This is a genomic window from Vibrio phycocola (genome assembly GCF_054404255.1).
Genome location: NZ_JBTAMQ010000003.1, coordinates 1 through 41,960 on the forward strand (window position 1 = coordinate 1; position 41,960 = coordinate 41,960).

Annotated in this window: 39 protein-coding genes and 4 tRNA genes; 20 read left to right on the plus strand and 23 right to left on the minus strand. The window is 42.2% G+C overall.

Annotated features, from left to right (window positions below; all coding sequences use genetic code 11):
• The first annotated feature begins 161 nt into the window (after positions 1-161).
• The 4 genes from ACXJY6_RS06020 to ACXJY6_RS06035 all read left to right on the plus strand — a co-directional run bounded on the left by ACXJY6_RS06020 (position 162) and on the right by ACXJY6_RS06035 (position 1,581).
• A tRNA-Gln gene (locus ACXJY6_RS06020) sits at positions 162-236 on the plus strand.
• Positions 237-303: 67 nt separating this feature from the next.
• Positions 304-388 (plus strand) — tRNA-Leu (locus ACXJY6_RS06025).
• A gap of 42 nt (positions 389-430) precedes the next feature.
• A tRNA-Met gene (locus tag ACXJY6_RS06030) sits at positions 431-507 on the plus strand.
• A 273-nt stretch (positions 508-780) separates the two neighbouring features.
• Positions 781-1,581 (plus strand): AraC family transcriptional regulator, encoded by an 801-nt coding sequence (locus ACXJY6_RS06035; protein ID WP_458767711.1) that lies wholly within the window; start codon positions 781-783, stop codon positions 1,579-1,581.
• Between the two features lie 62 nt (positions 1,582-1,643).
• On the opposite strand, the gene ACXJY6_RS06040 is transcribed toward ACXJY6_RS06035, so the two are convergent.
• Positions 1,644-2,333 (minus strand): 1-pyrroline-5-carboxylate dehydrogenase, encoded by a 690-nt coding sequence (locus ACXJY6_RS06040; protein ID WP_458767712.1) that lies wholly within the window; start codon positions 2,331-2,333, stop codon positions 1,644-1,646.
• The gene (putA, locus tag ACXJY6_RS06045) at positions 2,330-5,458 is read right to left on the minus strand and encodes a bifunctional proline dehydrogenase/L-glutamate gamma-semialdehyde dehydrogenase PutA (RefSeq protein ID WP_458767713.1); all 3,129 of its coding nucleotides are present in this window, start codon (positions 5,456-5,458) and stop codon (positions 2,330-2,332) included. Before putA ends, ACXJY6_RS06040 begins: the two co-directional genes overlap by 4 nt.
• 599 nt (positions 5,459-6,057) lie before the next feature.
• On the opposite strand from putA, the gene ACXJY6_RS06050 reads away from it, so the two are divergent.
• From ACXJY6_RS06050 to ACXJY6_RS06075, 6 genes are all read left to right on the plus strand, one after another.
• Entirely contained in the window at positions 6,058-7,062 is a 1,005-nt protein-coding gene (locus tag ACXJY6_RS06050; RefSeq protein ID WP_456050796.1) for an ABC transporter substrate-binding protein, read from the plus strand.
• Positions 7,063-7,081: 19 nt separating this feature from the next.
• A complete protein-coding gene (locus ACXJY6_RS06055; protein ID WP_458767714.1) occupies positions 7,082-7,918 on the plus strand; it encodes an alkaline phosphatase family protein in 837 nt (278 codons plus the stop codon).
• The gene (locus ACXJY6_RS06060) at positions 7,915-8,838 is read left to right on the plus strand and encodes an ABC transporter permease (RefSeq protein ID WP_456050786.1); all 924 of its coding nucleotides are present in this window, start codon (positions 7,915-7,917) and stop codon (positions 8,836-8,838) included. The genes ACXJY6_RS06055 and ACXJY6_RS06060 overlap by 4 nt, the downstream gene beginning before the upstream one ends.
• Positions 8,825-9,610 (plus strand): ABC transporter permease, encoded by a 786-nt coding sequence (locus ACXJY6_RS06065; RefSeq protein ID WP_456050785.1) that lies wholly within the window; start codon positions 8,825-8,827, stop codon positions 9,608-9,610. The genes ACXJY6_RS06060 and ACXJY6_RS06065 overlap by 14 nt, the downstream gene beginning before the upstream one ends.
• Before the next feature lie 9 nt (positions 9,611-9,619).
• Positions 9,620-10,636 (plus strand): ABC transporter ATP-binding protein, encoded by a 1,017-nt coding sequence (locus ACXJY6_RS06070; RefSeq protein ID WP_456050784.1) that lies wholly within the window; start codon positions 9,620-9,622, stop codon positions 10,634-10,636.
• Positions 10,637-10,811: 175 nt separating this feature from the next.
• Complete coding sequence (locus ACXJY6_RS06075; protein ID WP_458767715.1) at positions 10,812-11,579, plus strand: DeoR/GlpR family DNA-binding transcription regulator; 768 nt, start codon at positions 10,812-10,814, stop codon at positions 11,577-11,579.
• Positions 11,580-11,632: 53 nt separating this feature from the next.
• Here ACXJY6_RS06075 and ACXJY6_RS06080 read toward each other — a convergent pair whose 3' ends face one another.
• Positions 11,633-12,766, minus strand: coding sequence for a flagellin (locus ACXJY6_RS06080; protein WP_458767716.1), 1,134 nt, complete (start codon positions 12,764-12,766; stop codon positions 11,633-11,635).
• Between the two features lie 398 nt (positions 12,767-13,164).
• On the opposite strand from ACXJY6_RS06080, the gene ACXJY6_RS06085 reads away from it, so the two are divergent.
• Positions 13,165-13,917: an ion transporter gene (locus ACXJY6_RS06085; protein WP_458767717.1), complete on the plus strand. Its 753-nt coding sequence runs from the start codon at positions 13,165-13,167 to the stop codon at positions 13,915-13,917.
• Positions 13,918-13,938: 21 nt separating this feature from the next.
• On the opposite strand, the gene ACXJY6_RS06090 is transcribed toward ACXJY6_RS06085, so the two are convergent.
• The 15 genes from ACXJY6_RS06090 to ACXJY6_RS06160 form a co-directional block, all read right to left on the minus strand.
• Positions 13,939-14,862, minus strand: a complete 924-nt coding sequence (locus ACXJY6_RS06090) for an AEC family transporter (protein WP_456050780.1) — start codon at positions 14,860-14,862, stop codon at positions 13,939-13,941.
• 370 nt (positions 14,863-15,232) lie between these two features.
• The gene (locus tag ACXJY6_RS06095) at positions 15,233-16,372 is read right to left on the minus strand and encodes a flagellin (RefSeq protein WP_456050779.1); all 1,140 of its coding nucleotides are present in this window, start codon (positions 16,370-16,372) and stop codon (positions 15,233-15,235) included.
• Between the two features lie 399 nt (positions 16,373-16,771).
• Entirely contained in the window at positions 16,772-17,965 is a 1,194-nt protein-coding gene (gene flgL / locus ACXJY6_RS06100) for a flagellar hook-associated protein FlgL (RefSeq protein WP_456050778.1), read from the minus strand.
• A 12-nt stretch (positions 17,966-17,977) separates the two neighbouring features.
• Complete coding sequence (flgK, locus tag ACXJY6_RS06105; protein WP_458767718.1) at positions 17,978-19,852, minus strand: flagellar hook-associated protein FlgK; 1,875 nt, start codon at positions 19,850-19,852, stop codon at positions 17,978-17,980.
• Between the two features lie 218 nt (positions 19,853-20,070).
• Positions 20,071-21,003, minus strand: a complete 933-nt coding sequence (gene flgJ, locus ACXJY6_RS06110; RefSeq protein ID WP_458767719.1) for a flagellar assembly peptidoglycan hydrolase FlgJ — start codon at positions 21,001-21,003, stop codon at positions 20,071-20,073.
• A gap of 8 nt (positions 21,004-21,011) precedes the next feature.
• On the minus strand, positions 21,012-22,103 hold the full coding sequence (locus ACXJY6_RS06115; protein WP_456050775.1) for a flagellar basal body P-ring protein FlgI: 1,092 nt from the start codon (positions 22,101-22,103) through the stop codon (positions 21,012-21,014).
• Positions 22,104-22,162: 59 nt separating this feature from the next.
• On the minus strand, positions 22,163-22,960 hold the full coding sequence (gene flgH / locus ACXJY6_RS06120; RefSeq protein ID WP_456050774.1) for a flagellar basal body L-ring protein FlgH: 798 nt from the start codon (positions 22,958-22,960) through the stop codon (positions 22,163-22,165).
• Between the two features lie 21 nt (positions 22,961-22,981).
• Entirely contained in the window at positions 22,982-23,770 is a 789-nt protein-coding gene (gene flgG, locus ACXJY6_RS06125; protein WP_456050773.1) for a flagellar basal-body rod protein FlgG, read from the minus strand.
• A gap of 19 nt (positions 23,771-23,789) precedes the next feature.
• Positions 23,790-24,539 carry a flagellar basal body rod protein FlgF gene (locus tag ACXJY6_RS06130; protein WP_456050772.1) on the minus strand — a complete coding sequence of 250 codons (750 nt, stop codon included), beginning with the start codon at positions 24,537-24,539 and terminating at the stop codon, positions 23,790-23,792.
• A 170-nt stretch (positions 24,540-24,709) separates the two neighbouring features.
• Positions 24,710-26,014, minus strand: a complete 1,305-nt coding sequence (gene flgE, locus ACXJY6_RS06135) for a flagellar hook protein FlgE (protein WP_458767720.1) — start codon at positions 26,012-26,014, stop codon at positions 24,710-24,712.
• A gap of 28 nt (positions 26,015-26,042) precedes the next feature.
• Entirely contained in the window at positions 26,043-26,753 is a 711-nt protein-coding gene (locus ACXJY6_RS06140) for a flagellar hook assembly protein FlgD (protein ID WP_458767721.1), read from the minus strand.
• A gap of 17 nt (positions 26,754-26,770) precedes the next feature.
• On the minus strand, positions 26,771-27,187 hold the full coding sequence (gene flgC, locus ACXJY6_RS06145) for a flagellar basal body rod protein FlgC (RefSeq protein ID WP_456050769.1): 417 nt from the start codon (positions 27,185-27,187) through the stop codon (positions 26,771-26,773).
• A gap of 5 nt (positions 27,188-27,192) precedes the next feature.
• A complete protein-coding gene (gene flgB / locus ACXJY6_RS06150; protein WP_458767722.1) occupies positions 27,193-27,588 on the minus strand; it encodes a flagellar basal body rod protein FlgB in 396 nt (131 codons plus the stop codon).
• 318 nt (positions 27,589-27,906) lie between these two features.
• Positions 27,907-28,734 (minus strand): CheR family methyltransferase, encoded by an 828-nt coding sequence (locus tag ACXJY6_RS06155; protein ID WP_456050767.1) that lies wholly within the window; start codon positions 28,732-28,734, stop codon positions 27,907-27,909.
• A 13-nt stretch (positions 28,735-28,747) separates the two neighbouring features.
• On the minus strand, positions 28,748-29,677 hold the full coding sequence (locus ACXJY6_RS06160; RefSeq protein WP_456050766.1) for a chemotaxis protein CheV: 930 nt from the start codon (positions 29,675-29,677) through the stop codon (positions 28,748-28,750).
• A gap of 83 nt (positions 29,678-29,760) precedes the next feature.
• Here ACXJY6_RS06160 and flgA point away from each other — a divergent pair, with 83 nt between their 5' ends.
• From flgA to ACXJY6_RS06175, 3 genes are all read left to right on the plus strand, one after another.
• Positions 29,761-30,501 carry a flagellar basal body P-ring formation chaperone FlgA gene (gene flgA, locus ACXJY6_RS06165; protein ID WP_456050765.1) on the plus strand — a complete coding sequence of 247 codons (741 nt, stop codon included), beginning with the start codon at positions 29,761-29,763 and terminating at the stop codon, positions 30,499-30,501.
• Positions 30,502-30,638: 137 nt separating this feature from the next.
• The gene (gene flgM / locus ACXJY6_RS06170; protein ID WP_456050764.1) at positions 30,639-30,953 is read left to right on the plus strand and encodes a flagellar biosynthesis anti-sigma factor FlgM; all 315 of its coding nucleotides are present in this window, start codon (positions 30,639-30,641) and stop codon (positions 30,951-30,953) included.
• 33 nt (positions 30,954-30,986) lie between these two features.
• Positions 30,987-31,412: a flagella synthesis protein FlgN gene (locus ACXJY6_RS06175; RefSeq protein WP_456050763.1), complete on the plus strand. Its 426-nt coding sequence runs from the start codon at positions 30,987-30,989 to the stop codon at positions 31,410-31,412.
• 184 nt (positions 31,413-31,596) lie between these two features.
• Here ACXJY6_RS06175 and ACXJY6_RS06180 read toward each other — a convergent pair whose 3' ends face one another.
• Positions 31,597-32,031: an LPP20 family lipoprotein gene (locus ACXJY6_RS06180; RefSeq protein WP_456050762.1), complete on the minus strand. Its 435-nt coding sequence runs from the start codon at positions 32,029-32,031 to the stop codon at positions 31,597-31,599.
• Positions 32,032-32,042: 11 nt separating this feature from the next.
• On the minus strand, positions 32,043-32,678 hold the full coding sequence (locus ACXJY6_RS06185) for a FlgO family outer membrane protein (protein WP_456050761.1): 636 nt from the start codon (positions 32,676-32,678) through the stop codon (positions 32,043-32,045).
• A 159-nt stretch (positions 32,679-32,837) separates the two neighbouring features.
• Between ACXJY6_RS06185 and ACXJY6_RS06190 the strand changes: the two genes are divergently transcribed.
• Both ACXJY6_RS06190 and ACXJY6_RS06195 read left to right on the plus strand, forming a co-directional pair.
• Positions 32,838-33,971: a flagellar assembly protein FlgT gene (locus ACXJY6_RS06190; protein ID WP_458767723.1), complete on the plus strand. Its 1,134-nt coding sequence runs from the start codon at positions 32,838-32,840 to the stop codon at positions 33,969-33,971.
• Positions 33,972-34,024: 53 nt separating this feature from the next.
• Positions 34,025-34,101: transfer RNA gene (locus tag ACXJY6_RS06195), tRNA-Arg, on the plus strand.
• Positions 34,102-34,141: 40 nt separating this feature from the next.
• On the opposite strand, the gene ACXJY6_RS06200 is transcribed toward ACXJY6_RS06195, so the two are convergent.
• On the minus strand, positions 34,142-35,206 hold the full coding sequence (locus ACXJY6_RS06200) for a bifunctional transcriptional activator/DNA repair enzyme AdaA (RefSeq protein ID WP_458767724.1): 1,065 nt from the start codon (positions 35,204-35,206) through the stop codon (positions 34,142-34,144).
• Positions 35,207-35,397: 191 nt separating this feature from the next.
• Here ACXJY6_RS06200 and ACXJY6_RS06205 point away from each other — a divergent pair, with 191 nt between their 5' ends.
• From ACXJY6_RS06205 to ACXJY6_RS06215, 3 genes are all read left to right on the plus strand, one after another.
• Complete coding sequence (locus ACXJY6_RS06205) at positions 35,398-36,321, plus strand: DMT family transporter (RefSeq protein WP_458767725.1); 924 nt, start codon at positions 35,398-35,400, stop codon at positions 36,319-36,321.
• A gap of 118 nt (positions 36,322-36,439) precedes the next feature.
• A complete protein-coding gene (locus ACXJY6_RS06210) occupies positions 36,440-37,210 on the plus strand; it encodes a siderophore-interacting protein (RefSeq protein WP_458767726.1) in 771 nt (256 codons plus the stop codon).
• 302 nt (positions 37,211-37,512) lie between these two features.
• Positions 37,513-38,019: a Fe3+-citrate ABC transporter substrate-binding protein gene (locus ACXJY6_RS06215; RefSeq protein ID WP_456050751.1), complete on the plus strand. Its 507-nt coding sequence runs from the start codon at positions 37,513-37,515 to the stop codon at positions 38,017-38,019.
• A 63-nt stretch (positions 38,020-38,082) separates the two neighbouring features.
• Here the strand turns inward: ACXJY6_RS06215 and ACXJY6_RS06220 are convergent, their stop codons facing one another.
• Both ACXJY6_RS06220 and gltX read right to left on the minus strand, forming a co-directional pair.
• Positions 38,083-39,063 (minus strand): OmpA family protein, encoded by a 981-nt coding sequence (locus tag ACXJY6_RS06220; RefSeq protein ID WP_458767727.1) that lies wholly within the window; start codon positions 39,061-39,063, stop codon positions 38,083-38,085.
• A gap of 216 nt (positions 39,064-39,279) precedes the next feature.
• Positions 39,280-40,707: a glutamate--tRNA ligase gene (gene gltX / locus ACXJY6_RS06225; protein WP_458767728.1), complete on the minus strand. Its 1,428-nt coding sequence runs from the start codon at positions 40,705-40,707 to the stop codon at positions 39,280-39,282.
• 261 nt (positions 40,708-40,968) lie between these two features.
• On the opposite strand from gltX, the gene ACXJY6_RS06230 reads away from it, so the two are divergent.
• On the plus strand, positions 40,969-41,838 hold the full coding sequence (locus ACXJY6_RS06230) for a TraB/GumN family protein (RefSeq protein WP_458767729.1): 870 nt from the start codon (positions 40,969-40,971) through the stop codon (positions 41,836-41,838).
• The last annotated feature ends 122 nt before the right edge of the window (positions 41,839-41,960 follow it).

The following is a 41,960-nucleotide window of genomic DNA, read 5'->3' on the forward strand; positions in this document are numbered from 1 at the left end:
GAAATTGGTAGACGCACCAGATTTAGGTTCTGGCGCCGCAAGGTGTGAGAGTTCAAGTCTCTCCTTCCGCACCATCTATTCTGTTTTTTTATAAAGAGAAATTTTTATAAAAAAAAATAGAACGCTCGAAAGAGCATTTGATAGCATTTAGCTGTCACTGTAGGTCTATCGCCAAGTGGTAAGGCAGCGGCTTTTGATGCCGCCATCCCCTGGTTCGAATCCAGGTAGACCTGCCATTATTTATCTTTTAATGAAACCTAAATTTTTCATTAAAAGCGAGCGCAAGCTCAACACAATTTGTATGCGGGAGTGGCGAAATTGGTAGACGCACCAGATTTAGGTTCTGGCGCCGCAAGGTGTGAGAGTTCAAGTCTCTCCTTCCGCACCATCTCTTTAACGAACTGCTGTTAGGTTCGTCGTGATTCAGAGTGGCTACGTAGCTCAGTTGGTTAGAGCACATCACTCATAATGATGGGGTCACAGGTTCGAATCCCGTCGTAGCCACCATTTCTTCCTAAATTGATCATTCATCTACGACAATCGCATTTCTAATTGATTTTAGCTGTAATTGTCGCGTCTCTTATTGTTATTGTCTCCAACGACTCACCAAGTTTTAATTCCTGTTTATTTTCTCATCCAGCAAAGCTATCCTAGGCTAAAGAATATTGTTCTTTTGCCAACAATATATTTCTTTTACCAACAAAGAGTATAATTGGCATTCACTTGGAAGCCTAAAATAACAAGCTCAGCGTGCCATTATGAATCTAAGGAGGGATATATATGTCATATAATCAATATTCAAAGCCATTGCTTTATCCAGCTCCCTCTCCAATTGAGAATATTACACTCTCAACAGAAACTTCTGGGCACGCTCATGACTATTTACAAGTTGTTATTGGCCTTCAAGGAAAAGCTGATTTCGATATTAGCGGTAGTGGGAATAAAATCATACCGGGCCAAGGCTGCATTATAACGCCCGACTCAAGGCACGCTTTTAGTAGTATTGATGAGCCTTCTGAAATTTTAGTTCTCAACCTAGCTTCTAATCTTGAAGGTAATGAATCTGCAATGAGTCAAATGCAAGAACTTGCTCTCTCTGATTGTTACTTCGGGTTAAGTGCGACGACAACGCAGTTAATTCGAATGTTAGCGACTGAGGTCAGGTCCTGTCCAGATGATGCTTCCCTATGTCAAGCTTGCAATTACACTGTGGTAGCGCTGTTAAAAAAACATGCTCGTGCATTTCATACCCATAGTCAGCGACTCAATATGGATATCATCGATTGCTTTATTCATAGCAACATCCAAAATAAAATTTCTGTGAGCCAGATGGCTGGGAGTGTCTTTTTAAGTGAGAGTCAATTCCACAATTTATTTAAAAAACAAACTGGCGTTACCCCGCATCAATACGTTTTAACCAAACGAGTTGAGTACGCTAAGCAGTTGATTGAAAATAAAAATGTAAAACTAAGTCAGATATCTGATATGGCTGGTTTTTCAGGTCAGAGTGCTTTCACTCATGCCTTTTCTAAATATGAAGGTATTTCACCTTCACATTATAAGACTCGCTATTGGTCATAAAAGGACGCTATTCATTGTAACAAACGAATAGCCGCCCATTTGTACATCATGCCAAAGAGCAATCAGTGCTCGTCACTCCCTAGTTCTAATAGCATCGCGTTGCCCCCAATCGCAGTGATATTGGTTGTCCGAACTCTTTCCGTCACAAATTGAAGTGCTAGCATAGGATCTTTAGCGACCGGTAACGCCACCAAATCTGTTTCAGCAACTAACGCGGTAATTGCACTTGGCCTTAAGGAAAGCGCTTTGTTTAAAGAAGGTACGGCCATAGAGTCGCCTATATAAACAAAATTGCGAATGTCGTAATTCATAAGCTCGGAATATTCTGCTCGACTAGAAGCGGCAATAATACCTACTGGCAGATGATTGGTCTGAACCAAGCGAGTTATGGCTCCCGTTAAGTCGGTATTATCAGTGCAAATAATTAGGCTGTTTCCCGCTATCACGATTGCTGCCAACATCGCGAATACCGATTGAAGCGATTCTCCCTTATCGATATCAACCAACATCACAGCAACGCCTCGCCCCTGAGTATAGAGTTCATTAGACTCCCCAGTTGGGCTGACAAGATACTCATTTTTATCAACAATGACTTTTGCATAATCATATTGATACTCAAATGCCGATAAATAAGCAGAAGGGATCGCTGGTTTACATACCGAAAGGGCTACAAGTCTGTCTTTAGGAGAAATTAAAGACCAAGAATCAAACGAGCTTAAAGCCGTATTAAAGAGAGCTAAATTCTGGCTCATTGTGCCACCTCCATGTGGTTAACTTGAGTAAATCGATATAGGTAGTTTGGTCCGCCTGCTTTTGGTCCTGTGCCCGATAGTCCTTGACCACCAAATGGCTGAACGCCGACAACGGCACCAACTTGATCTCGGTTGATATAACTGTTCCCCACTTTGGCGTGTTTCTCTATCCAACGGTAAGTGGTCTCATTGCGACTATGAATACCGAGGGTTAACCCATATCCGGTGTTATTTATTTTTTCGACAAGTTCAACGAGCTCGGTACTCTTGTAGCGAATAACATGCAGTACTGGCCCAAACGATTCCTCTTTAAGACAGGAAATATCAGGGATTTCAAATACACAAGGAGCAATAAAATCGCCATTCTCGCACTCAGCGCTCAGTGGCATTTGTTTGATCAATGTGTGCTTTGATGTCATTTCATCAATATGAGCCTGCAATTTTTGTTTCGCGGCTTTATCAATAATCGGTCCAACATCAGTTTTGTGCAGATAAGGTAATCCAACCGATAGCTCATCCATTGCACCTGAAATTGCCTCAGTAATTTGGTCTGCAATATCCTCTTGCACACATAACACTCGTAACGCCGAACATCGTTGTCCCGCTGACGCAAAAGCGGAACGTAGCGCATCACGAACCACTTGTTCTGGTAATGAAGTACTGTCGACAGCCATCGCATTTAACCCACCGGTTTCGGCAATCAATGGCGCTGGTTGACACGTTCGTGAAGAAAGAGATTGATTGATCTTTTGAGCAGTTTGAGTCGACCCCGTAAAAGCAACGCCCGCAACACAAGAGTGAGAGGTTAATGCATTACCCAACTCTGCTCCGGTGCCCGGTAACAAGTGGAATACTCCTGATGGGAAACCAGCTTCATGGATAAGCTCCGCCGCCTTAACCGCAATCAAACTCGTCTGCTCTGCCGGTTTTGCAATCACAGTATTCCCCGAGACTAATGCGGCCGCAATGGGACCTAAGAAAATAGCCAAAGGGAAATTCCACGGACTGATACAGACAAAGACTCCGCGCCCTTGGCGTGACGTCGTAATCGACTCTCCGTTAAAGTCTTTTGACACTACGGCTTCAAAAACCTTTTCTTGTCGAGCGTAATAACGGCAGAAATCAACAGCCTCACGAACTTCATCGATCGAATCATGAATGGTTTTACCCGCTTCTTGGTGACAAAGTGCTACAAACTCCGCTAGATTCTCTTCTAACAAATCGGCCAGTTTATCTAAACATGATGCTCTTTCTTCATAACTTCTCTGCTGCCAGTCACCAAACGCAGCTTGTGCGGATTCAAACGCAAGCTCGACGTGCTCTTCTTGCGCATATATCGCTGAACCCACGACCACCTTACGATCATATGGCGCTGTGACTGAAACAGATTCTGCTCCTTTATTAATCAAATCAACATACAGAGATTTACCATTGATAACAGGGGCAGCCGTCCACGACGTGTTCATAAAGGCGTGTACATGCTCTTCAAACGGCCCTCGTTCATTATCAATATCGATATTGATACCACGGGAATTCTTCCGTTCTGGGAAGATAAAAGGAGGAAGAGGAATCGCTTTATTATCAAACGAGGGTTGACTTAACAACTGTTCAACTGGGTGTTGAATTAAGAGTTCAACAGGACATCTTGCATCAACCAGACGGTGTACAAAAGAACTGTTCGCGCCATTTTCCAGTAATCGACGAACTAAATAGGGCAACAGATCTTTATGGCTCCCCACTGGCGCATAAATACGAACATTGGCGCCATATCTCGCCATCACCTGGTTATACAGCGCTTCCCCCATTCCATGAAGACGCTGAAATTCATATTCACTTCCCTTACCCATTACGGTAATTGACGTCACTGTTTGTGCGTTGTGACTAGCAAACTGAGGATATAAGTTCCGATTTACCTCTTTTTGAAGAACAAAACGCGCACAAGCAAGATAAGACACATCGGTCCCTTCCTTGCGAGTGAAAACGGGATAGTTATCATAACCAGCCTGCTGAGACCACTTGATCTCACTGTCCCAGTACGCACCTTTAACTAAGCGCACGGGTATCAAGTCTCCTTGATCATCCGCTAACCGATTTAGCCAAGCAAAAACCGGGAGTGCTCTTTTCCCATATGTTTGAACGACCAGACCAAATTGCCCCCAACCTTTAATGACCGGATGTTGGTAAAGCTTCTTAAACAGTCTTAGAGAAAGCTCGAGCCGATCCATCTCTTCTGCGTCAATCGTTAATGGTACGTTTAACTCTCTTGCACGCTTAGCTAAGATAAGCAGTGCCTCAAACAACTCATCCATCACTCTCGCTTCGTTTGCAACATCATAGCGAGGATGAAGAGCCGATAACTTCATTGAAATAGACGGTGTCGAACCATGACTGCTTGCCGCCGTTTTGCCGACAGTTTCGATGGCCGACATATAGTCATCGAAATATTTTTTGGCATCAGCCGCGGTCAGTGCGGCTTCTCCCAACATATCAAAGGAGTGATCAAAGCCCGCTTTTCGTTTGGCTGCTCCGTTTTTATTCGCCTCTTCTATCGTCCTTCCGAGAACAAATTGCTTACCTAAAATAGCCATCGCTTGGTTCATTGCTTGACGAATTACTGGCTCAGATAACTTATTTACCAATCCACTAATAGCGCTTACTGGAGAAGGTGTAGAATTACCAACTAGGCCACATACTTTACCCGTTAACATTAACCCCCAGGTCGAGGCATTAACAAACGCAGAATTCTCGCCTTTTAAGTGAGACTTCCAATCTGCCACTGTCAATTTATCACGAATGAGAGCATCGGCCGTCTCTGCATCAGGTATACGCATCAAGGCTTCCGCAAGACACATTAGGAGTATTCCTTCCTGCGTATCAAGACTGTACTCAAGCAGCAATGCATCGATCATCTGTACCGCTTTTTTATCGGCACGAATATCGTTGATTAACGCGATAGCTTCCTTTTCAATGTCAGTTTTCTCATCATCTGAAGGCGTGGCAAGCGGCAGTAGGCTGTTTAACAAACTCACTTCGTCGGTCATATAGTTCGACGATATCATGGACCACAAATCACTCTCAGACTGACTCGCTAAATCCATACTTATTTCACTATTTATATCAATCATCCTTGTATTCCTTCTGATTTTAATCAGTGAAGTTCACTCATCAAGTAACACGTTAAATTCTCGTTACCCAGCAGTGTATTTAGGATATTGGTTTTGTCGTTGCGAAAAACTCTTAAAATTTTGTCAAAAACTATTATCTGTTGCTCTACTTTTGAACTTTAGTACCACTCCAAGTATCGAGATATTCCGTGCCAACACGATAAGACATCAAAATAAAATTAAGACTGCATATTAACCTTATACCATCGTGGATATGTCTGCTTGTTCATATCTTTCAATTTAAAACACACTTTTACACAAATACTTTTCAATGCATAAAAACAAACAAATAAGCACCAACATTGATCATAGATTTCTGGGGTTGGTTTTATCAACAAGTCAGTTTATTACACACAACAACTGACATCCAATTGATAAATAAGGAATTATTTATACATAAATGAAAGTAAATAACTCATGGCACCTTTTTTGCTTTTCAGAACCAAATACACAAAAAAACACAACCTCAGATGGTTACTGGCTAATTAAATGACAATTCAAGGAATGAAACGATGAAGAAATTAGTGATGGGACTTTCATTATCTGCACTCGCTGCAACGATGAACCTTCAAGCAAATACTGACCTCGATACCTTAGTCCAAGCCGCTCAAAAAGAAGGTCAAGTTTACAGTATCGGAATGCCCGATGGGTGGGCCAACTGGAAACAGACTTGGGAAGATATGAGCTCGGTGTATAACTTAAAACATCAAGATACCGATATGAGCTCTGCTCAAGAGATTGCCAAGTTCGAAGCTGAGAAAAAAAATGCAACCGCAGATATTGGTGATGTTGGTTTTGCCTTTGGCCGAGTAGCGGTTAAAAAAGGGGTAACTCAACCTTACAAACCAAGTACGTGGAGCGACATTCCAGATTGGGCAAAAGATGAAGATGGTCATTGGATGCTTGCTTACACTGGGACTATCGCGTTTATCGTGAATAATAATCTTGTGAAGGAAGCACCAACAAGCTGGGCTGATCTTCTGACCGGTGATTATCGCGTAACTGTTGGCGATGTCGGCGTTGCTTCACAAGCTAACAACGCAGTGTTGGCGGCGGCTATTGCCCGAGGCGGCAATGAAAAAGACATTGAACCGGCTCTAACGTTATTTGGTGAGTTAGCAAAACAAGGTCGCTTGTCTCTAAACGATCCATCAATTGCAAACCTTGAAAAAGGCGAGATCGAAGTCGGTATTCTATGGGACTTCAATGCGCTTAACTATCGAGATCAAATCAATCGTGATCGCTTTACTGTGCTTATTCCTTCTGATGGTTCTGTCATTTCTGGTTACACCACTATCATCAACAAATACGCTAAAAACCCAAATGCTGCAAAGTTGACTCGAGAATATATTCTTAGTGATGCCGGACAGCTAAACCTTGCTCGTGGCTATGCTCGCCCAATTCGTAGCGATAAACTAGAGATGCCTGCCGATGTAACTGAAAAACTACTGCCTAATGAGCAGTATGTTAATGCAAAACCTGTTGGTGACTTTACTAGCTGGGAAAAAACAGCTCGCAAACTGCCACGTAAATGGCAAGAAAGCGTCGTTATTCATATCCAATAAGGACGATAAGGTTATTAACATGAGCAATAAAGTCATATTTATTGTGCTCGATGGCCTAAGTAAGCAGGTAGCCCAAGAGTGTATGGGCTACCTCAACGCACTCGTCGAGTCAAACAGAGCAAGCTTCTATGGAATCACGTCTGAACTTCCTTCGCTCTCTCGTCCTCTTTACGAGTGCTTATTAACTGGTGTTCGCCCAATTGATAGTGGCATTGTAAGCAACCAGATTTGTCGGCTCTCTAAGCATCAAAGTATCTTTAGCCTTGCCCGAGATTCTGGATTAACAACCTCTGCCGCCGCATACCACTGGGTCAGTGAGCTTTATAATCAGTCTCCTTACCAGCCGATACGCGACCGAATCACCAACAACAAGTCTCTCTCAATTCAACATGGGATGTTCTACCACGCCGATCACTACCCCGATGATCACCTGTTCCTTGATGCTGAAGCGCTACGTCTTAACTATGACCCTGATTTTTTATTGGTTCATCCAATGAATATTGACGATGCTGGGCACAAGTTTGGGCTCGATTCGGCGGAATACCGAAATTCAGCTCGCCAAGCAGATGTGATTCTTTCTCACTTTGTCCCGGAGTGGATAGAGAAAGGATACCAACTGGTTATCACTAGCGATCACGGTATGAATAATGACAAAACTCACGGTGGAACTCTTGCAGAAGAGCGTCAAGTTCCACTTTATTTAATAGGTTCCGCAATGTCTCACCAAGCTGAATCGGACCTTACCGCTACGGTATTACAAACACAGTTATGTGGTTTGATTTGTGAACTGCTCGGCCTTGCGAATCACGACAAGCCTTATCCCCCAGAACTTCTACAAAGAGGTCATATACAATGAAAAATGCTGCAGAGATTCAGGAAAGCAAAACTATTGCACCACTGAAAAAGCAGCCGATCACGAGTTGGCTTCACTTAACACGACGTTTAAAAATAGAGCATGGACGAGCCGCACTATTACTCATTCCCTTCGCCGTATTCTTTGTGTTATTTCAAATCGCTCCGATGATTTGGGTATTTATAAATAGTTTCTTAGTCGAAGAAGAGTGGTCACTAGAACACTATGAAGAGATATTCAGTTCTGCCTTTTTTCTTCAGTCGTTTAGCAATAGTTTATCTATTTCACTGTATGCAAGTGTCACTGCATTAGTGATTGCAACCATCGCAGCAGCTTCACTGCATAGGGTTGATTGCCGCTTGCGAGAGTGGATGATTGCATTTACTAACATGACCAGTAATTTCAGTGGTGTACCACTGGCTTTCGCATTTATTATTATTTTAGGGTTCAACGGAGCCATCACGTTGATCTTGCGTCAATGGGGTCTTATCGACGAGTTCAATCTCTATTCGCACACAGGTTTAATCTTTATCTACACCTACTTTCAGATACCACTCGCTATCTTACTTCTTTACCCCGCATTTGATGCCATCGACGATGATTGGCAAGACGCGGCCGCGCTTCTGGGAGCCAATATTTTTGATTACTGGCGTTTGGTTGTGCTGCCTGTATTATCGCCAGCCATTTTAGGGACATTCATTATTCTCGTTGCAAATGCGGTTGGTGCCTACGCCAGCGCTTACGCCTTAACGACCGGTAATTACAATCTAGTGACCATTCGCATTGCCAGCCTAGTTTCTGGAGACCTCTATTTGGAGCCGAACCTTGCAGCTGCGCTGTCTGTTTTACTTATCGGACTTATGGCTCTGATAACGGCAGTAAATCAATGGCTACTGAAACGGAGTTATCATGCCAAATCATAATCAAACGTCCAGTTTATACCATCGTACCGTTGTGTTGACGCTCGTCGGTATATTGTTGATTCCACTTATTGCAACGTTAGCGTATTCACTCTCTGAGCATTGGGGAGCAACTATTTTTCCACAAGGATTCACTTTCGATTGGTATCTAAAGTTGTGGCAAGATCCACGTTTTTTGGCTGCTTTTGGCCGCTCGCTGTTGATCTGCCTTAGCGCTCTAGCACTGAGTACAGTGTTGATTGTACCAATGGTTTTTGTTGTATTTTACTATTTCCCGAAATTGGATGGGTGGATGAATTTGCTACTTCTTTTGCCCTTTGCCGTACCACCAGTCGTCTCTTCTGTTGGTCTACTTCAGTTGTATGCAGATGGGCCAATTACCCTAATTGGAACCCCTTGGATTTTAATCGGCACCTATTTCACTATCGCCTTCCCATTTATGTATCGCTCACTCGCCAATAGCTTTGCTGCGATTAATCTGCGCGACCTTATGGATGCTGCTCACCTTCTTGGAGCAAGTACCACCACCGCCTTCATTGCGATAGTGCTACCGAACCTGAAAAAAGGTCTTATGGCATCGCTCTTTCTATCTTTCTCGTTTTTATTCGGAGAGTTTGTTTTTGCCAATATATTAGTTGGTACTCGTGTCGAAACGTTGCAGGTTTACCTCTACAACATGCGACAAACCAGCGGCCACTTCACGTCGGCGCTTGTTATCTCTTATTTCCTATTTACTCTGATCCTAACTTGGATCGCAACACGCTTAAGCCGCTAGGAGCTCGCTATGAACTATGTTGAAATCATCGCCTTAGAAAAAGCTTATGGTGACACCCCGATTTTTCAAGACATCAATTTCACGATTAATCAAGGTGAGTTCATCACGCTATTAGGGCCAAGTGGTTGTGGAAAATCAACGTTACTACGCTGCCTTGCTGGCCTCACTCCCGTCAATAGCGGGGAAATTTACATTAATGGCAATGCCATCACCCATGCAAAACCACAACAGCGTGATATTGGGATGGTATTCCAAAGCTACGCTCTATTCCCAAATATGACCACTTGGGACAACATCGCCTTCGGCCTAAAAATGCATAAAGTCGACAGTAGCGACATTGAGCGACGAGTCCGCCGAGTGGTAGAACTCGTTGAACTTGGTGGTAGAGAGCAGCACTACCCTCACCAACTTTCTGGAGGGCAAAAACAGCGAGTAGCACTTGCGAGAGCTTTAGTCGTACAGCCCAAAATTCTACTGCTTGACGAGCCACTATCGGCACTTGATGCTCGGATTCGACGCAGCTTACGTGAGCAGATTCGAGAAATTCAAAAGGAGATGGGACTTACCACTATCTTCGTTACCCATGACCAAGAAGAAGCTCTGACATTATCTGACCGAATCTTTCTGATGGATAAAGGGAATATTGTTCAAAGTGGCAGTGCTGAAAGTATCTACACTAAGCCCGCCAACTCTTTTGTTGCAGGGTTTATGGGAAGCTATAACCTCCTGAATGCGCAACAAGTTCACACCCTATTTGGCCAATCGATTACCGGACAACTCGCAATTCGACCAGAATCCATTTATATCAAAGAGCCAGGAGCACAATACGCGAAACATATTTCAAAACCTGTTTCGGCTAAAGTCGTCAATCACCAACTACTTGGAAATGTCATCCGTTATCGCGTTCAAACTGAAGCGGGTGAACTCACCATCGACACACTTAATCGCAGCCCAGAGAGTCTAATTTCATCTGGTAGTACTCTGGATCTTCTCTTTAATGAACAGGAAATGCAGCTCGTCGCCTAACTCGATTACATCTCACATTACGTTCTCTTAAGCATCACAGCCTTCACCGATGAAATGGTGGAGGCTATGGTTTTGCAAATGTGATATACGTGATGACGATGGCAGAGAACATACTGAATTTCTAAGCGAGAAATAGAACTGACTCACTTGATAAGTAAAAGGTTAAACGACAATCATGCTAGAAGAAACTCGTCTTCATCGCATTACAGCGCTGTTATCAACACTCAATCAAGTCAGTACTGAAGTCATTATTCAACATCTCGGAGTATCTCGTGAAACGGTACGCCGAGACGTTCTGAAATTGGAAGACCAAGGTAAGCTTAGGCGTGTCCATGGTGGAGTCATCTCATGCCAACCCGAAGCGGAAAAGCCTCTTGAGATACGTAGTCTAATTAAAAAAAGCGAAAAGAAGTCGATCGCTCGAGAGACGGTGAAACAACTAAAGGCAGGACAAGCTATTTTCATCGATGCAGGAAGTACGACTTCTTATCTAGCTGAAGAGCTGTTATCGATGTCTGGACTAACCGTTGTTACCAACAGCTTAGAAATAGCAAATTGCCTTTCTTCAGTACCAGAGCAACATGAAGTCATCTTATTAGGTGGACACATGGGGAAAACTACTCAAGCGACCAGCGGCGAAATCACCCTAAATGAGCTGAATAGATATCGAGCTGATATAGCAATACTCTCCCCTGTTGGCTTATCACACGAAGCTGGAGCCAGCAGTTTCTACCACCACGAAGCCGCGATTGCCAGTTCGATGGTCAAGCAAGCGAAGTCAACCATCATCTTAGCTGACAGCGATAAAATCGGTGTTACCAGCCGTACTGTATACGCAACACCATTTGAGATAAATATGCTTATCACCGACTCAAAGTCTGCTGGTCATCCCGAAATATCAAAACTAAATAGCTCGATTGCTAAGATTATATTTAGTAAATAACAAACATAAAAAAATCCAGCCTGAGCTGGATTTTTTGCGCTTGAGTTGGCTAATTAGCCTAGTAGACCCAAAGCAGCATTTGGTGCTTGCTTGGCTTGAGCAAGAATAGAACTCGAAGCCTGAGAAAGAATTTGAGACTTGGTAAGATTCGTCGTTTCTTTCGCAAAATCGGTATCTTTGATTCGGCTCTTAGACGCGTTAACATTTTCGTTAATGTTGTCTAAGTTGTTAATTGCATGGTCGAATCGGTTCTGGAATGCACCCAGTTCTGCACGATGACTATCAACATATTTTAGTGCCGCATCGACAACCGCAACCGCCTCTTGTGAACCACCAACTGTCGTCACATCGATATTATTAACGGTTTTATCTGTTGCAGCTTGAATACCCAATTCACTTGCCAAGCTACCGCCAAAGGTTGCTTCACCTTCCACAGTATTACTATCAGTAAACAGCTGAAGTTTGCCATCGTCATCTACAGATGCCGTAATCGCGTCAGTTTGACCGTTAATATAAGTCGCTACTTCTTCAATATCATCGCCCACTTTCGCGCTAATATTAATCGTTTTTTCACCGTCTACTTTATCTGTTAGCGTGATTGATAAATCATTGGCACCCGCTTGTACACCCCAGTCTTTGTCTTTTCCGTTAGTGGAAGCATAACTTTTGCCACCCATGTGTTCATTATCACTACGCATGTCTTTAACACTGAGCATTACCGCTTCACCGTTATCTGCACCGATCTGGAACGATTTAGTTTGGAACGTGCCATTAAGCAGCTTGTTACCACCAAATGATGTTGTTTCTGCAATTCGGTTTAATTCGTCATTTAGTGCACCGATTTCTTCTTGAATCGCTGAACGGTCATCTTTAGTGTTAGAACCATTTGATGATTGAAGTGCAAGGTCACGAACACGTTGTAGGATGCTTGTGGTTTCGTTCATTGCACCTTCAGCGGTTTGAGCCATTGAAATACCATCGTTCGCATTTCGCACGGCTACGTCTAGACCGCGGCTCTGAACATTTAATCGGTTCGAAATTTGAAGACCAGCCGCATCATCTTTTGCACTGTTGATCTTGTTACCTGAAGACAAACGTTCCATTGATGTATTCATCGATGTGTTTGCGCCATTTAAATAACGTTGTGCGGTCATTGCCGATACGTTTGTGTTTACATTAACTGCCATAGTGAATTCTCCTAATGATTTTCCGATACTATGGAACTTCCGAATCGCTTTCCGACGTATCGGAAAACCAGTAGTAGTTCTCTCAAAGTTCTTACTTTTAACGACACGCTAAGGAATTACTTTAGATAAATAACGAAAATTATGAGAATTGTTTATCAAACTAAAATTAAATATTTAAATATCAATAAGTTAAACATTAATAAATTACATCTAATTTTCTAATATCAATAGAAATAATGACAAACTCTATGCTCAAACTTCGACCAGAATAGAAAAATCATCCAATTTTTTGAATCTAACCAAACCTAAGAGAAGTGGTTTTTGGGCATTAACCCCGATGATGCTATGATTTTTTATATTCACGCCAGACTAATAGTTCATAAGAGAGACGAATCAATATGAACCAATTAAGTAATGATGAATTTGGTCCATTCCAATTTCTTATCCTTATGCTTTCAATTTATGTGTTGATATCACTATCAATACAAGCAATCTATGTGCTTCCAACGGATATAGAGCAAATTCTAAGAACAGGTGACAACTTTATCTGTGCTTTCTTTTTTGCCGATTTTCTTATTCGATTTTATAAAGCCGAAAATAAAATCGCCTATATGAAATGGGGGTGGATCGACCTGCTTTCGAGCATTCCGATTGTCGATGCGTTTCAATATGGACGGCTGGTCAGCGTCATTAGAATCCTGAAAATACTACGGGCTGTTCGGTCTGCCAAAGTCATTCTTTCATTCTTGTTTAGAAAAAAGGTGAGAGGAGCGACAGCTGTTGTGACATTCCTGTCCATTGTCCTTGCGATATTCTGTTCCATCGCAATTCTCCAGGTTGAAAAAGGAGCTGAAGGGGCGAACATTCAAAACGCTAGCAATGCCATATGGTGGGTTTTCGTCACCATTACAACCGTGGGTTATGGCGATTTCTTCCCAGTTACGTTAGAAGGTCGAATATTAGCCGCTCTTCTAATGACCTGTGGTGTTGGTCTATTTGGCACTTTTACTGGATTTATCGCAATGTGGTTCTTTGAAGAAGAAGAATCAGAAGATCCCACAAACGAAACAATGACTGCGCTAGAAACAGAAGTTCACGATCTCAAAAACGAAATCATCGAGCTCAAAGCCTTAATTAAGCAGTCGAAGTGAATAGACAGCCTATTTTAAACGTTACTTCACCATCAAAAGAATCATCATTAAAGGAATACTAACTAAAGAAAGGGCATGGCTGATCACGGCACATTTAGAGCCTAACGCAACATCACCATTAAATTTGGCTGGAAGAACTGCGACAGTCACGGCAACCGGAAGAGCTTGCACAGCCACACAGATATTAATAATCATTGGGTCGAGGTTAAATAGATTCAGTATCAACCAGCTAATTATTGGTGCAGCGATCAAACGAACCGCACTGCCATAATAAACATTTTTATCATTCATCACTGATTTGATCTGTGATTGTGCTATTCGGTCACCAATCAGCATCATTGCCAAGGGTGCGGTTATCGCGCCAAGAGTGCTGAAAGTTTTGCTTAATACTTCAGGGACCGGAATTTGAGAGACAAAAAGAAACAAGCCGATTAACACAGCCAATAAAATTGGATTGAGTAAAATTGCCTTAGCTGATGAACGGTAATCAGTCACCTTCATGAACATGGCAAGCCCATAGGTCCACATTAAAATATGGTAAGGAACAATAAAAATAGCCGCATAAAAAACCCCTACTTGCCCATAAATCGCATAGATAAACGGCAGCCCCATAAACCCTGCGTTAGGAAATAACCCCATATAGGTCAATACATTTCGTTGATCGACCTCGTAGCGGTTAAACGCAATTTTAGCTACAACAAACAAGGCAATATGGATAGCTATCGAGACCACGATAACTAGGCCGGCATTTTTAAGCATTGAGTGGTCATATTCAAGCAAGAACGAATTCAATAACAACGCTGGAAGACCAATATTCAGTATGATATCTGTCACCCCTTTATTGACATTATCATCCATAAAGCCTCGTCGTCTGGCATAAAAACCAGCCGCAATAAGCAGAAAAAGGATAATAACCTGGGTGATAATCGTACCGTATGAGATCAAGGTTGTTTCTCGCTAAATGCAGAGTAAGACGAGCCCCGATTGTATGGCTTTTAACCAGACACCTCTATAGCACCTATGCATAAGCCATTCTCAAAATTAACGTGTAAGTACCGATTGAAGTGGGTGTTTTTTAGAAGAGAAAAGAAAAAGCCCCTTTTCCTTTGAGAGAACCGGGGCTGTTTGGTTAGCCGTAGCCAATGTAGAGATCGAGAGAAATGATGTCACATTGTAGCTACCCAAAAGCGCATGATTGTCGAAAAGTGATTAAGCAAATGTGAGAGAAGCTTAAAGTTCATTCAATAATCATACTTTGCCAAAGGCGCTTCGTTACATACCTACGTCTAAGCTTAAGTAACGAAGTTCCAATGTATTACTGCAATAATGAAATAGCAGAATTTGGCAACTGTTTAGCTTGAGCAAGTATCGACGTACCTGCTTGCTGTAATATTTGTGCTTTCGTCATTTGCGTCGTTTCCTTCGCAAAATCGGTATCTTTAATACGACTTTTCGACGATTCAACATTCTCTTGAATATTCGATAAGTTATTGATGCTATGGCTGAGTCGGTTCTGTTTCGCACCAAGATCCGATCGCTGTGAATCAACATACTGTAGTGCTGAGTCAAGTGCCGCTACCGCATTTTGAGAGCCACCAACTGTGGTCACATCAATGTCCTGTACCGTCATATTCATGCCAGGTCCACCCGTTAGACCAAGCTCACTTGCAAGACCACCACTGATTGCTAATTCGCCATCCTTAACTGGATGAGCCATAAACAACTGTAATTTACCCTCTTCATCAACAGAAGCGGTCACAGCCTCATTTTGACCATTGATGTAGGTTGCCAATTCTTCAATATCGTCGCCCGCTTTCGCCATAATATCGACAGTAACTTCTTCACCATCGCTATTGGTATATGACAATTTTAAATCGCTGGCTTCAGGTGGAACTCCCCAAGTATGATCCTTCGCTTGCTCCGCGGTAAAGGTTTGTCCCCCCATGCGAAAATCATCAGCTCGGATACTCGTAAGCCCCATGATTATTGCTTCACCAGAGCTTGCACCGATCTGGAATGATGCTTCGCCAAAGGTGCCATTCAAGAGTTTTCGTCCACCAAATGATGTTGTTTCCGCAATTCGGTTCAACTCATCTTGCAACGCGGAAACTTCTTCGTTTATCGCGGTGCGTTCTGCGATTGAGTTGGTTCCGTTTGCCGATTGAAGTGCTAGGTCACGCATACGTTGTAGTACACTTGTTGACTCATTCATTGCGCCTTCTGCGGTTTGAGCAACTGAAATACCATCGTTAGCATTACGCATTGCCACATCTAAACCACGCGATTGAGAAATCAATCGGTTTGAAATTTGTAGGCCAGCAGCGTCATCTTTAGCACTGTTAATTCGATTGCCTGATGACAAGCGCTCCATTGACGTATTTAGTTCGTTGGAACTTTTGGTTAGATAGCGCTGTGCTGTCATGGCCGAAACATTGGTATTAACATTAATAGTCATGGTTTGCTCTCCTATTGAGCCTGCTTACTTGAACGCAGTGGTCAGCTTTACTTTTATTTGAATCACTGACAGCTTTACTGCGTTTACTTGCAATTTGCCTGTCTAAGAAATAATTCTTTAATCTACTCTAATTACTATTCAATTACTGTGCCAACTATAGAAAATAATTTTAAACATTTATTTATCAGAACGTTATGAATAGCATTTAATAAATAATGTTGTGACCGGTAATTAAGGTTCGATTGTTAAGGTAAATGTTGCCGCGTCATTGCCGCTCTATTTCCTTTGTTGTGTCTTCTCTCTAACTGTTGCAGTAACTGGGCCACTTTTTGGTAAACCCGCTACTTTATACGTTTGATTACTTTCGCACTTAAGGCTTGGCACTTAAGGCATTAAAAGTTACATATAATTGAACAGTGTTAAGTCTTTTGTTTTACCAAATGCCTGCTGAGATGCCTGTAGCGCTCGAGAGTTCTCGCTAAATTCAATGACGGCATCGGCATAGTCCAAATCTTCAAATGTACTTTTGGATTTGGCTAAACTAATTTCGAAATCTTGATGCTGATCTTGCTGCAAGTCCAATGTTTCCATACGAGCCCCCAAGTCCGTTCGTACTTTATTCAGTTGAATAAATGCAGCGTGGAACTCTTCAGTAAGCTGATGCAATTTGGCCGTTGCCGACGCGTCTGAAACAGACTCTGACGCATATTCCAACGAATCTTGAAATGTTTCAAAAATGGAGAACGTCGATCGTGGCGTTAGCTCGATAACATCCCCTGCAGTAAGTTGCCCCTTAGGGTAGATCGATAACCCTTCATAGCGAATGCCATCTTTCGGATTAAACTCGCCGCTTTGAATCGGGCTACCATCTTTTTCTAACTGATAATTGAACTGCCCAGTACCAGAATCAACAAAGGTAACTCGGTAGTTGGAGTTATCGTCTTTATTGGTATTAGTTGCACGTTCAAGTAATAACTCGGACCCTTCTTGCAGATCATAATCTGGTTCATAACTGCCAAATGGATTATCAATTTCCATAAACACCTTGCTGCCTGGGTCGTTAAAAGGCATCTCCATGCTATTGGAAATTTTCATTTTTCTTTGGTAGTCATCACCTGAGTAACTGACGTTGCCTTCATTATCACGGAAGAAAGGTTGGTTTTTAGGTTTAGTACCGGCAAAAATATAGTTGCCGGTTTCATCTTGGTTGTTCACCAAACTGAGGAAATTATTTGCCAGTTCCTCTAGCTCGCGACGTTTAGCGAGACGATCTTCTGGAGAAAAAGCACCGTTGATCATTTCCATCACGGTACGTTTTGCTTCATCAGTAAATTCTTCACCGTTTGCAATAATAACTTCTTGATGCTCTAAACGAGTACGAACCAGAGAGATGGCATCTGAGTATTGGCGAAGTTGTTCTTCTTGCTGAGACACATTCTGAATGTAATGTGTCGCCAGTGGATTATCTCCGGCAGAGAGCAGCTTTTTCCCGGATGCCAATTGCTCTTGGTTATGATGGACTTTCGTCTCCTGACGACGAAGGTCATTTTGCACCGATTGATAATTGTGGAAGCTAGAAATTCGACCTAACATTTATCTTCCTCCCTATCTCAACTGCAAAATGCTATTAAAGGTTTCATTAGACGCCTGCATAATGCGTGACGAAGCCAAATACGCCCGTTGAAATTTCATCATATTAGCCGCTTCTTCATCCAAATTGACGCCAGAGATTGACGCGACTCGTGATTCAGCCGATTCTTGTTCTAAACGTGCAACATCGGTGAGTCGTGAGGCCGTTGACAGTTTCACGCCAACGTCCGTATTAAGATCTTGATACACATCCAACAAGGTTGATTGATTGTTGTTTAGCGACTTGTCTGTCTGAATGTCTTGAATTTTACGTAAGTTGCCATTATCACCTTCCGATGGCACCAAGTTTGCGGTGAATTTATCCCCAGCAAGAGCCCCTTCCGATAGTTCAAAACTCGTACCTTGAACCGTCACATCACCCGAAGGCGGATAAGCTTGATCTGCAAGTAACACGTTGCCATCTGTATCTGTGACTGAGAACCGATCGCCCGATTCAGAGATATAGATTTCGAATTCACGCAGTTCACCTGCTTGTTTTATTTTGAAACTCGCCGATCCCACAGCAAACGTCGTCGATGCTTCGTAGCTTTGTGCCGCTATTTCAGATGGATCATCAAGAGTGAGGTTAATGTTTGCCGCCCCAAAACGAGTTGGACGAATTAAGATCCGCTCTCCCTTTTCAGGTTCTTCATTTACAACAATTCGCAGACCATCGATATTGATTTCTCCACCTTTCGCTTCAAGGTTGGATGTTTTCCCATTAGGAAACGTAGTGATGTATTCATTGCCATCAAACAGCAATGAGTACTCTCCAGATTTAATTTGGTTCATGTCATCGATATAGACCGAGATGTCTGCCTTTGAATCGGTTTTTGCCACAACACGGGCTTTGGCCGTCGACTCTAAGTTCACATCAGTAAACATGTTTTTACCGACATTGCCATACAAGTCTAAGCCTTGCTTCTGCAATTTATTCACATCATGAGAAAGAGAAATGGCAACACGTCCAATTTCATCAATGAGATGTGGAATGTGCTCATCTCGCATATCAAAAAGAGCACCCATTTTGCCGCCGATATCGCGTTCACTTATCGCTTTTATACCCTTGCCTTCAACCATCGCTAAGCGGTGTTGTTTGGGATCCGGTGAACCATCAACCATCTTGATTTGGCTTGCTTCAGTACCCGATACTAAGGTGTGACCGCTGCCGATAAGAATGTTAAAGCCTTTACCATTTTGTCTCGTGACCACGTTGACTTTTGTCATTTCCGCCAGCTCTTTTACCAACTTCTCGTGCTCATCCATTAAATCATTATGTGGCCCTTGCGTTTTCATCATCAAGCGTTGGGTATCACGCAGTTTTAGGGCCAATTGGTTAATCCGTTCAACACCAACATCCAAACCTTTATTGATCGTGTCATATTCACGGGTCACGGTATCGTTAAAGTCATTGAGGTTTTGTGTAATAAGCTGCGCTTTTTCAAGCACGATTTTTCGAGCACCGACATCATTAGGGGTATCCGCTAACGTTTTTACGGCATCAAACCAATCGTTAATATTTTCGGGAATTTTTCTCGAGGAAACCGAAGAAATAAGATTTGAGAGCTTATCGAGATTCTCTTCAGCGTCATGCTTATTTGCGTATTCGGTAGTGGCAAAGTTCAGCTCTTTGACGGCAAATTGATCCCAAGAGCGGCGAACATTTTCCACATGCACACCCATACCGTAAGTTTCACCGCCGTAACTACGAGGAGCGTTCGTCCCCTGAATAACAGATTGACGGCTAAACCCTTCCGTATTGACGTTTGCGATGTTATGACCTGTTGTATTGAGTTGTCTCTGAGCGGTTAATACGCTCTGAGCACCTACACTCAATAAATCGGACGCCATAATTTGCTCCCTAACTCTTCAATAAATCTTATATCAAGTTAAAAGCAATATATATGCCAAAAGTAAATGTAATTGAAAGGTGGCTATTTTATGTTGGCAATTCAATATATTAAAAAAAACGCTAGCACCTTTCGGTACTAGCGCAACTCCCCCGAAACTTCATCCCGTATCGCATTATTTCGCAGATTTATCGTAGATGAAGCCTTTAAAAAATCGTTTTATATTGAATTCATTTGTTCTATTTGTTTTTGTACTCTTAGTACTTTATTTGCATATTCAGGATCCGTGGCATAGCCTGCTTTATGGATTCCATGAATAAACGCATCATTCTTATTATTGTTTTGTAACGCTGATTGATAACGCGGGTTCTGATTTAAGAAACGCACATAATCATTAAAACTTTCTTGGTAAGTCGGATACGCACGGAATGCGGCTTGTTCCATTACCGGTGTTTTCTCATGATATTCCAAAGTTTGTGTTGCAACTTTTTCTCCCTTCCAACTGCGGTCCGCTTTAATATTAAAGAGGTTATTACTGCTTTGACTCGCATTTTTAACAACCTTTTTACCCCAACCAGTTTCCAATGCGGCTTGAGCCAAAAGTAAGGATGGTGAAACCCCTAGGCTCTTCGCTGCTTTTTCAGCATACGGCTTCAATCGGTTTACAAAATGCTCTGGAGAATCAAAACGTTTTGGCTGCTGTACATATTGTATTGGTGGTGCCACTTGTACTTTGTCAGCTTTATCAAGTCCTCTTTCTGCATTCGCACGATTAACACGAGCCATAGCTTCTTCGAAACGATCACTTCCTGCTTTTCCAGTCTCATTCGACTGACCAGCAGATAACTGTTTTACGATCATGTCTGCCAAACCAAGGCTACCAGATGCACTCATTTCACTAGAGCGTTGCTCGTCTAACATTTTTCCGTAGAAATCTTCTGTCTGACTATCAAATAAGTCTGACTTAAATTCTTTATTTGCATCACGCATTGAATCAAACAACATCGTCGTAAAAATCGATTCAAATTGCTTCGCAGCGGCTTCTAAGGCTGATTTTTCACTTGCTTCATCACCGTTAATGGCTTGCTGACGCAGTGTGTCCAACTGAGTGATATCTTGAACAAAACCTATATCGCTAGGATTATTAATCATACATCCACCTAGATAATGATCAGCTGGCCTTCAATGGCTCCAGCTTGCTTAAGGGCTTGTAATATCGCCATAAGGTCAGAAGGGGCAGCCCCGACTTCATTCACGGCTCTGACTAAATCATCTAAAGAAACACCAGGCTGAAACTTAAACATTTTTCCCTGTTTCTCACTGACTTGAATATCGCTATCGGCAACAATGGCCGTATCGCCATTGGCAAGCGCGTTTGGTTGGCTTACCGATAGATTCTCTTTGATTGCAACTGTCATGCCACCATGAGTTACTGCCGCTGGTTTTAATCTCACGTTCTGACCAACAACAATGGTCCCCGTACGAGAATTTACAATAATTTTTGCGACACCTTCTGCAGTCGTAAACTCTAGGTTTTCAATCGCAGAAAGAAACGCGACTCGCTGAGCTGAATCTCTCGGAGCACGAACTTTGACGGATGTAGCATCCACAGCCGTTGCCATTTGTGGACCAAGGAAATTGTTGACTGCATTTGCCATGCTTTGTGCGGTCGTAAAGTCAGAATCGAGCAGGTTAAAGGTAATAAAATCGCCGCGCGAGAATGGTGTTGGTATTTCTTGTTCAACTGATGCGCCATTGGAAATCATGCCTACTGTTGGGTTATTACCGACAATTCGTGAACCATCAGCTCCATCAGCACTAAACCCACTTACCACTAAGTTTCCCTGAGCGACAGCGTATACTTTGCCATCTAACCCTTTTAGAAAAGACTGCATCAAGGTACCACCTCGTAAACTTTTTGCGGACCCAATTGACGAGACAGTAACGTCAATAGTTTGTCCTTGTTTAGAAAACGGTGGCAACTCAGCAGTAACGATCACAGCGGCAACATTTTTTGCTTTTGGGCTCGTTCCTTGCGGCAATTGAATGCCGAAATTTTGTAACATGGCATTGAAGCTTTGATCGGTAAATGGTGTGGATTCCCCCGTCCCAGGCAAGCCTGTTACCAATCCATACCCCACCAATTGGTTGCTACGCACACCAGCGACTTCTGCAACATCTTTGATTCGTGCTGCTTGAGTCAAATTGGCTACAAAAAAGCTAGCCATCAATACCAGTATTGTTTTTTTCATCGTAGTAACCTTCTTTCTACGTTCGCCAGCTTGTCAAAAATTCGACTTACTCAACTTGATTACAGAGCTACATTAAAAAATCGTGCCAAGAAACCAGGTTCTTGCATATCTTGATTGGTTCCGGTGCCTGAATATTGAATTCGAGCATTAGAAATTCGATTTGAAGCGATGGTATTATCGAAGTCGATATCGTCTGGACGCACCGTCCCACTTAAGCGGATGTACTCATCACCAGAATTTAATGTCAGCCATTTCTCACCGCGAATGATTAAGTTACCATTAGCCAACACTTCGATGACTTCCACACTAATTGAACCTGAAATACTGTTGCTCTGGTTTGCCGCGGCACTGCCAGAAAAATTATTGCCGTTAGTTAAGTTATAAGACAGGTTGTAATCGCCAATGGTCAGTTCTTGCCCCCCCACTTCGAGTGGGTCCATTGAAGCATCATTGTTTTTCGATAAATCCGCATCGGCACTCTTTGCCGCCTTGGTACTTTCATTCAACGTTACCGTTATGATGTCGCCCACATTTCTTGGTTTTGCGTCATCGTATAAGTCATTCGCCAACATTTGACTGAATAGTGACCCTGTTTGTGCTGCATAATGCTCTGGGTTTCGTCTGGCGTGAATCGGTGCCCAAGCGGGATCATCGGCAACAGGATCAATCCGAGTTCTCAGTCCATCAACCATTCCTGGCTCACTTTCCTGAGATTTGTCACCTTCGACAGCGTCCACAATTGTGGTTCCTTGATCGGTCATCTCTTGCATCATGATTGGATCCATAATGGTACATCCAGATAACAGCAACAATATCGCTGGAATACATAGTGAATTCAGATCTAATAATCTCTTCATAACGATGCTCGCTTTACTTCATTACAACTGCTGGTTCACATAGCTCATCATTTTGTCTACCGCTGAAATCACTTTGGAATTCATCTCGTATACACGCTGAGCTTCAATTAAGTTCACCAATTCTTCGGTCACATTCACGTTTGAACTTTCAAGCATCGATTGGCGAATATTTCCTAACCCATCAAAACCCGGAACCCCTTCTTGCGGGTCTCCACTTGCACCGGTCGATAGGTAGATATTTTGTCCCACTGGCTCTAAACCACCTGGGTTTATAAAATCTACGGTCGTAATTTGACCTAGAACTTGGTTATCTTGCTGACCACGAATTCGAGCGGAAACTTGCCCATCATCACCAATCGTGACGGAAACAGCATCTTGTGGGACGGCAATTTCTGGCTGCAATACGTAGCCGGAGCCTGATGTCACAATCGAACCTTCCGAATTTAAGGTGAACTGACCATTTCGCGTATAACCAATGTCCCCATCTGGCATTAGAATTTGAAAGAAACCGTCGCCTTCAATCATCATATCCAAACTATTTGAGGTAGTTTGCGCGTTACCATTAGTGTGAACTTTTTGCGTTGCAACAACTTTAGAACCTGCACCTAACATCAACCCACTTGGTAATTCAGTGTTTTGCGATGATTGGCCACCAGCTTGGTTCACATTTTGATAGAAAAGGTCTTCAAAGACTGCTCGGCTCTTTTTAAACCCAACAGTCGAGGCATTCGCCAAGTTGTTTGAAATCGTTGATATATTGGTCTGCTGTGCGTCTAGACCAGTTTTACTTACCCATAATGCCGGATGCATAGAATTCTCCTTACCTCAATTAGCTAGTGCGTAGTAGAGAATCAGACGCTTTGTCCATCTCTTCTGCTGTGCTCATCATTTTGACTTGCATTTCAAATTGACGCTGAAGATCAATCAACGATGTCATTTCACCGACAGCGTTAACATTACTTCCTTCAAGCGCACCCGTTAAAATCTGTACATCTGCTGCGGCGTCATAAGTCGCGTCGAGGTCTTTCGATCTAAATAGACCAATGGCATCTTTGTATAACGAGCGATTATCCGTTTTAACTAATTTAATTCGATCGACAACTTCCATCGCATCGGCAGGAGCTCCCTGCGGCAACACCGAAATTGTGCCATCTTTACCAATTTCAACTTTGCTTAGTGGAATTGGTAAGGTAATGGGTGCGTCAGTTTCACCAAGAACTAAATGGCCTTGGCTATTCATCAGCAACCCATTTTGATCGATTTGTAAATTACCGCTACGAGTCAAACCTTCTTGACCTGAAGGGTCGAGAACAGAGAGCCAACCATCCCCCTGAATCGTGACATCAAGATCTCGGCCTGTGGTGATAACACTGCCTTGAGCGAAACTGTGACCTGGGCGTTCAGTCATACTGAACACTCGAGTCGGTAGTCCGTCTCCGTAGGCTTGCATCGAGCGAGCTTGTGCTAAATCAGAGCGAAAACCTGTTGTGCCAACATTGGCCAAGTTATTTGCTTTAAGCTGCATAGCTTGCATATTTTGTTTAGCACCACTCATGGCTAGAAATAATGCGCGATCCATAATTGACTCCTATCCCGTCATACAATAGGTAACTTGCAATAGGTGTGCCAAAAATTTAAATCAAATAAAATCAATGAGATATGATTTATTTGTACTAAATTGCCGCGAGGTTGCCGCTGATATGGCAAGATCACGCGGCAAATGCCGGCGTGATCTTGATTAGGAAAGGATTATCGAATTTGTAATATCGTTTGTTGCGTTTGGTTATGAACTTCTAATGCTCGTGAGTTCGCCTGGAAGTTTCGTTGCGCTGAAATCAAATCCACCAATTCTTGGGTCATATCAATGTTGGATTGCTCTAATGTACCGCTATTAACAGTACCGAATGAACCTTTGTTTGATTCACCCCAGATTCTAGAACCCGAAGCTGTGGTTGCATCCCACTGAGTACCACCTTTCTTATCTAGGCCTTGTTCATTTGCAACTCGAACCAATGCAATTCGCCCTAGGGTGATATTTTCACCATTTGAGTAAGTACCAAGAACGCTACCTGTTTCATCAAAATCTAATTTGGTTAGGAAACCTGTTGTAGCGCCATCCTCATCAAATTTGCTCAGTTCAAAAGGTGCGGCAAATTGGGTTGCTGCGTTTAACCCAAATGAAAGGGTTTGATTCACATCAGCACCATTTAAATCTATTGCATTCTCACCAGTACCTATTGGCTCTGACACCACATTATTGCCACCGTTAATACTCGCCAACGTACCATCGTTATTAAACTTCATGGTATGGCCCGCATGGCCAGTTGGTGTTGTCGCATCACCACCAACGATATTAATTGGCTTCTCACCCTCAGCATCTGACGCGGTATAGTAAACTTGCCATGTATTCGGCTGAGTTTGATCTTTGAGGTAATAAGTTGTCAATTTGTATGACTGCCCCATTGAGTCGTAAATCGTTGAAGAGGTCGAACGGTTAAACGTTTCTGGATCGGAGTAATCAAACAGTGTCGGATCTTTTAGTTCGCCATTTGCCGGCAAGTTCACTCCGACCTCAATATTTGCTGTCTGTTTAGGTTTACCAAACTCCGCAGGAATATTTATTGGTGAAGGTTCGTAAGACAGAACATCCCCTGTATCTGGGTTAACCTGATAACCCAAAACAAACTCATCGTTAGACGACACCATATAGTTATCTTTGTTCAAGTGGAATGCACCGTTACGTGTTAACTCATTCGACTGTGGCGCTAGGCGATCTTTTGCCACAGCAAAAAAACCGGTACCCGCAACTCGTAGATCGAGTGGGTTATTGGTATAAACACTTGAACCTTCATGGAACTGCTGTGCAACCTTGTTCGCTTGTACACCTGACCCTGGAGTCGTCTTCGCGTTGGTAAAGATAGAATTTGAATATACATCACCAAACTCAGCTCGAGATTCTTTAAACCCGAACGTATTCGCGTTAGCAATGTTATTACTGGTTGTGTTGAGATCTAATTGGGCCGCAGATAGACCACTTAACGAAATATATGACATTTGAAATTCTCCTATCTAGCTAGCGTAATCACGCTTTGCCAACTTCTAATACTTCGGCTAATTTCACTGGTGATTCAAACCCAGCAAGATTCAGCAATACATTTCCGTCACCTTTGCCAAGAAGGACGCTATTCACATTTGCATACGTTGAAACTTCGAACTGCTTGCTCTCTCCATCAAGGAGCCCCGATGCTTTCACTTTATATTTGCCAGCCGGCAATGAGTTTCCGTTGGCATCTTTGCCATCCCATTGAACGCGAGTTTCGCCAGGAGGTTGTGCGCCGACATCAAAGGTTCTAACAAGTTGTCCAGCTTCATTTTCAATTCGAACAAACAAATTATTTAACGCTTGAGGTAAATCGATCTTAGCCGACATACCTGCTGTATCATCTTTCTTCATACCGACCGATGATTTAACCAATACATCTCGACCCACCAATGAAGAAGCTTGCAATGCTTGATTAGACGTAACCGATGAATTCAAGTTTTCAAACTGGCTGTTCATTTGACCAATACCATCTACAGTGGCAAATGAGGCCATTTGAGCAATCATTTGGTCGTTACCAACTGGCTTAAACGGGTCTTGTTGTGCTAGCTGTTTCGTCAGCAAAGACAAGAAGTCATCTTGTTTTAACTCTTGCTTACCCGTTACTTCATCAGGCTTTTTCTTCTCTTGAAGGTTATTAAGCTGATCCAGGTACGACAAGCCATTTTGACCAACATTATTTATTCCGGCCATACGTTATCTCCTAACCCTTACTGACCCATCTGCAATGTTTTAAGAAGCATCTGTTTACTCGCATCGGCAAGCTGTACGTTGGTTTGGTACGCTCGTGAAGCAGAGATCATATCCGCCATCTCTTCCATAACATTAACATTTGGCTTGTAAATATACCCATCTTCATTTGCTAGAGGATGGTCTGGATTATATTCCGCAGTCAATGGTTTATTACTTTCAACAATTCCCATCACTTTAACAGGAACCGTATAATCTTTTTTGCCTTTAGCGTTATCAAACTCTGCGGCAAAGACAGCGTGTCTTGCTTTATAAGTATCTTTTGCTGAGCTACTAACACTATCAGCGTTCGCTAAGTTGCTTGAGGTAGTATTTAGACGGACAGCCTCAGCACTCATTGCTGAACCAGTCACGTTAAAGACATTAAATAAGCCCATCTATCTTACTCCCCTTTCAATGCTTTGGATAAGTTACGAAACTTACCACCTAAGAAATCTATTGATGCTTGATGCCGTAATTGGTTTTGCATAAACAGGTTACGCTCCAAATCCATATCAACGGTATTGCCATCGCCAGTATCAGGTTGAGTCGGCAAGCGGTAAACCTCTTCCCCGATCACACTATTGGTGGCAGGAATATGCCGTCCATCAGTACGTGCCAAACTAATACTTTGACCATGACTTGCCGCTTGTAACGCGGCATCAAAATTGAGTGCTTTAGCCTTATACCCCGGGGTGTTTGCTTGTGCAATATTCGAGGAGATCACTTCTGCATTCCGCTCACGAACACCGACTGTGTGCTGGTGGATACCTAATGCTTTGTCAAATGATATGGCCATAATCTGCCTCGCCCAAGAAGTTTTCACTCTGTTACTGAAATAAAAGCAAGTAGCGTACCAACTTTTAACTTTATCGACTGAAACTGTAAAAATGATTAAAAAGCTACCGTTTTCATTCAAACCTACAGGCTTATTCTCATGATCACCTGCAATTTCATACCTACGGGTAAACAAGAAAGCGGCAACGAATCTACGCTTGCAGTAACGACCAACAAGATTGCAATAACTACACCAATTATTGGGATGCATCTATTTTTTGATTCTACTAAACGAAAAAAACCCAGCCGAAGCTGGGTAATAAAGGTGAAGATAATTAGGTTATTTCAACTTATAGACAATACCAGGGTTGCATCGAACCATTTCAAATTTATCCGTCAATCCCGTTAACGATTCAGATGCGCCTAACATTAAGTAACCACCTGGATTTAACGAACTTGCCATTTGGTTCAGCACCTGAGATTTCATTTCCGCCGAGAAGTAAATCAAAACATTTCGGCAAAAAATAATGTCAAATTTCCCAAGAGACGCGTAGCTCTCCATCAAATTTTGCGGTTTGAATGTCACCAAACGTTTTACATTGTCTTTCACTTTCATTCGGCCATCATCGACGTTTTCGAAAAACATACGGCGACGTTCAGGCGATAAACCACGACCTAAAGCCAAGTTGTCATATACGCCTTGACGACAAAGATCGAGCATCGTTGCAGAGATATCTGTTGCTGTAACCGAAATACCTGAAAATTTCCCCGCGTTTTTTTGCTGCATTTCTAAAATAGTCATCGCCATCGAATAAGGTTCTTGACCTGAAGAGCTTGCCGCTGACCATATTTTCAGCGACCGCTTATTCTCTGATAGCTCGGGAATCAAACGTTGAGCTAGAACTTCAAACGGGTAAGTATCTCGGAACCACAACGTTTCATTTGTTGTCATGGCATCAACAGCCGCAATACGCAATTCACGATTTCGCCCGATTATCACATCTTTCAGCAACGTCGATAAAGAGTCGTGCTTAAACTTAGTCACTAAAGGACTTAAACGGCTGCGAACTAAATACTGTTTACTGTCACCCAGGACTATACCGCACTGAGACTCTAAAAAACCGCAAAACTCTTTGTAGTCTTGATCACTTATTGTTATCGCTGTCATGTGTTTCTCTTTTTTAATCAACTAGCGCTTGTTTAACTGCATTACCGAGTTCATCAGGGTTGAACTTAGCAATAAACATGTTTGCCCCAACTCTCTCAACCATAGCTTGGTTGAATACCCCACTCAATGAAGAGTGAAGAATCACATAAAGATCTTTTAGTTGGGCGTTTCGGCGAATTTCAGCGGTCAGTGTATAGCCATCCATTTCTGGCATCTCAATATCAGATATAACTAACGTAACATGATCGCTAATATCGCTCCCATCCGACACAAGTTCAGCCAGTTTATCGTAGGCTTCTTTTCCGTCTTTCACTGCAATGACTTCAAAGCCTATCGATTCAACCGCGCGTTGAACCTGCTTTCTAGCGACGGTAGAATCATCTGCAATTAAAATTCGGTTAACAAACTGCTTACTTTGTTTCACTTCTTCGATTTGCTGACTAATATCTTCATCCATCGCTTCATCGATAGGCGTAATCTCAGCAAGAATTTTTTCTACATCAAGAATCTCAACCAGTTCGCCTTCAATGTTCGTAACCGCTGTTAAATAGTTTTTCTTACCTGCAGCTTCTGGTGGCGGCAATACATCTTCCCAGCGCATATTGACAATACGCTCTACCGAACTCACCAAGAAAGCCTGAATTGAACGGTTAAATTCCGCGATAATAACAAAGCTTTTATCAACATCAGTGGTAGGTCGACCGCCGATTGCTTTGCTCATATCAATCACCGATACTGTCTGACCTCGAATATGAGCCACCCCTTTTACGAGATGGTTAAGGTTTGGCATCATGGTTAGTTTTGGGCACTGTAGTACCTCTTTAACCTTGAATACGTTAATCCCGTATCGCTGATGACCATTCAAGCGAAACGTTAGTAGTTCTAATCGGTTTTGACCGACGAGTTGTGTACGCTGATTCACAGAATCAAGAATACCCGTCATATGCTCATCTCCATCTCAAACTTTTTTTTCTAAAAAGTGATACTCTAACTAAAGCGTCTAGTAAAAAAGGGAAACAGAAGAAAATGTTCAAACCATGTTTACCCCATGCGTATAAACTTAAGTGTAGAGCTATATCGCGACTTTGTTGCAACTTTATCGTATTGATTGTGTTTTTCTTTAGCTCTTTTGTGCATTCAGCCACTCAAAAACAGCTGGATACCATCCGCCAACTGGCTGAAGAGTATACGATTAGTTCAATAAAACCACCTGAAGGTGCCATCGTTGAAGCAAATGCGGCCTCTCTTGATAATCGGATACAAGCATCAGATTGTCCAACTGGATTGAGTGCTTTTTCTTCATCGAAAAATGGTTCTGTTAGCAACATCACTGTTCTTATCAAATGTGAAGTCGAAAATTGGCGTGTTTATGTTCCAGTTAAACTAACGACTCAGATTCCAGCAGCCGTTGCATTGATTCCTCTTTCACGAGGCCAAGTTATATCCTCGAGCCAAGTGGCAACGAACATGGTGAACGTTTTACGCCTGCGCCAACAAGGCTATTTATCAACATCACAAATTATTGGTGCAAAAGTTAAAAGAAATATTAAATTGGGCGATATAATAGACAGCAATGATATTTGTGTTGTTTGCCGCAATGAAACGGTTGTCATTAAAGCAATCAAAAATGGGATGGTTATTACGACTCGAGGAACGGCATTATCTGATGGTAATTTCGGTCAGCAAATAAAAATTAAAAACTCAAAGTCAAAACGAATTATTGATGCTCAAGTCTCAGGAATTGGGGAAGCCACCGTTCGTTTTTGATGTCACGGTCTCCCAAACTACAAGCATTATGACGTTTAATAGCAATAACAAGAAAAATTTAAAATAAAGTGCTAAAGTCTAAAGTGGTTTAGTCGATAACGACAGTACATCCAACTAACTTATGAAAGGCTCATACTATGGCAGGTATTGATAATATTCGATCTGGTCACTCTTTAACGAACACCAGTCGAAGCTCCGTAAAGTCGGAACAAACCAAAACAGAATCCCCTGAATCACAAAGCGGATCATCTGTTAAAGATGCCGTTTCGATTAGTGATCAAGGTAAAGCGATTGGTCAAATGTCATCACAATTGGCAGCAACACCAGCATTTGATAATTCAAAAGTACAGGCGATAAAAGAAGCGATAGCCAATGGCTCTTATGTTGTTGACGCTGAAAAACTCGCCGATAATATGATCCGTTTCGAAAACGAGCTTGGTGATGTAAGTTAACTATTCATCACCATTTCTCAAGAGGTGTGAACTATGGCGTTATTACAAGAATTACTTGAATTTCAGCTTAAGAATGCGCAATCACTTTTGGCGTTATTTGAGCAGGAAAAAGACGCGATCACACAACGAATCTCAAGTGATATTGAACAACTCGCAAAACAGAAAATGGTAATGGTCACCACAATTAGTGACACTGACAAACGGATAGAAGCTCATCCAGACGTTACGAGCCTGACTGAAGATGAAGCAAACGTCCAGCTAGTTGAGCAAATTCAAACCGTTATTCGTGAATGCCATATCGCCAACGATGTAAATGGTCAAGCATTAGAGCGCGCTCATATTAGCTTCAATAAACTCAATAACATTCTAAATCAAAGCCAAAATAAAATGGGTATGACATACAGTGCTGATGGTCAAACAAAATCAATTTCAACATTGGGCACCAATATTAAAGCGTAACTAAACGCTCTCCTACCCTATAAAGTTAACGTATCCTATTGAAGTTCTATCAAGATTTAAAAAACAAAAGCGGCAACCTAGGTTGCCGCTTTTGTTCGTATCACTGTTATTTATTATGCGCTGAAGATAAACAACAGTTGAGTCAATTTGGAGTGACATGACTTGTTTAGATAAATATGTTGAATTAGAAAATCGTTTGTTGACGCTTATCTGGTACTTGTTGAACCTCACCATAATCTCGAAGCCGGCTCATTTTATCAACGTTCAATCGAAGTTCAGTGACATAGCTATCGCCCACTTTATAACTACGAACGACCTCGGCTCCACGAATAATGCCGTCGACCGCACCTGTCGTTCCTTCTGCCCCTAAACGTTGGTCTTTCAATTCAGCACGACCACTGACTCGCATACCATAAACCTGTTCAGCTAACTCACGATAAGCATCAAGTTTAGAGGCTCGCATAGCTCGAACCTGTTTTTCTTCAACGTTCTTGCCTTTCTGTTCACTTATCGAGGCATACCCTACCGCATTCAACCATTCATCAATCGCTAAAGGCTGCATTTGTTGACATCCCACCATCATAAATGACATCAGTAGAACTAAAATCCACGTTTTCATCACATTGATTCCTATGGTCTAAGAATAACAGTATAAGGCTGAGTGATCGTCGGGTCAGAGCGAATCATAACACCGTCTTCTGTTCGCATCGTATTCAGAGTATCTAAATCTCTCCCGATACGATCTGCAGGTAAGAACCCTTGTGCCGTCGCAACGACGATGCGAGTTTTCATTCCTACCACTCGAGCATTAACCAAGACACCACCTTCTTGACGCAGCATTGTACCCGTTAAGACATATTGAATATCTTGTTGCTCAGCGAGATCTTTCCAATTTCGACTCAATGCGAAGTCGCCCATCTGAGTAACTTGAATCGATCCTGTGGTTTTATAGTCGACAACTTTAAAGCCACGTTGCTGAAATTGGTTGATAAAGCTCTCTGATACTGAATTCCCTAACCAGTTCGTCATATCCATATTTTGCAGATCAACAAATGACGTTACAGCTATCGGTGTACGAGCGGTAACACTGGTGTTCGACACAATCAAATCTTCTGTCATGCTTTGTACGAAGAAATCAAGAGTATGACGAGGGCTCTGAGCTAACAAAAACTCAGTTCCACTATAAGGTTCTTTACCATTGTAGATCGGCGCAAACGAGCACGCCGTCAACAAAAATATGGGGGCTAACATTAGCAATTTTTTCATAATTTCATCTCCAAATATACCCAGGCTGCACGGCGACCAAATTTTGACGATAAAACTGGAACGCTCTTTGCTTTTCTTTATTCAACAGTTAGAAAAGTCTTGCCGGACTATATAACTGTTAAATACAAAGCAAAAACCGTACCTAACTGGAATAATTCAATGAAAATAAAATTTATTGCCAACTTGCTGCTCGCTTCGCTGATGCTATTTTCATCAGCTGCTAATTCCGCATGGTACGAGGTAACAGGTCGTTCAGCCATTGTATCCACTCAAGAGCAAGCTCGTTTAAAAGCGTTAGAAGATGCGATTTATCAAGCTGTAAACTTCTCTGGAGCCGACATTGGTAGCATCAGTAATCTTTACCCTCTATTGAACGCCAACAAGAATGAATTCATCTTTACCAACCATGAAGTTCGCTATGTACTGGTGGAAAGTCGCAATATTATCAATGATGAAATGTTGGTGAGGGCAAAAATTGACATCTACCCATCGGCAATGGGTTGCCACGTAGAGCAGTATAAAAAGACATTTCTTGTTGGTAATTTTAATTTAGAGTCACCTCAGCAAGCGGTAATGGGTCAACTTTATAATATAGGCGATGACTTTGCCGAAATTCTTCACCGTCAGTTAAAACAAGAAGCTCGTAGCTTTATCTCCGTCGGCACCACCAACTATGGAATAAATAAAGAAAGCCCAGAACGCATTAAAATGATAGCGGAAGATAAATCCGTGCAGTACCTATTAACGGGAAACATTACCGATATGACCGCAACTATTGCGGTAGATAACGCGGGTAATGAAATTATTAATCGCCAGTTTGCATTTGAACTGAGAGTGTTCGATGGAAAAACGGGAAATGAAATAATGGCGCGTAATTATCGAGAAGTTGCTCGTTGGCCTTTTCCAAAAACCAGCCGCATTGATACCCAAAGCGCTCGCTTCTGGGCATCAACTTATGGAGAAATGTTATTAAATTTAAGCCGTCAAATAATGCTCGATCTAGAGTCCAACCTTTCTTGTAAAATCACTTTACCTGAAATAATAGTAAAACGAGATGGGCTCGTTATGATGGATCTCGGACGCATCCACGGAGTAAAAGAAGGTGACAAATTACAATTATGGCATACCGGTACATTTATCGATCAGCGTGGTATCCCACGCAATAAAGTAACCAAGAGTAATATCACGTTAACCGTAGGCCGAGTTTATGAACACGAAGCTGAATTGCATGTCGACCAACCCAATCTGGCTTCAAGTATCCAAATTGGCGATGTTATGCACAAACAGTTATAAATACGAGTTTAATAGTTAACTTATTCAAATATTTCAGTACTATATATAACTATGCTCCCGTGGCACAGCTGGATAGCGCGGCCCCCTCCTAAGGGGCAGGTCACAGGTTCGAATCCTGTCGGGAGCGCCAAAAAATAAAGACTTAGTGATGAACTATCGCTAAGTCTTTTTTATCGAGACTCGGTTTTCTTTTCCATCTTCAGCAATGCTTTTTTTCTCTCCTCACCCCAGCGGTACCCTCCCAGCGTTCCGTCGCTTCGTAATACTCGGTGGCAAGGGATAAGTACACCAATGCGATTTTTACCACAAGCAGTACCAACAGCTCGAACCGCTTTAGGGTTTTCAATATTTTCAGCAACGTCACCGTACGTCACGACCTCTCCTTCTGCGATACTAATGAGAAAGTTCCACACTTTGATCTGGAATACGGTGCCTTTGATATCGAGTGGAACTTCAGGTTTCGGTGCGCCATGAGAGATATGGTTATCGAGAGCGAGTATCCAGCAGTCTAAATCGGGTTTATCTTGCGCCTCTGAGAGGACAAGTTGCGCCTTTGGGAACTCTTTTGTCACAAGAGAGATCAAAGACTCACGGTTATCACCAAACTGTACAGAGCACACCCCTTTATCAGTTGCTGCCATAATCATCTGTCCAAGAGCGGTTTCTCGACATGCGTAGTAGATCACTTCTCCCTGTCCACCTGCTCTATACGCTTTAGGAGGCATGCCAATATTACGAGCTTTTTCGCCATACACTCGGCTTAGAGACCCAAATCCAGATGAATAAATCGCATCAGTAACACTCTCACCTTCTTTTAGACTGCGCTTGAACTTTCGCATTCTTACAGCATCCTGAAAATGTTTTGGTGATAAACCAAACATATCTTTAAACGACCGTTGAAGTTGCGAGGAAGACAAACCTGCGATATGACCCAGTTGAGTAAGCGTCATCTTAGTATCAGCATGTTCCTCTATATAGCGAGCGACCTCGATTAACTTAGTGCTCCTTTCATTAACGCTAGCAGGGTTACAACGCTTGCATGGGCGAAAGCCAGCGATCATCGCCGACTCTTGATCATAAAAAAATCTAAGGTTCTCTGATTTAGCCGCTTTGGTTGAACAAGATGGTCGACAGAAAACACCTGTCGTAATCACACCGTAGTAGAATTTCCCATCAAACAGAGAATCTCGATGAAAAACGGCAGCTTGCATGTCAGTTTCAGATGGTTTAGGCATAGCAGACTCATTGGTTCATTAATATGAGCATTACTTAATCATAACGGTTTTCAAAGTAACATCCGATTCTTGCTAACGAATAATTTCTATGTTCTCAAGCCGAGAAACGTAAATATGACACAAGAATCAGATGTTTTTCGAACTTCCCTTCATTACAATCGATGTATCTTGCTGCTACTAGGAATAAAATCATGACAGCGACGATCAGTCACACGATGAACACAAAGGTTTGGTTACTACTCATTTTCCTCTCTCTATTATGGGGTGGCTCTTTCTTTTTCGTTGGTATTGCTGTTAATTCCTTACCGCCACTCACTATCGTCACGCTCCGAGTCGGTATTGCAGCTCTCGTATTATGGGGAGTCGTCACAGCGCTCGGGTTGCGTCCCCCCAAAGATTTTAAAATCTGGTTAGCATTTTTAGGCATGGGATTACTTAACAACGTTATCCCTTTTGTTTTGATTGTTTGGGGGCAGACACAGATTGCTTCAGGGATTGCGTCTATCCTAAATGCCGCCACACCCATTTTTACCGTCGTGGTAGCCGGTTTGTTACTCCCTGATGAAAAGCCAACACCATTAAAACTGGTGGGCATTTTTCTCGGTTTTTCTGGTGTTGTTGTCATGATCGGCGTGCCCACTTTAGGCAGTGAGAGTAACGTATTAGCCCAACTGGCTATTGTCGCGGCGGCAATATCTTACGCTTTTGCTGGGGTGTATGGACGAAGGTTTAAATCATTAAAAGTGAAACCGATAGTCACAGCTGCCGGACAGGTAACAGCGTCTACCATAGTATTGCTTCCATTAACGCTGTTTGTCGATGGAGCAATCGACATAAGTTCAACCAACGCCGTAACATGGGGGGCTATTATAGGGCTAGCCGTACTGTCTACGGCTGCGGCATATGTGATTTATTTTAGAATTTTAGAGCTCGCAGGCGCGACGAATGCTGTATTGGTCACTTTACTCGTACCTGTTTCTGCCATCATTCTTGGATCTCTGTTTTTAAATGAGTCTCTTGAACGTATCCACCTAATTGGGATGGGATTAATTGCCATAGGGTTTTCGGCTATTGATGGTCGTCTGTGGCGTCAATTAAAATTGGCTCGAGTGTAATTGACGCATTCGCGTTGAGATCTAGGTTTATCAATATGAAATTTAATATACGGTGTCATACACATTATTAAAAACGACTAGACGTGAGAACAACAAATTCATGAATATGCAAAAGAAAATGAAGAAACCAGCACCCAAGCTATTTACAGTTATTGAGTCTGAACAAATAACACCAAACATGCAGCGGATTACATTGAAAGGTGAAGATTTATCCGATTACCCTGACCACAGCGAAGGGAGTTATGTAAAACTTCAATTCAATACTACAGGTGGGACGGATCTAACCACACTAAACGTTGAAGAACGGCCAATATTGCGAACGTATACTATTCGACACTTGTCCAAAGCTCAAAGCACGATAGAAATTGATTTCGTACGACATACAACAGAAGAGTTAAATTGCGGGTTTGCGGCTCGTTGGGCAATGAGTGCGCAAATAGGAGATACAATCAATATCGCCGGACCGGGTAAAATTAGTGAGTTAAGCCTCGATGCGGATTGGTTCTTTACCGTTGCCGATATGACGGCATTACCTGCACTAACAGCGAAAGTTCGTCAACTGCCCAAACAAGCAAAAGGATACGCTGTTATTAAAGTGACATCACAAGATGATATACAGCCCCTAGATGCCCCAAGCAACTTTCAAATTAAGTGGTTAGTGGAAGACGAAATGCTAGAGCCAAATGTGAAAGCATTACCCTGGTTAGACGGCATAGCTTCGGTATGGGTTGCCTGCGAATTTGATTCCATGAGAGCACTACGTAACTACTTCCGCAGCGAAAAAGAGATTCCCAAAGAAAATATTTATATCAGTAGCTATTGGAAAAGAGGCGTAACTGAAGATGGACATAAAGTCATCAAACAAAAAGATGCAAGTGAAACAACCTAAATTAAACAGGATCTCCTTTCTACTGAGTCTTACACAAAGAAGCCCTATAAACGTTTTTATCTGATCGCCAGCTCGATATCGCTTTCGTAACATTGCTTCTAAAACTCTACGTTAACTTCTTGAATACAAGTTAACTGGAGTAAAACTCAAATATTTATACACATTACATCAAAATATTTGTGATATATCTCAGCGTTTACCATTTCGATTAACAAAACTACTTTCTTGTCACCGTTATACTCTTCAAATTGAACAAAACTTAGTCTATTATCGCTAATAATAATTATATAGATAAGATGCGAATGACAAAAAGCAACCTTGACACCAATACAGGTCATCGTTTTATTTCTAGAGCAAAAACGGCCTATAAGATCCATATACATACACCAGATGATAAAGTACTTCATCGCTCGGTGGGGTTTATTCGTATTGGTGAAAAGAACGGACTCAAAAAAGCAATCTTATTGCGTAATCAACTTGGTAGTGAAATGTGGGGAAAGCATTGGAGATTACTACTTAAAGATCCTTACTTAATGACAAGACTCCCTCATACTCTAGAACCTAAAATCATCTATAAACCTCGCCCTACCAAAGAAAACCCCGACTACAGAGATGCCTGCTATATTGCGGCTTGGCGAACTTACGATAGTGAAGGAAAATGTAAATTTCATAGTGTCGTGTGTTCCATTCAAAAGCATGGAAAACTCGCCGCATATACAAAAACCAAGAAAGCACTTCTCACCGCTCATAAAAAACACTTAGATTTGCTAATTTTTATGGGGCGCCTGAACAGTATTGCTTTGAAATAAAAAAACCGAAGCGAATGCTTCGGTTTCCATTTCGATCTAAATAATAGAGTAGTTAAACTACTTTTATTTAACCATTTCTTCGTAGTCGAATGAAGGTACGTCAATTTCAACACGACGGTTCATTTCACGACCTTCAACAGTTTCGTTATCTGCAACAGGTTCTAGTTCACCTTTACCCATAGCAGTTACGCGAGATGCGTCGATGCCAGCACTGATGATTTCGTCCGCAACGGCTTGAGCACGAGCTTCTGATAATGTTTGGTTGTACTCTTCAGAGCCAGTAGAGTCAGTATGACCTGTGATACTAACAACAGCTTCTTCGTGCTTTGACAGTACCATAGCTACTTTAGCAACTTCCGCTTTTCCTGCATCAGACAAAACTGCACTGTTAACCGCAAAGCTGCTAGAAGTATCTAATTGCATACTTAAGATTTTTGGCTCTACTTCTTTAACCATAGGTGCTTCAACAACAGGGGCTGCAACTACTGGCGCAACTTCTTCAGCGACAATAGGAGCTGCAACTGCTGGCTCTGAGCCACCAAATTTGTAAAGTAGACCAATGGTAGTTGCATTAACTTCTGCACGCACAATATCGTTATTCACGTCTGTAAGTGTTTGGTACTCAAGACGAACTGACAAGTTATCAGTAGCGTGTACATCAAAGCCGAAAGCACCAAGGATTGACATATCGTCTTCATCGCCGTACTCAACCCATGCACCACCAAGTTTACCGTAAACATCAAATTTATCAGCAACTGGAATAGCGAATTTTGGCGCGAAAGTAATTGCTTTAACTTTTTCATCATCCATGCCTTCGCCAGTAAACTTGCCCAGATCATCGTAACCTAGTTCAAGAGCAACATTTTCCCAAGCTTGGTAGCCTAAAAAGGCGCCATATCCATTAGAATCATCATCACAAGCTCCACCTACAATACATGCATCATTAGTCCAAGTTGAACCTGCTTTTGCACCTACATAAACTTCTGCCATCGCACTAGAGCTCATCATAAGAGCTGCTGCAATACCTACTGCTAATTTTTTCATTATTTGTCTTCCTATATTATGAGAATAAACCTGTTAAACAACAGTAATTATATCTACCACTCTAATCGAACAGTGTTTGTTTATCAACTATATCTCATTTATTCTAAAATAGTGTAATTTATACAACTCAAATTTGAGATCTTTAGTCAAGAAATCGACCAAAGCCAAAATATAGTCGAAGTTTTACATTATTTCACATATTTGAGTAAATTATTCTTACTGAGCATTCGCTTCGCGTTGTTCAATAAATGCAATCGCAAGCTTAATTCGCGCCAAGACTCGCTCTTGACCGATTAACGCCATCGTTGCATCAACGGAAGGAGATTGACCACCTCCTGAAACAGCAACTCGCAATGGCATGCCTACTTTACCCATACCAACCTCAAGCTCAGCACAAACAGCTTCGATCACTTGGTGAAGTGACTCTGTGTTCCAATCAGTTATGGCTTCTATCTTCTCTAATGCCAGAGTAAGAGGGGCTTTCGCAACACCACGCAAGTGTTTTTTGGCGGCACCAGCATCGAACTCAGTAAAATCTTCGTAGAAGTAACGTGACTGATTGGCGAGCTCTACCAAGGTATTGCAACGTTCACCAACGAGCTGGATGACATCTGTAACCTGTGGGCCATTTGTCACATCGATACCTTGGTTTTCATAGTGCCACGCAAGGTGTTTAGCAACATGTTTAGGATCTGACGTTTTAATGTAGTGGTTATTCAACCAAAGTAGCTTATCGGTATTAAACGCAGAAGCTGACTTACTGATAGTCTCGAGACTAAATAGCTCTATCATTTCCGCTTCGGAAAATATCTCTTGGTCGCCATGAGACCAGCCTAGACGTACTAAGTAGTTTTTTAACGCTTCAGGTAAATACCCTTCATCACGATACTGCATAACAGAAACCGCGCCATGACGCTTAGACAACTTGGCACCATCGTCACCCAAAATCATTGCACAATGCGCAAACACAGGCACTTCTGCACCGAGCGCTAGGTAAATGTTAATTTGACGAGCAGTGTTATTGATATGATCTTCACCACGAACCACATGAGAAATGCCCATATCCCAATCATCAACCACCACGCAGAAGTTATATGTTGGAGAGCCATCTGTACGGCGAATAATCAAATCGTCAAGCTGATCATTGCCTATTTCAATTGTCCCTCGAATTTGGTCATCAAATGCAACACTGCCTTCGGTTGGGTTACGGAAACGTACAACAAATGGGTCGTTTTCTTGAGCTGCATCATTTGCGGCTTTAATTTTAGGGTGAGCCGCATCATAGCGAGGATTTTGCTTGTTCTCTTCCTGCTCGGCGCGAACCTCATCGAGTAACTCTTTAGATGCGTAACATTTATATGCTTTACCTGCAGCTAGCAGTTGTTCAACAACTTCATCATAACGTTCAAAACGTTTCGTTTGGTAATATGGACCTTCATCCCACTCCAAACCTAGCCAATTCATACCTTCTAAAATAGCATCCACTGCTTCTTGAGTTGAACGCTCCAAATCCGTATCTTCTATTCGAAGTACAAATTCGCCACCCTGGCTTTTAGCGTATAACCAAGAATAGAGCGCTGTACGTGCGCCACCGACGTGAAGAAAGCCTGTTGGGCTTGGTGCAAAACGTGTTTTAACCGTCATCATATTTACCTTGTTGAAACTGCTTACGCGATTCAAATATTGCGAGCCAAAATTTGGTCGCTATTCTAGCACTCGGACCTTGTTTCCCACAATCTTACTTTCTATGTCACTATGATATTACGGCGATGACTCAATCAAATTTCAATAGTAAAGTGGTCTACAAGTTCAATCTGGAGTCAACCTATCGTATCTTTAACGGACGGCTTCTATGCAGCGTTGCGCGACTTCATACATCAACTTGAACAATAAAAGGATACTGCAATGAGATTTCCGAAATGGTTATGTGCTGGCTTATGCCTACTGTCTTTTTTTGCCAAGTCTGAGCCACTATACTGGCAGGCGACCAAAGGCAATACGACCTTTATGTTAATGGGTACGATTCATGTCGGTGCTCAATCAATGTATCCTTTACCCACTTCTGTGCTCAATTTTTTGAAAACCAGTGACGGATTGATCGTTGAAGCTGATCTTTCGACAGATAATAATATTCAGCTACCCCCCACCAATTTAACGACGCGAGATGTACTCGATTCACCTCAAAAAAAACAACTGGAACAGATAGCTCGTGATTTAAATATGAGTAACGACGTTCTAATGCGACTTGCTCCTTGGCTAAGTGCTCTGAAATTGCAAATCGGCCAAGTTCAACAGTTGGGGTATGAATCCGATCTGGGTATCGATCAGTATTTGATTTCTCAAGCTCAACAATTTGACCGCAGTATCATTGCTCTGGAAACGTTACAGTTTCAAATTGATGCCCTCTCAAGCTTTGAACAAGATGGTGCTGAACTGTTAATCTCTACGTTAGATTCTTGGGATGAGGCAAACGAAATGATTCCATGTTTGTTTGAAAGCTGGGCGACTGGGCATCTACCATCATTAGCAACAATCACTCAGGAGTCGGAACTCCCAGCTCAAATAAACAGTACATTAAATAAAGAACGGAATTACGATTGGATAGATAAACTCACAAACGGACACTGGCTACCAAATCCACAGGGACGCTATCTTGTGGCCGTAGGCGCTTTGCACTTTGTTGGTAATGACAATTTGATCGACTTATTTATTGAGAAAGGATTCACGGTCAAACAACTCAATCACTCACGAATTCCAAGTTGCAGCACAGAATAGACTCCTAGGAGCTATAGGTCCACGACCAAGCCTCACCAACCCTCCGGTCCCGCTCTCTATCAAAAGAACGAGATGCGCTACCAAGCGGCGCCAACTATCAATATGCAGATGTAAAAAAGCCT

Bases quoted from the DNA above. Each gene is read 5' to 3' on its own strand.
- putA (WP_458767713.1), bottom strand. From the start codon at position 5,458: ATGATTGATATAAATAGTGAAATAAGTATGGATTTAGCGAGTCAGTCT.
- gltX (WP_458767728.1), bottom strand. From the start codon at position 40,707: ATGACGGTTAAAACACGTTTTGCACCAAGCCCAACAGGCTTTCTTCAC.
- flgK (WP_458767718.1), bottom strand. From the start codon at position 19,852: ATGGCGTCCGATTTATTGAGTGTAGGTGCTCAGAGCGTATTAACCGCT.
- ACXJY6_RS06050 (WP_456050796.1), top strand. From the start codon at position 6,058: ATGAACCTTCAAGCAAATACTGACCTCGATACCTTAGTCCAAGCCGCT.
- ACXJY6_RS06035 (WP_458767711.1), top strand. From the start codon at position 781: ATGTCATATAATCAATATTCAAAGCCATTGCTTTATCCAGCTCCCTCT.
- ACXJY6_RS06130 (WP_456050772.1), bottom strand. From the start codon at position 24,539: ATGGATCGCGCATTATTTCTAGCCATGAGTGGTGCTAAACAAAATATG.
- ACXJY6_RS06180 (WP_456050762.1), bottom strand. From the start codon at position 32,031: ATGAAAACGTGGATTTTAGTTCTACTGATGTCATTTATGATGGTGGGA.
- ACXJY6_RS06200 (WP_458767724.1), bottom strand. From the start codon at position 35,206: ATGCCTAAACCATCTGAAACTGACATGCAAGCTGCCGTTTTTCATCGA.
- ACXJY6_RS06230 (WP_458767729.1), top strand. From the start codon at position 40,969: ATGAGATTTCCGAAATGGTTATGTGCTGGCTTATGCCTACTGTCTTTT.
- ACXJY6_RS06190 (WP_458767723.1), top strand. From the start codon at position 32,838: ATGAAAATAAAATTTATTGCCAACTTGCTGCTCGCTTCGCTGATGCTA.
- ACXJY6_RS06085 (WP_458767717.1), top strand. From the start codon at position 13,165: ATGAACCAATTAAGTAATGATGAATTTGGTCCATTCCAATTTCTTATC.
- ACXJY6_RS06095 (WP_456050779.1), bottom strand. From the start codon at position 16,372: ATGACTATTAATGTTAATACCAATGTTTCGGCCATGACAGCACAGCGC.
- ACXJY6_RS06070 (WP_456050784.1), top strand. From the start codon at position 9,620: ATGAACTATGTTGAAATCATCGCCTTAGAAAAAGCTTATGGTGACACC.
- ACXJY6_RS06040 (WP_458767712.1), bottom strand. From the start codon at position 2,333: ATGAGCCAGAATTTAGCTCTCTTTAATACGGCTTTAAGCTCGTTTGAT.
- ACXJY6_RS06080 (WP_458767716.1), bottom strand. From the start codon at position 12,766: ATGGCAGTTAATGTAAACACAAACGTATCGGCAATGACCGCACAACGT.
- ACXJY6_RS06060 (WP_456050786.1), top strand. From the start codon at position 7,915: ATGAAAAATGCTGCAGAGATTCAGGAAAGCAAAACTATTGCACCACTG.
- ACXJY6_RS06215 (WP_456050751.1), top strand. From the start codon at position 37,513: ATGACAAAAAGCAACCTTGACACCAATACAGGTCATCGTTTTATTTCT.
- ACXJY6_RS06065 (WP_456050785.1), top strand. From the start codon at position 8,825: ATGCCAAATCATAATCAAACGTCCAGTTTATACCATCGTACCGTTGTG.
- ACXJY6_RS06220 (WP_458767727.1), bottom strand. From the start codon at position 39,063: ATGAAAAAATTAGCAGTAGGTATTGCAGCAGCTCTTATGATGAGCTCT.
- ACXJY6_RS06205 (WP_458767725.1), top strand. From the start codon at position 35,398: ATGACAGCGACGATCAGTCACACGATGAACACAAAGGTTTGGTTACTA.
- ACXJY6_RS06055 (WP_458767714.1), top strand. From the start codon at position 7,082: ATGAGCAATAAAGTCATATTTATTGTGCTCGATGGCCTAAGTAAGCAG.
- flgJ (WP_458767719.1), bottom strand. From the start codon at position 21,003: ATGATTAATAATCCTAGCGATATAGGTTTTGTTCAAGATATCACTCAG.
- flgM (WP_456050764.1), top strand. From the start codon at position 30,639: ATGGCAGGTATTGATAATATTCGATCTGGTCACTCTTTAACGAACACC.
- flgA (WP_456050765.1), top strand. From the start codon at position 29,761: ATGTTCAAACCATGTTTACCCCATGCGTATAAACTTAAGTGTAGAGCT.
- flgB (WP_458767722.1), bottom strand. From the start codon at position 27,588: ATGGCCATATCATTTGACAAAGCATTAGGTATCCACCAGCACACAGTC.
- flgG (WP_456050773.1), bottom strand. From the start codon at position 23,770: ATGCATCCGGCATTATGGGTAAGTAAAACTGGTCTAGACGCACAGCAG.
- ACXJY6_RS06140 (WP_458767721.1), bottom strand. From the start codon at position 26,753: ATGGCCGGAATAAATAATGTTGGTCAAAATGGCTTGTCGTACCTGGAT.
- flgC (WP_456050769.1), bottom strand. From the start codon at position 27,187: ATGGGCTTATTTAATGTCTTTAACGTGACTGGTTCAGCAATGAGTGCT.
- flgH (WP_456050774.1), bottom strand. From the start codon at position 22,960: ATGAAGAGATTATTAGATCTGAATTCACTATGTATTCCAGCGATATTG.
- ACXJY6_RS06185 (WP_456050761.1), bottom strand. From the start codon at position 32,678: ATGAAAAAATTGCTAATGTTAGCCCCCATATTTTTGTTGACGGCGTGC.
- flgL (WP_456050778.1), bottom strand. From the start codon at position 17,965: ATGTTAGGTCGAATTTCTAGCTTCCACAATTATCAATCGGTGCAAAAT.
- ACXJY6_RS06155 (WP_456050767.1), bottom strand. From the start codon at position 28,734: ATGACAGCGATAACAATAAGTGATCAAGACTACAAAGAGTTTTGCGGT.
- ACXJY6_RS06115 (WP_456050775.1), bottom strand. From the start codon at position 22,103: ATGAAAAAAACAATACTGGTATTGATGGCTAGCTTTTTTGTAGCCAAT.
- flgE (WP_458767720.1), bottom strand. From the start codon at position 26,014: ATGTCATATATTTCGTTAAGTGGTCTATCTGCGGCCCAATTAGATCTC.
- ACXJY6_RS06075 (WP_458767715.1), top strand. From the start codon at position 10,812: ATGCTAGAAGAAACTCGTCTTCATCGCATTACAGCGCTGTTATCAACA.
- ACXJY6_RS06210 (WP_458767726.1), top strand. From the start codon at position 36,440: ATGAAGAAACCAGCACCCAAGCTATTTACAGTTATTGAGTCTGAACAA.
- ACXJY6_RS06160 (WP_456050766.1), bottom strand. From the start codon at position 29,677: ATGACGGGTATTCTTGATTCTGTGAATCAGCGTACACAACTCGTCGGT.
- ACXJY6_RS06175 (WP_456050763.1), top strand. From the start codon at position 30,987: ATGGCGTTATTACAAGAATTACTTGAATTTCAGCTTAAGAATGCGCAA.